This is a genomic window from Gilliamella sp. B2838 (assembly GCF_026536185.1).
Taxonomy (GTDB): domain Bacteria; phylum Pseudomonadota; class Gammaproteobacteria; order Enterobacterales; family Orbaceae; genus Gilliamella.
The window spans coordinates 115,343-171,996 of the sequence record NZ_JAFNOO010000006.1 but is presented as its reverse complement, the minus strand read 5'-3'; the positions used below and the strand labels follow the sequence as shown (position 1 = coordinate 171,996).

Here is a 56,654-nt window from a genome sequence, read left to right as displayed (position 1 = left end):
TCATCATTCCATGTCAATCCGCACCGGCAATGATGATAATCGATAACATAACAAATTCCCCACCACAGCCCGTAATTGGGCTGAGACCGTTTCACCTCAATAATGTAGCGTTACCTTTAGCGATAACAAATAATAACCAAAAAACATAAATTAATAACTTTAATTATTGACACCAATGATAACATATATTATCATTACCACATCAAAACCAATCAAGTTAACAGCGTCATTAAACAAGACTACGAGTTATTTAATGTGTTAACAAGATTCAAGTAGCTAGCAGGGGCATATGAACATACTGCGGTTTTGATAAATGTCACAGGTATGACGGTAAACTACGGCTGATGGCGGTATTAATTGCACATAACACAATTAATACTGCCATATCTCATCCTATCAGCACTCACGCACACTGTTGTTAGGAAAAGGACAGCGGGAAAGACTGCGAACAGACCACATCCTTCGCCCCAACATGTTGGGGCCTTTTTTAAGGAAATATCATGATTAATAGAGATTTTATTAATATTAAAACCAAAAACAGATTTGACAAAGATTATCAATTAACTAAACACGAAATCCGATTTATCTACTTTGCCAATCTAATATTAATCTTTATGGGATTGGTCGCCTTGTTAATTGCTTTTTATTAATGACAATTGGGTGAATCATGCGTCAGTTGCAACAATTAGTCGAAAATAGCTACGAAGCGAGTTATTACAAAATGCTCGATAAAATCGAACAACAAGATGCTCAAGAGGAATGGATTGATAAACGTGCTGATGAGCTAATGGGCAATTTTAGTAATGAAAATGATTGGCAAATATTGGCATTACTTAAATTAAAATTAGACAACCATAGTGTTGATGCAAAGATATATCACCAATTTATTATTGATATTTGTTATTCTCAAGCACAGTTTGAATTTAAACAACATTCACTAATGTTATTAAATAAAAATGCTTATTAATGTAGCTTAATTAAATTAACAGAAAATAAATTAGATGATAAACAACTCAGTATTCATGCTAAAAAACAGAGACAGATATAAAAGAATAGGTTGATATTAAAACAGATATACAATACAGATTACATTAATTTACAATTTTCCTTATTAGCAAAAATACCAGTCTTTTATCAAACAGTTAATCTGAGCGAGATACTGAATAACAAAATAAAGTTATTAAATCATCGTTGAATTTGAAAATCTTATTTCATTATTGAGGATAATTTGTATGGTAATAAAAAACAGTCCTGAAAAGGATATAGAATCAATCTTAAATGATTCTAATGTATTTGCTCAAAAAATTAACAAATACTGCCGTAATTGCAACAATCCAACTCCTGATGGATTAGCATATTGCAACCAGAATTGTAAAAATGAATTTGAAATCAAACATCGCAATGATTTTAAAGATTAACTACCTCATTATTTATATAAATAAAAAACATTAAAATTGTGAAAAATAATGGCATTTATTCAATAGATGAATTATCAAATTAATCTATTAAAATAATACATTCAATCTTTACATTATGTTCTAAAATAATTTTTTGATCTTTTACCATAAAAGTACTTAAAAATAATAATTATAAAGAATAGCAAAACTAAAAAATAACCATAACGTTACGCTAACATATAACTAAATGTTTGATCCAAATAGTCACAAAAGAAGCTTGTCATAGTTTGTCCACTATAAACGGTTAAGTATGCTTGTGTTTTTTATGGATGTTGCTTATCGCAATAACAAAAAAAGTCATAACATAATTGGTAAGCTAAAAAAGTAAAGCATAATTGAATAAGTAATAAATATTTTTCAATTTTAGATAAATCAATTGCTTTCAATAAAACGCCCTGAAATTGATTTAATCTTGTTTTAAGAATAGATAAGACCTAGATATTATCCAAACTTAGTACACAATGATAACGAAGTATCAAAAAACATCGCCTAATGACAACGCAATAGATTTGAATTTTCTGATACAGATATGTTTATCATCACATTTAACGCAGTTTTAAACACTCTATAAATTTATAGTTATTGTCGAAGACGGACATACAAATTGACGTTTGATACTAATATCGATTCAGAGTAATTTTTTAAGATTTTAAAAAAATCTATAATATAATTTTAAATGAAATAAAAAATATAACTGAATACAGACAATAAAAAAGCCCTAACTATCAAGTCAGGGCCTAACACTGTTAACTTGTTAAGATTAAATTGATGTTATCAGTTACTTACTTTTTGTTTTATACTCATCATAATATTCCTGAGCCAGTTTACGCATTGATAAACCGATTGCGGCATATTGATACTCATTTAAATTGGCCAAGGAAGCACGCGCAGACGGATGCTGCACCGCAAATCCTTTACCTGGAAGCAATACCACTCCTGCTTCATCGGCAATTCTAAATAGCATTTCAGAAGGATTTTTATTTTTTAAGATCCATTTAGCAAACTTATCATCATAAAGTTCTCGACAAATATGTTCTAAATCAATTAGCGTATAGTAATCGACATTGTTTTCATCTGTTTTGTGTTTCAAACCTAAATGCTGATAAAGTGAAGCCGCACGGCGACGAATAATCGTCTTTAACGTCGCCTTATAACTTTGATCGGCATCCATCATTTCACATAACGCAAAAAGAACCATTTGTACTTGCTGTGGCGTTGACAAACCGGCAGTATGATTTAAGGCAACCGCTCGGCTATCTGCTACTAAGCGATCAATAAATTTGAGATTTTCAGGATCGGTAACAATTGAGCTGTAACGTTTATCAAGAATCTTTCTTGTCTTACTTGGTAATGCTCTAATAGTTTTGTCGATAACATTATCATGGCTAAGCGCAATTACTCCTAAACGCCAACCTGTCGCGCCAAAATATTTAGAAAATGAATAAACTAAAATGGTATTTTTAGGGCAAATAGCAAATAAAGATTGAAAGTTATCAGCAAAAGTCCCATAAACATCATCAGTTAAAATGATCAAATCAGGGCGTTTTTTCACAATATCAGCAATAATTTTTAAGCTTTTATTATCGATTTTAACTGAAGGTGGGTTAGACGGATTAACAAGGAAAAAAGCTTTAATGGATGGATCTTCTAATTTACGTAATTCAGATTCAGGGTATTGCCAATTTAAATTTGGATCTGAATTGATTAGTACCTCAACGAGTTGATAATCATTTAAACTCGGTATTTCAAGATATGGGGTAAAAATAGGCGCGCCGATAGCTATTTTGTCCCCTTTTTCAATTAATCCATTCTCTTTCATTGAATTAAATATATAGGCCATAGCAGCTGTGCCACCTTCAACTGCAAAAAGGTCTAATTCATCACGATGTAAATACTGCGCACCCATTTGCTCAAGCACATAAGATTTTACCACTTCCTCACTTAAGGTTAACATTCGATCGGGAACGGGATAATTACATCCTAAGATGCCTTCAACCATTTCTTGCAAAAACTTATTCTCATCAAGACCTAACTGATCACGAATATAAGAAAATGCTTTACCTAAAAAAGCAACACCAGACGTTTGGTAATTTTGTCGAATAAAATGCTCAAAACGCCCAGTTAGACCGGCTTTAATGGGAAAGCCACCTACCCCTTCATTCAAGTAAGAATAAGACATTTCTGATTCTTGAATAGCAAACACGCCTAATTGAAAAAACGCCTGACGAGGAAAAGTAGCAAGAAAATTAGGATTACCACGGCCGGCATTTAACATAACGCGATCTGCACGACTTTGTGCAAGTTTAATTAAATTATCTTTTAACTCAAAAGGACTCAAATTGGCATACTTTGAAAAGTCTGTTGTGTTTTTCATGATCTGTACCTTTACTTTTATATTCCAATTAAACAAAAGCCACAACTAATGGACCTAACAAAGTTAGGAAAACATTAGCTAAAGCATAAGTAATAGCAAAAGAATTGGTTGGTGTAGAATTTCCTGCCTTATTTAGCACTTCACCGAAAGCTGGATTAGCACTACGAGCTCCCGCCAATGCACCAGCAAATACCGCTACATTTTTATAGCCAAGGACATATTTACCAAAGTAAATAGCTAATAACATAGGCAAGACAGTAACAACCACTCCAATTAAAAATAGCGATAATCCTTGTTCTTCAATGGTATTAATTGCCTGTAAACCAGAACTTAAACCAACTACAGCAACAAAACCAGCTAAGCCAAAATCTTTCAATAATTGAATAGCACCACTTGGAATGTTACCAACAGTTTGATGAATTGAACGGTACCAACCAAATAACAAACCTGACAACAAAGCCCCACCACCAGCGCCTAATGTAATTGGGATATCGCTCACACGGATAACAATTAAACCGATAATAAGACCAACAACCAATCCTAAACCATGGAAAATCCAGTCAGTTTTTTCACTACGAGTAATCGGCGCACCAATTTTATCAACAACACGTTTAAGATCACCATCAGAGCCATAAATGGTTATCACATCGCCTAATTTTAAATAAATATCATTATTTAATGGCAATGACTCGCCATCTCGATGAATTGCAATTAGATAAATACCATGCTTTAATTGAATAACCTCTTCCGATGATAGGACTTGTGTTAAATTTTCGCCAACATAACGTGAATTACGCATCTCAACGTCTTGAGTATTCATCACAACATCCATACCCGATACTGAATTAATTTCAGTGCCAAGAAGATCACTTGCTTGAATCATTGCATCACGGTGGCCAACAACTAAAATAATATCCCTAACTTCAATAACTGTGTCTGGTGTGGCTTCAATAATTTTATTGCCACGCTTTATTTTTTCAATACTTATACCATTAACTGTTTTCTCAATTTCGCTAACATTCTGATCAATTTTATTCGTCACGCGATATAAACGACCGGTAATATCTGATAGTGCTAAATTTTGATTAGAACCTAACAATAAAGAACCATGCAATTGTTCTGCTTGTGCTTTTATAGCGTCATCAGCAATATCTTTTCCCATGATTTTTGGCAAAATATTGACACAAATAATAATGGCGCCTAAAGAACCAAAGATATAGGTTACTGCATAACCAATAGTGACATTAGCTTGCATTTTATGAAGTTCTTCAACACTTAACCCTAATTGACTTAATGCATCAGATGCGGTGCCCATAATGGCAGATTGAGTAAGACCACCAGCAGCAAGTCCCGCAGCTAGACCTTTATCTAAATTAAACACTTTAGCTAACACAACAACTGTCGCTAAACCTGCAACGGCAATAAATAACGCTAAAAAGATTTCACGCAAAGTTTTGACACCAAGCGAACGAAAAAACTGTGGTCCGCTTTCAAAACCAACCGCATAAATAAAGAGCGCGAAAAGAACCGCCTTAACGCCAGCATCAACTGTCACGCCAAAAACACTCAATGCAACGGCAACCAGTAACGAACCTGCAACACCACCCAGTTGGAATTTACCAATCCGAATAGCACCAATTAAATATCCTAAACTCAAAGAAAGAAATAAAAGAATTTCGGGTGAGTGTTGAATCCCATTTAAAATCCAGTGTGAAAGCCATTGAAACATAATAATTGTCCTCAAGTGCTAAAAAGATGAATTAAGAATGTAAGAAAAGAAATAAAAAGGGACTTAAAGAATATTCATTCAATTTTATGAATACGTTTATATATTAAACTGCTATTGCAAGAATAGAAAGTTAATTTTTATAATTGATATTATTTATAAAAAAATAACAATGCAATGTCTTATTTTTTTATAACACTACGATATTTATAAGATCTACACTTTTGCTTGTTTGCCCGTCGTTAATCGTTAGGCAACTATAACCCTATAAATACAACGAATAGAAATATTTTCTTTGATACTTTACATAAAAAAGAGAATGGGAAAAGTTTTCACTCAGTCAGTATAAACAATTAACATAATCATAATTGTTTATTTCCAAAAATGTTTTATCCGAAAAACTATTTTCAAAAAATATTATTTGAACAAATAAGTTAAATATAAATATCTTACTTTTGAATTTTCCCTTACATATAAGGCTAACTCGTATGTAGTTTTTTACTATGCGATATATTTTTGTTGAATAATAAAAATTGTAGAAAATAAAAAGGGCTTTACAGCCCATTTCCTTGTCTAAAAAATAGTCTTTCCATACTTTTTACCACGTTTTTTGACAATTTTTCAGAGAGTTTTTGCTTACGTTGATAACTGACCGAGATAATTTTATGGGTATCTAAATGCGATAAGATAAAGTCATCACTGGTACTAATTTCGTCAACTAAACCTTTATCTTTAGCTTGAGTAGCAAACCAATGTTCGCCGGTAGCAACTTCATCTATATTGATATTAGGCCGATATTCTTTCACAAAATCCTTAAATAATAGATGCGTTTCTTCCAGCTCTTGCTTAAATTTTTGACGACCTTCATCCGTGTTTTCACCAAACATCGTTAATGTACGTTTGTATTCACCTGCGGTCTGTAATTCAATATCGACATCATGCTTTTTAAGTAAACGATTGAAGTTTGGAATTTGCGCAACCACACCAATTGAACCAACGATTGCAAAAGGTGCCGCGACTATTTTATTGGCGGTACATGCCATCATATATCCACCACTTGCTGCAACTTTATCGACAACGGCGGTGAAAGGAATATTACGTGTTCTAAAACGTAATAGTTGCGAAGCCGCTAAACCATAACCATGAACGACCCCGCCTGGGCTTTCAAGCTTAACGACAACTTCATCTTCGGGTTTAATAATGGCTAAAACCGCAGTAATTTCTTGGCGTAATTCGTCAACTTCATGTGCATCCATACTGCCATTAAACGATAACACAAATAGTTTTGGTTTGGACTTTTGCGGTGGTTCGCTTGAGGCTTCAATAGCTGAGCTATCTACAGCCGTGGTATCTACCGTTTGTTCACTGCTTTTTATTTGTTGTTTCTTTTGTTTAATCGCTAATTTTGCTTGTTTTTTCTCATTTTTTTTCTGTTTTTTTAGATCTTTATTAAACTGTTTAGCCTCAACTTCATCCATGCTAGAGACTAACATATCATCTTTAACTTGTTCGTATTCTTCACTGATATCTTTAACAGATAGGCGTCCTGCTGCTGTTACCGATTTTCGACGTTGACTGATAATAAAAATCAGTACCGCTAAAATAGCGACTACCACTGTCACGGTCTCAGCTAAAAAAAGTGCATATTGTGAAAAAAAATTCATTTAACAATTATCCTTAGAGTGAATGTTACAATTATTATAACAATATAATAAAGGAATGTGCCGAAAATTAACAAAGATAAAATTGTTGCTTTATTCGGCAAATCAAATTATTTATACTGATAGCCTAATTTACTGTTATATGAGAATTAAAATGTCTTTACGTCCAATTACCGAAATCGCCAAGCAAGCTAATATTCCTGAGGAGTTTGTACTACCTTACGGCAAATATGTCGCAAAAATTGACTTATCACTTATAAACGCCAACCAAAATAGAGAAAATGGTAAATTAGTCCTTGTAACAGCCATTACGCCAACGCCTTTAGGTGAAGGGAAAACCGTCAATACTATTGGACTAAGTGAAGGTCTAAACTATATTGGGAAAAAAGCAATTGCTTGTATTCGTCAACCAAGTCTTGGTCCCGTTTTTGGCGTTAAAGGTGGGGCCGCCGGTGGTGGGCAAGCCGAAGTATTACCCATGGAAACCTTAAATCTACATTTAACAGGTGACATTCATGCAATTACTGCGGCTCACGATTTAGCTTCTGCTGCATTGGACTCTCGTTTATATCATGAAGATCGTTTAGGTGATGAATTTACCGCACAAACAGGGTTAGCCCGATTAAATATTGATGTCAATCGTATCGTTTGGAAACGTGTTATCGATCACAACGATCGTGCTTTACGCAATATTACTGTTGGAGTTGGTGGAGGCTTAAATGGCGTTGAAAGACGTGATGGTTTTGAAATAACAGCTGCATCAGAATTAATGGCAATTTTAGCGTTAGCCTCAGATTTACAGGATATGCGTGCTCGTATTGGTCGCATTATATTAGCTTATAATACGCAAGGCCAACCAATCACTGCCGAACAGCTTGAAGTAGCTGGCGCAATGACTGTATTACTAAAAAATGCTATTAATCCAAATTTAATGCAAACAGTTGAGAATACGCCGGTGTTAATTCATGCAGGTCCTTTTGCTAACATTGCACATGGAAACTCCTCGGTGATTGCTGACCGCATTGCATTAAAACTTGCCGACTATGTGGTTACTGAAGCTGGATTTGGTTCTGACATGGGAATGGAAAAATTCTTTAATATCAAATATCGTCAAGCAGGTATCAAAGCCGATTGCGTGGTATTAGTGGCAACTGTTCGAAGTTTAAAATCTAACAGCGGTAAATATAATATTAAACCGGGTCAAGCAATTCCAAAAGAAATCTCTGAATCTAATGTTGAATTACTTGAAATTGGCGCCGCTAACTTAGCATGGCATATCAAAAATGCCAAAAGTTATGGGCTACAAGTCATAGTTGCGATTAACCGTTTCCCACATGATAGCGAAGAAGAACTCGCATTCTTACAAAAATATGCCGTTGAACATGGCGCATTTGCTTGTGAGGTTAGCGAAGTGTTTACAAAAGGTGGCAAGGGTGCTGAAAAATTAGCTAACCATGTAGTTAAAGCGTGTGAGATGCCAAGTGAAATTAAATTACCTTACCCTAACACAATGCCACTAATTGATAAAATCCAAACTATGGTGAAAAAATACGGTGCTAACAAAGCTAACCTATCAGCTAAAGCAATCGAAAATATCAAAGAAATTGAGGCATTAAAGCTCGATCATCTACCGCTATGTATTGCTAAAACACCAATGTCAATTAGTGCTGATGCCAACTTAAAAAATGTGCCAACCAACTTTGACGTTGACATTAGCCATTTAGCAATTTCAGCAGGGGCGGGATTTATTCGTGTTTACGCAGGCAATGTGATGACTATGCCAGGGCTTGGGACTAATCCGGCTTATCGACAAATCGATATTGACAAAGATGGTAATATTGTAGGTTTAAGTTAATGCAAGAAGTGATTATGCAAACCAAACAACAATATAAAGCGTTTATTGATGAACAAAACTGTATAGGTTGTGGCAAATGCATCCGCGTCTGCCCGACAGATGCAATTGTTGGCAGCAAACAAGTATTACATACCATTTTGCCGAAGTTATGTACATCATGCAGTAATTGCATCAATACCTGCCCTACCGACTGTATTACCCTAAGTACTTTAGGTGAGGCATTAACCGAAAGTGAAGAGTTACAATTAACACAAAAAAAACAACAACGGTTAAATCACAATCAACTGGTACCACCAACGATCTTATTTCCGCGCACAATGGAAGTTAAAAACACAAGTGATACGAGTCAAAAAGATCGAAAACAATCCATTGCTGATGCAATAGCCAGAGTTAAGGCAAGAAAAAACCTCGCTAATTAGCGAGGTTTTCAATTTAAGCAGAATAAATGCTAACAACCCATTGAGCTATTAGCATTCTCAACAATTAGTCTTTATTGTTACTTCTAAATGCGCGCTTACGATCATTTTCAGTTAAATGACGTTTACGTAAACGAATAGACAATGGCGTAACTTCGACTAACTCATCATCATCAATAAACTCTAATGCTTGTTCTAATGACATTTTCACTGGTGGTGAAAGCGTGGTGGCTTCATCAGTACCTGATGCTCGCATATTGGTTAGCTTTTTACCCGTTAAACAGTTAACGGTTAAATCATTAGAGCGTGTATGAATACCAATAATTTGACCTTCGTACACTTCGGCACCATGACCCAAGAACAACTTACCACGGTCTTGCAAGCTATAAAGTGCATACGCTAATGCTTTACCCGTACCGTTAGAAATCATCACACCATTATTACGTTGGCCAATTTCACCAGGACGAACATCATCATAATGGCTAAAAGTCGAATAAAGTAAACCAGTACCTGAAGTCATTGTCATAAATTCCGTTCTAAAACCGATAAGACCACGACTAGGAATAACATAATCTAAACGCACACGCCCTTTACCATCAGGTAACATATTAGTTAGATCACCTTTACGCAAACCAAGTGCTTCCATCACTGAACCTTGATGTTGTTCTTCAATATCAAGCGTTACTTGTTCAAAAGGTTCTTGTTTTTTACCGTCGATTTCACGATAAATAACTTTAGGACGCGAAACACCTAACTCATAACCTTCACGGCGCATATTTTCAATTAACACAGATAAGTGCAACTCACCGCGACCCGACACTTTAAATGCATCAGGATCAGGCGTTTCCTCAACACGAAGTGCCACATTATGAACCAGTTCTTTTCTTAAACGTTCTAAAATTTGACGAGAAGTGACAAATTTACCTTCCTTACCGGCAAAAGGTGAACTATTAACATTAAAGAACATAGTAACCGTTGGTTCATCTACGGTTAACGCAGGTAAAGCTTCAACACAACTATTATCACAAATCGTATCAGAAATACCCAATTCACCAAGACCAGTTAAAGCAATAATATCACCCGCTTCGGCAACTTCAGCTTCATAACGTTGCAAGCCTAAATGACCTAAAACTTGACCCACTTTACCAGTACGTTTGTTGCCCTCACTATCAACAATTGTTACTTGTTGATTTGGTTTAACTCGACCACGTTTAATACGGCCAATCCCGATAACTCCAACATAATTATTATAATCAAGTTGTGAGATTTGCATTTGGAATGGACCATCTAAATCGACTTTTGGTGGCTCAACATATTTCACAATTGCTTCAAATAATGGTGTCATGTCTTGCGCCATATGCTCATGATCAAGACCTGCAATACCCATTAATGCTGAAGCATAAACTATTGGGAAATCCAACTGTTCATCAGTTGCACCCAAATTAACAAATAGATCAAAGACTTGATCGACAACCCAATCAGGTCTTGCGCCTGGACGGTCAACTTTATTAATAACAACAATTGGTTTTAACCCATAAGCAAACGCTTTTTGTGTTACAAAACGGGTTTGTGGCATAGGACCATCCATTGCATCAACAAGCAATAATACCGAATCAACCATCGACATTACGCGTTCAACTTCACCACCAAAATCGGCATGTCCTGGGGTATCAACGATGTTAATGCGATACCCATTCCAATTAATAGCCGTATTTTTAGCTAAAATAGTAATACCACGCTCTTTCTCAAGCGCATTTGAGTCCATTATTCGCTCGTTATCATCACCACGCAAATTATCAAGCGTGCCCGATTGTTTCAACAATTTATCAACCAATGTTGTTTTACCATGGTCAACGTGCGCAATAATGGCTATATTTCTTAAATTTTCAATCACAATTAAAATCCCAATTAGGAGACAGATTCTTTAGGCGCAATATTGTACACCTTTTTACTCGAAATGTTGATCTATATCACAAAGTTTATTTATCAGACTATTTATTGGTAAAAAATCAATAAAAATCTTATTGTTTTACACCATCTAAAACTGATGGAGCACAGACTTGCTGATAAAATTGTGCGGCAAATTCATCAACCTTAGCCCAATTGGTATATTCAATCACAGGTTTAGTCACATCAGTATCGCCCTTTCCTAACCACATAATAAAGCGAATCATATTACGATCGAACCAATTATATTGAGGATAATAAAGTGCACCAGCAAAAACCGCTTTAATGGTCGGATTCCAGGCAATTTTAGCTAAAAACTTTTTAGTATATAAATTGGTTTCTGGCGTATTTTTATTTGGCTTACGAGCCACCACATTGACACCAAAAAAACCAGATCGAATGGTATTTAATTGCTGATAATTATCATCGATAAATTGCTTCATCACTTTACTATAAAAACCATAACGTATTGAAGATCCCAACAAAACTGCCTGATATTTAGTTAAATCAATATGGCTATCAGGCAAAAGTTGAATAACATCACAGTCGCATTTATCACCAAGCTGTGTTTTTATGCGTTGCATGATTTTGAGGGTTTGCTTTTCATGCGTAGTATAAAGTAATAAAACTTTCACAACATGACTCATAACATTGCTTCCTTATCTAATAAGACATTGGCAAATTTCACTATTACTTTTTTCATGATAAAAATTAATAAATTCGGGGTGATTTCATTAAAAACTTTGATTATAGTAATAAACAAATTTACACAAAATTAAAGAAACCGGACAGATTATGACGATTTCAGTTCCAAAACTTAGTGCTATTATTTTGGCTGCAGGGAAAGGCACACGGATGTACTCCAACCTACCTAAAGTTTTACATAAAATTGGCGCTAAACCGATGTTACAACATGTTATTGACACAGTTCAACAACTAAATACCGATCAGATCAATATTGTTTATGGTCATGGAAAAGAGCAATTAGAACACGCACTCAAAAATCAACCTGTGCACCTTATTTATCAAGCAGAGCAGCTCGGTACGGGACATGCAGTACAACAAGCTATTCCTCATATTGCAGATAACCAAGACATTTTAATTTTATACGGTGATACCCCGCTCATATCACAACAAACTTTAGAAAACTTAATTACCAGCAAACCAGAACAAGGCATAGCACTATTAACGGTTATACTTGATGATCCAACAGGTTATGGCAGAATAGAACGGAAAAATGGTCAAGTCATTGCCATTGTCGAACAAAAAGATGCGTCACCAGAGCAACAAAAAATAAATGAAGTCAACACCGGCATAATGCTTGTTACTGGTAAACTACTTAAAAAATGGCTATCGCAAATAACCAATAACAATGCCCAAAAAGAATATTACCTAACCGATATCATTGCGCTGGCACATCAAGATGGCTACCCTATCCTGACATCTCACCCCGTGCAACAATTTGAGGTAGAAGGTGTAAATAACCGCTTACAATTAGCCACCCTAGAACGCCAATACCAGCATCAACAAGCACAAAACTTATTACTAGCGGGTGTAACATTACTCGATCCTAACCGCTTTGATTTACGCGGTACACTTACCCACGGTAAGGATGTCACCATCGACAGTAATGTTATCATTGAAGGGCAGGTAAAGTTAGGCAATAACGTCACCATTGGTGCAGGTTGTATTTTAAAAAATTGCACTATTGACGACAATTCAATCATAAGTCCTTACAGCATAATCGAAGATTCAACCATCGCACAGCAATGTACTATAGGTCCATTTGCTCGACTCAGACCCGGTTCACAGCTTGATGAACAAGCCCATGTAGGTAACTTTGTCGAACTCAAAAAAGCTCATCTAGGCAAAGCAAGCAAAGCGGGGCATTTAAGTTATCTTGGTGATAGTGAAATCGGCAACAACGTCAATATTGGCGCAGGCACCATCACCTGTAATTACGATGGCGCAAACAAATTTAAAACCATTATACAAGATGACGTATTTGTCGGCTCCGACTCTCAGCTAATTGCTCCAGTTAACATTGGTAAAGGTGTCACTATTGCTGCCGGCACAACTGTCACCACCAACGTTAAGGATAATGAATTGGTAATAAGCCGAGTAAAACAAAAACAGATTTCTGGTTGGAAACGTCCAACAAAGTTAAACAATAAGGAATAAATTATGTGTGGAATTGTGGGTGCTATCGCCAAACGTGATATTGCTGAAATATTACTGGAAGGATTAAAACGTCTGGAATACCGAGGATATGACTCAGCAGGACTTGCTATTATCTCACCAACAGGCGAACTGCAACGCGTTCGGCGTGTAGGAAAAGTACAAGCATTAAAAGATGCGGTTGAAGCCCATCCACTTAAAGGCAGTACAGGAATAGCCCATACCCGCTGGGCAACTCATGGTGAACCTGTCGAACGCAATGCCCATCCACATGTATCGGATTTTATTGCTGTTGTTCACAATGGTATCATCGAAAACTTCGAACCTTTACGTGAAAAACTCATTGCCAAAGGTTACCAATTTCGCTCTGAAACCGACACAGAAGTGATTGCCCACTTAATTCACGACATCATATCAACTGAAGGTTGCTCATTATTTGAAGCAGTACAAAAAGCCATACCTCAATTAAGAGGTGCTTACGGCACCGTTATAATGGATACACGTAATCCCGATATTTTGGTTGCGGCTCGTTCAGGCAGCCCTCTCGTGATTGGCTGTGGTGTTGGTGAAAACTTCATTGCTTCCGATCAACTTGCCTTACTGCCGGTTACACGTCAATTCATCTATTTAGAAGAAGGTGATATCGCACTAGTAACACATCGCACCGTGACCATATTAGATAAAAACTTTCGCGAAACAACGCGCCCTTGTGTTGAATCTGATGCTAGATACGATGCCGGAAGTAAAGCTGGTTTTAATCACTATATGCAAAAAGAGATTTATGAACAACCAAACGCCATTAAAAATACCCTTGAAGGTCGTATGCAACATGGCAAAGTTGACTTATCCGAACTGGGTGAAAAGGCTGAAACCATCTTAAAACACGTAGAACATGTACAAATTGTTGCATGTGGAACAGCGTATAATGCCGGCATGGTTGCGCGATATTGGTTCGAAGCTTTAGCGGGTATACCTTGCGACGTCGAAATCGCTTCAGAATTTCGTTACCGTAAGCCTGCTCGTCGCAAAAACAGCCTATTTATCACCCTATCCCAATCAGGCGAAACCGCAGACACTCTAGCAGCACTACGGTTAGCGAAAGAAAATAACTACCTAAGCACATTAGCTGTTTGTAATGTGGCGGCATCAACACTAGTACGTGAAGCAGATTTGGTACTCCTTACCAAAGCAGGGGTTGAAATTGGCGTAGCATCGACTAAAGCCTTCACGACGCAATTAACCGTACTGCTTTTATTAGTTGCCAAACTTGGGCGACTCAATGACATGGCCGAAAGCACCGAGCAAGCAATAGTCCATGCACTACAAACCTTACCAAATCGTATAGAACAAGTTTTAATGACAGAGCCAGAAATCAAAAAACTTGCAGGGCAATTTGTCGATAAGCATCATGCGCTATTTTTAGGACGTGGTGACGAATACCCAATAGCCATGGAAGCGTCCTTAAAGCTAAAAGAAATATCCTACATTCATGCCGAGGCTTACGCAGCAGGCGAGCTCAAGCACGGCCCATTAGCACTCATTGATGCAGATATGCCTGTCATCGTGATGGCACCAACGAATGAAATGCTAGAAAAATTAAAATCCAATATCGAAGAAGTTCGAGCGCGAGGCGGTCAACTATACGTATTTGCTGAACAAGAAGCAGGATTTGTCAGTGATGACACAATGCACATCATCAACCTACCACATATAGAAGAACTCACTGCGCCAATCTACTACACAGTACCAACACAGCTACTGGCGTATCACGTAGCATTAATTAAAGGAACAGACGTCGATCAGCCAAGAAATCTGGCAAAATCGGTAACAGTAGAGTAAGTTTCGCTATATAAAATGTGAGGAATTAATGTAGGTTTTGATATCATCATCAAAACCTATGTTTCCACATTAAACAAATCAGATAAAGATTGAAAACACTTACCCAAAAAAATCTTTATAACAATTAAACCACTTTTTCCCCTGATAAAAACGCATATTTGACTGCTACAAAGCCAAAATTGAATTGGTCGTTAACCAATCAGTGAGTCATTAAAAATAACAAAATCACCAATACTCTAACTTACGATAAAAAGTAGTATTGGTCACACCATCGGGCGTTATGCAATACCCATATGTCCAATCACCGTGTTGATTATGTTTAGCAAATGTACATTTGATATTGTATGAATTCGAATTGTCAGTTTGATTATTTTTAGATTGACTATTATTCACATCATCATCAATGCTCTTACTTTTTACCTTTATTAACCAACCTGCTGGATTATAGGAATATTCACCTAAACTACACCCATCATCCCAGCATTCAGTATAACGAACAACTTTATTATTTGCGTATTCATATCGCCTTTTTAACGGTTGTTGCCAAACCGCATCATCAGTATTTTTCTCAATAAGTTGACCTGACTGATTATAGATAAGTGAACTGACATTTTGTTGCTTATCATCAACAATCGAAGTAATGTTCTGCTGTTCATTTAATTTAAACCAAAGTTTTTTATTAAGATATTTGATTGAATGAACGGAATAATCAACATCAATATTATACTGTGCATCACTGGTAATAGCTTTTTCAAAAAAACCTTGCTCATTTGCATGGTAAATTGTTTTTAACGGGCCATCATTATCTTGAGCGTAAGTTGTAATTATCTGTTTTTTTATTATTTTTTCAGTAGGCATGAATTCAGGATCGGAAAAGATATTATAACTATTATTAATATGGATAGGATTCATTTCGTTTGCAAAGCACAATCCATTAAATAAAAAAAGACAACTTAAACTGATTAAAAATTTTTGCATAATTCGATTCTGATTATTTTTTGTTATTTAAATTTATAAAAATTATACAATTAATCTTACAAAGATGCATTAATAAAACTTACGCTTTAAACATAGTTTACCGATACCCCTTATGGCTTCCGCAAAAATTGTGATCTTAATCACAAAAATAAAAAATAGCCCCATACAAACACTGTGACCCTGATCACATTTGTCAATTTTTTTGGATGAATCAAATAACGATATCCTTCTACAATAGCTGCATAATGATTATATCAATCAATAAGGAAAGATTTAAATTATGACAAGTGCAAACATCAAATTGAAAGTCCAAAATTTTGGGCGATTCCTAAGTAATATGGTGATGCCCAATATTGGCGCATTTATCGCTTGGGGCTTTATCACCGCGATTTTTATACCTACCGGTTGGTTTCCAAACGCGACCGTAGCTAAATTAGTTGAACCTATGATTACCTATTTATTGCCACTGTTAATTGGATATACAGGCGGTAAATTAGTCCATGGTGAACGAGGTGCGGTTGTTGGTGCAATCACAACGATGGGCGTTATAGTCGGTTCGTCAATTCCAATGTTTTTAGGTGCAATGATAGTCGGTCCACTTGGAGGATGGGTCATTAAACATTTTGATAAAGCTGTTGATGGTAAAATCAAAAGTGGATTTGAAATGTTAGTGAATAACTTTTCGGCCGGTATTATTGGCATGTTACTCGCTTTATTGTCATTTTTTGCAATTGGCCCTTCTGTTGTTGTCGCATCAAGTGTATTAGCGCAAGGTGTCGATTTTATGGTCCAGCATAATTTGTTACCATTAACTTCAATCATTGTTGAGCCAGCTAAAATATTATTTTTAAATAATGCCATTAACCATGGTGTATTTTCACCTTTAGGAATTCAACAAGCAGCTGAGCACGCTCAATCAATATTCTTTTTGATCGAAGCAAATCCTGGTCCTGGTTTAGGTTTGTTAGTTGCTTATATGTTATTTGGTAAAGGCGCGGCTAAAGGCTCAGCAAGTGGCGCGGCAATTATTCATTTCTTTGGTGGTATTCATGAAATTTACTTTCCCTATGTGTTGATGAATCCTCGCTTAATTATTGCCATGATTTTAGGTGGCATGACTGGTGTATTTACATTGACGTTATTTGGTGCTGGATTAAGTTCTCCCGCTTCACCTGGATCTATTATTGCGGTTCTTGCTGTAACACCCAAAGATTCGATTGTTGGTGTAAGTGTTTCAGTACTTGCGGCGGCGGCTGTTACTTTTGTGGTTGCATCAATTCTATTAAAAACGACTAAATCTGCAACGAAAAGTCTTGATGAAGCAAAATCCGATATGTCGGCAATGAAAAGTGAAGCAAAAGGTAATAAAAATAGTGAATTAGATTTAACTCAAGTGAAAAAAATCATTGTTGCCTGTGACGCTGGAATGGGCTCAAGCGCAATGGGTGCTGGCGTTTTACGAAAAAAAATTCAGGATGCTAATTTAGATATTAATGTCAGCAACACCGCGATTAATAATTTACCGATTGAAGTCGATATTGTTATCACTCATAAAGATCTCACCGATCGAGCCAAACAATATGCCCCTAACGCACATCACATATCATTAACTAATTTTTTAGATAGTGAATTGTATACTCAATTAGTTAATGATTTAATCCATGCTAACAATAAAAAATCATCGACTGTATCAAGCGACAACTCACAATCGTTTGGGCATAAACCCTTATTTAAGCTAAGCGAAAAAAACATTTTCCTAAACTTAACAGCCAACACCAAAGAAGAAGCGATTCGTTTTGCAGGTCAAAAACTCGTGGATAATGGATATGTAAAACCCGCTTACATCGAAGCAATGCTTGAACGTGAAAAATTAACTTCTACTTATTTAGGTGAATCGATAGCTGTACCACATGGTACTATCGAATCCAAAGATGAAGTCATTACAACAGGTATTGTATTTTGCCAATATCCATCGGGTGTTCAATTTGGTGAAGAAGAAAGTGATAAAGCCAAAATAGTCATTGGTATTGCGGCTCGCAATAATGAGCATCTAAGTGTCATTGCAAAACTAACTAATGCACTTGATGATGAAAGCATTATTGCTAAACTGGCTAGTACAAATAGTATTGAAGAAGTTTTAGCGATATTAAGCTAAAACAAGGTGTAATTCATTTATTATGAAATTACAACTAATAAATTGATTATTAAATATATTGTTAAGGGTTATTATTATGCAAGCATTACACTTTGGTGCCGGCAACATCGGCCGAGGTTTTATCGGAAAATTACTCTCAGACACAGGCATACATGTTACCTTTGCTGATGTAAATCAACAAATTATAGATGCCATTGCTGAGCGCCATGAATATCCGGTAAATGTGGTTGGCGAGCAATCGACGACAGAAATAGTTAAAAATGTCGATGCTATCAATAGTACATCAGCAGAAGTTATCGACTACATCACTAAGGTCGATTTAATTACGACAGCGGTTGGTCCACAAATTTTAACAAGAATTGCCCCTGCTGTTGCCCAAGGTATTATTGCCCGACACCAACAAGGTCAGACAAAACCACTCAATATCATTGCTTGTGAAAACATGGTACGCGGTACTAGCCAATTTAAGCAAGAAATTGTTAAAGCCCTACCTCAGCACCTACATCAATGGGTAAATAATCATATTGGTTTTGTGGATTCCGCTGTTGATCGCATAGTACCGCCTGCAACATCAAAAACAGGCGATATACTCGAAGTTACCGTTGAAACTTTTTCTGAATGGATTGTGGACGAAACCCAGTTTGTTGGCACCATTCCATCAATTAACGGAATGCAACCAGTTGATAATTTGATGGCTTTTGTCGAACGCAAACTATTTACGCTAAATACGGGACATGCTATTACCGCTTACTTAGGCTTTTATAATAATATTAGCACCATTCGTGATGCAATTTTAGATGAACGAATTCGGTTAATTGTTCGCGGAGCAATGGAAGAAAGTGGTTTAGTATTAATCAAACGTTATAATTTTGATGAACAAAAACATATGGCGTATATCGAAAAAATCTTAACCCGTTTTGAAAACCCTTATTTACACGATGATACTGCTCGAGTAGGACGCCAACCAATACGCAAATTGGGTGCCGGCGATCGTTTAATTAAACCGCTTCTTGGAACCGTTGAATATCAAGTTAAAAATACGAATTTACTTATTGGTATTGCAGCAGCACTTAACTACCGTAACAACGATGATGAACAAGCAGTCGAGTTGGCCAAACTTATCTTAGAAAAAGGTGTAAAACAAGCTTTTTCCGAGCTCTCAGGTATTGATGTTAATAATCCTATTGTTAAGCAGATTGAAGAAATTTATACTGCAATGCAAAATCATCAATTTATTTAACTTCTAATGCCCGAATCGATATTACAAGAAGATACGATACTTGAAAAACTTAACCAGCAAGCTGATATTTACAACTTGCTGGTAGTTGCAATTAAATTAATTAATGACAGTGTTAATCAATTGATTCTAAAGGTTTTTCGTAAAGAGCCGCATGCTATAAAATTTGTGATCCCCTCGTTAGTGGGTAAAAATGGACCGCTTAATGATACCTCTGTATGCTTAAAACTACTGTATGCTTTAGGCATTATCAGCCGTGAAGATTATGAAGACATAGAACTATTAATTGCCATTTTAGAAGAACTTGAACAAGATGATAAAAACTACACCTATTTAGATGATGAAATTCTTGGACCAATTAGCTTATTACATGACATGGTACTGCCACCTAATTGGGCATCACAACACGAAAAGGCCAAGCAATCGGGTATTGTTGACACCTTAAAATCGTCCATGTTTCAAAATCGCTATCAACAAATGATTCGTTCAGCATTAATCATCGCGATCACAGATTTGACGCTTCGAATTGTTAATAAACAAAAAATTGATTATTTCCCATAAATTTTGCAGTGATTTGACTTAATTTATCTGAAAAAGTAATGCGTTTTAATCATGGCTTTTGTTATTACATTCAATGTTGGCTAAAAGCTTATAACTAACGATTTAATTGAGTGATTATTTTTTTCATAAAATTATCGATTATTTAGTCATTTTATTATTCTATTTGAGCTTTATTTCCCACAGTTACTATTAGTCGGTATAATGCCTACAATTTTATTGTTAAGTGGATTATGCATGAAAACATTATTTGCCAGTACTTCACGAGGTCTGGAAGAGTTATTAAAAAAAGAGTTGGAACAAATTGGCGCTAGCGAGTGTAAAATTGTGCAATCGGGCGTCTATTTTAATGCTGACGAAACAACATTATATCAATCGTTATTATGGTCTCGTTTAGCATCACGTATTTTATTACCTATTGCCGAATTTGATATTTATAGCGATTTAGATCTTTATTCGTGTGTAGTTAATATTAAATGGACGGATATTTTTGCGGTCGATAACTCGTTTGTGATTAATTTTATTGGCGTAAATGATTTTATTCGCAATAGTCAATATGGTGCCTTAAAGATTAAAGATGCCATAGTTGACCATTTTACAAGGCATACTAATGAGCGACCTAATGTAGCTAAGCAAGATCCCGATATTCGTCTTTATGCTTATCTTAATAAAAATCGCGTTACACTTTCTTTAGATTTAAGTGGTGACAGTTTGCACCAGCGAGGCTACCGCCAACAAACTGGGCAAGCACCGTTAAAAGAGAGCTTAGCTGCGGCAATCATTATGCGCTCTGGCTGGCAAAACGATGAACCATTAATCGATCCTATGTGTGGATCGGGCACACTTCTAATCGAAGCAGCAATGATCGCATCAAAAATTCCACCAGGACTACATCGCAAACAATGGGGCTTTTTTGCTTGGAAAGGATTTAATCCAACACGCTGGAATGAACTACTTTTTGCTGCTAAACACAATATTTGCAAAAGCACGACTCCATTTATCGGTTACGATAATAATTCGGTTGTTCTTCAGCGTGCTGAACAAAATGCAATTCAAGCGGGAGTAGGTGATTTAATTACTTTTGCTATGCAAGATGTCACTCAACTCACTAACCCTTTGCCTACAGCGTCTATAGGGATGATTATTAGTAACCCACCTTATGGAGAACGCTTAGAAAGCGAACCTGCACTTATTGCCTTACATACAGCATTAGGTCAACGAATTAAACAAAACTTTGGTGGGTGGCGATTATCATTATTCAGTGGTGCACCACAATTATTAGATTGCTTACAGATGCGCGCCGATAAACAGTTTAAAGCCAAAAATGGACCTTTAGATTGTGTGCAAAAAAATTATGTTATTGCTAAACGAGATAATTCACAATCACTCAATTCACCAACTTTACCAGCTTTGGATTTTACAAATCGATTACGTAAAAATAAACAAAAACTGGAAAAATGGGCGGCACAACAACAATTAGAATGTTACCGCCTGTATGACGCTGATTTGCCGGAATATAATGTTGCAATCGATCGATATAAAGATAAAGTCGTGATTCAAGAATATGCTGCGCCGAAAACTATTGAAGAACAAAAAGCCAGACAACGTTTGTTTGATACTATCAACGCCACGATGTCAGTACTTGAACTTAATGCCGATCAATTAGTGTTAAAAACCCGTGAAAAACAGAAAGGTAAACAGCAATACCAAAAACTTGCACAAAAACAAGATTACTTTTTGGTGCATGAATATGCTATTAACCAACGTCGTACCCAATTTTGGGTCAATGTCACTGATTACTTAGATACGGGTCTATTTTTAGATCATCGTTTAGCACGTAAAATGATTGGCGAAATGAGTGAAGGTAAAGATTTTCTCAACCTATTTGCTTATACAGGCAGTGCAAGTGTTTATGCTGGGCTTGGCAACGCTAAATCAACAACTACAGTTGACATGTCTCGCACCTACTTAGAATGGGCGGATCGTAATTTAAAACAAAATGGTTTAACAGGTAAAAAGCATCGTTTAATTCAAGCTGACTGCTTGCTTTATTTAGCACAAAGTGAAGAACAATTTGACTTAATTTTTATCGATCCACCAACGTTTTCAAATTCAAAAAGAATGCATGATACGTTTGATGTGCAGCGTGATCACCTAAAATTGATGACTGATTTAAAACGCTTATTACGACCTAACGGCACGATTGTTTTTTCCAATAATAAACGCGGATTTAAAATGGATGCTGACGGCATGCTAAAATTAGGACTGACCTATCAAGACATTACCGACAAGACCCAGTCGCTAGATTTTAAACGTAACAAACATATACATTGCTGTTTTATTGTTAGACATAAAAAATAAAATATTCCGGAAGGTGACAAATTTAGGATGCAGTCTAATCTGCATCTCTTTACTTAAAATTTTTAAAACGTGAATGTGAAAATTTACGACTTTACAATGTGTTAATTACAGAATAACGGTCTAAAAATTAAAACTAAACGTGGAAGTTCGATACAATGGTGATGCTTTGCCTATTTGCAAATAAAACTTGTTTTGTGCTTGTTGATGCATAGGTTATCTTCGTTGAAGATGATGATTGCCCGTTCAAAATATCCAAAATGTGCTGAACTTGAAATTTGTGTAATACAAAATGTGAAGCAATAAACTTTTTTAGACACAAAAATTGAGGAACAGTATTTTTGGACCAAAAAACACAGATGTCCTCATCAAAGGACATCATAAAATAAAACTAACGAACTACTAATACTGAAGTCTGAGCGCCTCGTACCACGCCCGATGCATTGGATCCTAAAAGGTGAGTGGTAATATTTGGTCGCCTTGATCCTAAAATAATAAGATCAGGTTTGATTTCGTCAGCTAAAGCTAGAATTTCATCTCGTGGATTACCAAAAGCAATTGAAAATGATAAATTTTCACGCGGTAAATTAATCGAATCAATTAACCTGTGTAGTGCTTGCTCGGTTTGTACGGTTGCTTGATCTTTAAATTCATCAAATCCAAATGAATAGGCATTAACTATGGCCGATGCGACAGGTAAAGTATGAAAAAAAATAACTTTGGCATTGGATAATTTCGCTAAACATTCTAAATGCGGAATGACTTTTTGGGTTAATTCGTCCTCAAGGATATCAATAGGAACCAAAATTTTTTTATACATAACTGTTACCTCGCTGTGTAAAAATTTATAACTTACCTATTTTTTTTAATAGATCTTGATTCATTCATCATACTCGCTTTTAATTGATTAACGAATGATTTTTTGCATCAAAATCACTTCCTTAGCTGAATTAAGGTTATGAGGCTTGCACAGTTGAAATCCAAGTTTTCGATACAAAGCAACGACATCTGTCATTGCCGATAAAATGTTGGTATAAACTTTTTCATAACCAAGTAATTTTGCTTGTTGCACAGCAAGTTTAATCAACTCTTGACCAATACAAAGTTGTTTATATTCATTTTTTACATATTTATGTATTAATTCAGCAGTGGAATTATCATAATGGCGAAGACCAATACAACCTGCAATGCTTGCCGAAGTCGAAACACCGATGTGAGCAAGTATTAACATTCCTTTAGGGTATAATGCAGTGTGTACAATGGATTTAAATGCATTCTCCATAGTTAACGTGTACAAACTTGGACAAAAAAGATTAGCATATTCAGAAAAAAGTTGTTTCCCTTGTTCAAAATCACATGCTGTTTTAGCAATCTTATAAGTAACTAAAGGCATAAGACATTTCCTGAGCATTTACAATGACTGTTCAATAAACTTACACCTATTTTTCGATTAAATCATATTCATTATTTTTATTAATGCCATAGGTAACGTCATTGTTATAACAGTGTAGATGTTACTTTAAACTTTAAGCTGGTTTAGTTAATTGATTGTTAAATAATAAAGCGATAACATAACAAGCAATCAATGGTTAATGATAATTACTTAGTTAACTCTCTAAATCATAAGTCGTTATCATTATCTACGTATGATCGAATTAAAATTGGAGGCATATGACTAATATCATTTACAGATGTAATATTAAACCCACATTAACACAAGCTATTACGCTATATAATAATTGCAGTTTAGGTGAACGCCGCCCTATTGATGATCATAAGCGGTTTCAAGCTATGTTAGATAATGCAAATCTAATTGTTACTGCATGGGATAAGGATACCCTTGTTGGTATTGCCCGTTGCTTAACCGATTTTGTTTATATTACTTATTTAGCTGATCTTGCAGTTGATAATAGATACCAAAAACAAGGTATTGGTAAACAATTAATCAAAGAGGTACAAAATTATACAGGTTTAGATTGTGCGATTACTTTGCTGGCAGCACCGCAAGCGGTAGAGTATTACGGTCATATCGGTTTTAATTGCCATCCCTCAGCTTGGATAATAAAAGAAGAACTTAAATGAGAATAATCTTAGCATCAACGTCACTTTCTCGAAAAAAAGTATTAGAAAAGTTAGCTATTGCTTTTCAATGTGTTCCACCTATTTGTGATGAAACGCCATTACCGAATGAATCAGCAGAACAACTAGTCATACGCCTATCAAAACTTAAAGCACAATCATTAATAACTCAATATCCTAATTGTTTAATCATAGGATCAGATCAAGTGGGAGTTTTAGAGGATAAAATAGTTTGTAAACCCCATACTGTTGAAAACGCCCGCCAACAATTACGTAACAGTAGTGGTAAATCCTTCTATTTTTACACGGGTATGACGGTTATTAACACCGCTAGTGGACAATCGAACACAATATGTGAACCTTTTAAAGTGACGTTCCGCCATTTAACCGATGCAGAAATTAATGCCTATATAGCAAAAGAAATGCCACTACAATGTGCTGGAAGCTTTAAATGCGATGAATTAGGGATTACGTTATTTGATAAGTTAGAAGGTGATGATATTAATTCATTGGTGGGATTGCCACTATTAAAGCTCAATAAAATCATGATAGAAATGGGCTGCAATCCACTTTTCATGTAATACACATATTTTATGTTATATATGCAAACTATTCGACCAATCGACCAGCTGCCATTTTCATTATTTTTTGGCTATAATTTGCAACATCATGGTCATGTGTCACAATTAATAGCGCTGTTCCTTGCTGATGAATTTCGGTTAATAATTGCATAATTTCAGTCGAGCTTTCGTCATCTAAATCACTTGTGGGTTCGTCAGCAATCACGATTTGTGGCTGACAAATCAAAGCACGTAAAATAGCAATACGCCGCATTTCACCACCAGACATATTTGCTGGATAAGCATCTTGCAGATGGCTCACGTTTGCTTTCTCTAACAGTTGTTGTGCATAAGTTAGGCTTGTTTGATTGGCGCGCTTAGTTAGATAAAAAGGTAATCGTATATTTTCAAGCGCAGTCAAATTAGGTAATAAACTACTGCCTTGAGGAATATAACCAATATTCTGATTTCGAAATGCTGAAACTTGCTCATCATTAAGTTCAAAAAGATTAGTATCATTAATGGTAATTTTGCCCCGACTTGGCGTCAGTAACCCTGCAATCATATTAAGTAAAGTCGTTTTACCACTACCGGATTTACCCATAATACAAACAAAATCACCCTGTTCCATATTGAAGCTAATATTATCCACAGCTGAAAAAGTTTGTTGTGCGCGACGATAATCTTTACGCAGATTTTTAACGCTAAGTAACATTATTCCCCCTCTCTTAAAGTGCTGTAAGTATCAAATTTAGTCATAGATAAGGCAGAATAAATACAAGATAGCGGACCAATAATCACTGTGAGAATAAACACAATTACGGCATATATTATTGCATCAAATAACGAAATATTGACACATGGCAAACCAATTGATTGACAAATTAATAAACTAAAAGCATAAATCAATATAGCAGCAATCACAATGCCAGCAATACCACCTAATGCACTAATTATTAATGACTCTTTTAATAACATTTTAATCAAATCACGGCGTGATGCCCCAAGTATGCGTAATAAACTGATCTCGCGTTTACGTTCGTTTAATGAGGATGAAAAAATAACAAAGATCACAATAATAGCTAACACCCAAAAAATAGCCGATAAACTGTACACAATAGTTGAAAATCCACTTAACCATTTTGCAATATTACTTAACATACCTTTAGTCATGACAAAATCGATATTATAGTCCATAGCAAATTTTGGCATGATTTGATTGATAATATCTTTAGGTTGATAGTCATGATTCACTTTAATAAAGATAGAAGAAGCATAATCAGTAAAATGATCAACATCACCTTCTATTAATTTAGCCTCTTTCATTAGTTTTTGCGCAGCTGACATTGTCATAAAAACTGAAGTGTCAAAACCCATGCCTGTGCTATCCATTTTAGCTGCTATTTTAAAAGGCTGATTGAAAAATAGGATCTCATCACCTACTTGTGAAGTAATTTTAGCACCCACAACAACTTGATTGTCGGTTAATGGCTGGCTTAGTTGGGTTTGTAACCATGGTTTAATAACAAAATCACTTTGCTCATCAAAGCCAATTAGCTGTACTTTAGTCGTACAACATCCCGCGTTCAATGAAGCAATAAAAAGCTGCGGTGAAATAGCTTCAATCCCTTTAATATTTTTAATTTTATCAATTAAATCCACTTTTAGATAAAAACTACTTGGCTCACCCCGTAATAAAGCAACTTCCATATTCTTTTCATAACCATAAGGCACAATAAGAATATCAGCCCCTAACCGATCGGCCATGCCTGAAATGCCTTGACTAAGATTTTTCATTAATACACTGCCACCAAATAGTGTGGCTGAAAAAAGGGTAATAACAATAATCAAACAACAACTACGAAAAGGTCGTCTTTGAATATTTTTCCATGCTAAATGAGAAATAGTAATCGGCTTTTCTTGCATGTTAATTTCCTGCAATTATTGAGCTCTTTATTTATCTATTAATATTTATAATGATAAATTCTAAGCGTTAACTTGTTTAAACTAGTCATAATTTTGCTAGCTTATTTGTTACTCGTATCTTTTGGATATTTTATTTAAATAGACTAAATTGATGATTGATACCACAAATGATAATCCAGAGAGTAAAACCAAAGCAGGTTTAGCGCCCATATTGCATCGCATCATTTCGTTAGGGCAAACACCAATTAAAATAGTTGGAATCGCGGCTGCTAATAACGAGATGCAAGCTAATGACATTGTTAATCCCATACGAACAAATATCGTGCGGCTAAATAGCATTAAAACTCCAACGGCTATGACTAAACTACCGATGCCAAGTTCTGCTCTTAACGTCCAAAAACATCTCATAATTTTAGCGGGTGCACTATGCATATGTTCACTACCTGCTGCTTGGCTCATTGCATCAACCGGCATAGCTGAAGGTTCTGGTAAAGGGCAAACAGGTAAAATATACATTGGAAACAATATCAATAATGCGCCTAGCATGATAAAAAACAGGGATGAAATCATGCGATTTTTCATATAATAAACCTCATTTAATGGTTAATTATCAATAATACTTGCCACTTTACCGTGTTCAAGTACAACTGTAGTTTGAGCATGCCGAGATACCTCAGGTGAGTGAGTCACCACTATAATAGTGCTCCCTTCTTCATGCAGTTGATGTAATAAATTCATAACCATTGCTTCATTGTTTTCATCTAAATTACCGGTTGGTTCATCGGCTAAAATTAGTTTAGGATAGTTAATTAATGCTCGAGCAATACAAACACGTTGCTGTTCACCGCCTGATAATTGTCTTGGTAAATGTTTTGCTCTGGCCGCTAAACCAACGCGCTCTAGAGCCTGTAATGCTTCTTTTTCGTCAACCATACTGTGATAATACTGCGCTACCATTACGTTTTCTAACGCTGTTAAGTATGAAACCAGATGAAATTGTTGGAAAATCAATCCAATTTTATCACGACGGATTTCGGTCAACTGGGGTAGAGAAAGCTGGGTAATATCTTGCCCATCAAAAATTACTGAGCCTAATGACGGTTTATCCATACAACCGATAATATTCATCAATGTCGTTTTACCACTACCTGAAGGTCCCATAATAGATAACCATTTACCTTCCTCAACAGCTAAATTCACGTCTGAAAGTGCATGTAGTGAGCCATATATTTTTGATACATTCTTTACTTCGAGTATATTCATACTTAGATCCTATTCACCTCGCAATACGAGTGCGGGTTCAACTTCAAGAGCACGTTTTACCGGAATTAAACATGCTATTACCGTAACAAGAGCAGAAATAATAATTGTTGTTGGAATAAGATAAAACTCAATAATTATTGATCGCCCAAAGACATTAGTACTAATAACTTGTGCAAAAACAAGCCCACAAACTACACCTATCATGCCACCAATAATACCTAATACCAACCCTTCAGCTAAAAACTCTTTAGCTATGCTTTGATTATTTGCCCCAATTGCTTTTTTGAGTCCAATTTCTTTACGGCGCTCCATCACAACAGTCATCATCGTTGTCGCAACGCAAATCATAGTAAGCACTAACACCACAAAAGTGACCAAATAAAGTAATGATGAGAGTTTACCTAAAACTGAAGACTCTGATTGTGTTACCCATTTTATTAAATGGGGATCGATAGTATTAATGTGGCTTTTGATTGTTTCAACATAGTGTTTTAATTCTGCTTCAGTAGCAGTTATACTCACTTCAACCACTTCAGCCTGATCGGATTCTTCAAGTAGCACTTCTAAATCATGTAAATCAATGAATATAAATCCATCTTCAGCTCGCCCTGTTTTAATAATACCTGTAATTTTAAGATCTTCATCAAAGCGCGAATCTTGTTTAGATTTACCCGAAATCGGCATCGTACTGCCAATTTTCAGTTTGGTAAAATTAGCAATATCGGTACCAATCATGATTTCATTCGGATTTTTAGGTATGCTTCCTTCGATTTGCCAATAAGGGCTAGTTTTGGTCACTTGTTCGAAGTTAGTACCCACAATGGTATAAGGATGCTGATTGCTACGAATAGCATCATAACGAAAAGGCGTGACACCTAAAAGCTTGTCTTGAGGAAGTAAATTTACTGCTTGTTTCACATCAGCAAGTGGCATAGTCGGTTGATTATTAGCGGGCATAAATAATAAATTTGCGCCATAAGAACGAAACTCTTGCCCCATTTGACGCGGAATATCATAGCATAGTGTTATCATTCCAAATAAAACAGTAGCACCAATTGCAACCCCTAGCAATGCAATCATAATTCGCGAACGGCGACGAATGAGTGAGCTAAAAATGGTTTTGATAATAAAGCGTCTATTTTTATTCATCATAAGCGACTTACCTTTGTTTTTATCGACCATGTAATACATCTGTTGGACGTAAAAACATCATTATTCGTAAAGCGGGTAAACTACCGACAAAGGTAATTAAACCGACCATAATTAATACTAACGGAATAATAATCATTTTCGGCTCGACAAATGAACCAAATACCGTGTGACCAATAATTTGAGCAAACCCCAAGCCAATAAAGTAACCAAAAACTCCACCTAACAAGGCAATAATCAATATTTCAGTTAATATCAGCATTGCGACCGCTGTATTTGTTGCCCCTAATGCTTTAAGTAAACCAATTTCGGTACTTCGCTCAATAACATTGGCAGTAACTAAATTTGAAATCGCCAACGCCGAGCAAATTAACGATAAAATGGTTAATAGCAACATAAGTAATTGTGTTTTTTGCAGTATAGAACCTTCAGATTCAGCGACTTGCATAATCGCTTTAACCCGAACATCAGGCATTAATTCTTCAAGTTGATAAGCAATTGAACTAATGTAAGCGGTACAATACCAAGTATCCCATTCAGTTCTTGATAAACTATTTGGATCTTGTGCTGCTTTACGTGCCAATTCGTTTTCTGGTGTGGTTAATGCACTCACTTCAACTCGTTCAACAAGCCCTTCTTTATTTGCTAACTTTTGGACCACCGGCAAGGAAACATAGAGCTGTGAATCTTCTACTCCACCACTGTGGAAAATATTATTAACTGTTAACGTTAATGAATTATTTGTTTGTGGAGAGGTAATATTGATGGTATCACCTAACTTTAAATTCCACTGTTTAGCGACAGTTTCGCCCACCATGACACCTTGTAAATTATCATCTTTCATGGTGTTACCTTCAATTGTCCACCATGATTTCATGGCTAACATACCGGTATCAACTTCATCCCCAGTTGGAATAGTCAGGTGTTTATTAAACCAAGTGCCCACAATGGTAATAGGTTTACCATTCAAATTGGCTTGAGCTGTAAGATAGGGAGCAAAATCGACAATGTTATAAGCCCAGAAGATCATCTTAATTTTGACTAAATCATCTTGTTTAATGTACTGCATAGCTTGTTGTTTGCCATTATTATCGTCGAGTTGGTACATTTCACTAACAAGCGCTGTTCCGCGTGGGACAATATTTAAATTAGCACCATAAGCCTTTAACTCTTGATTCACTTTATCACCAACATCAAACATAACATTTAACATGGCTGTTGCAAGTGAAACACCGAGTGCTACTGTCAAAGCAATTAAAAATAATTTCTTTTTTTGACGCACTAATACACTAATTAACATTCTGCGAAACATAAACTCTTCCTTTGGTAACCTTTACTTAAAGCGTGCTTTTTCCGCTTCTAGGTTTGCGGGACGAATAACCATATTCCCATTAATAATTTCATACTTAAGTGGAACAGGATTACAACCACCTGAAAAACCAATCGTTGCAATATTCATCACCACATCACATAAAATACAGACAACTTGATTACCGCGTTGATAGTAACCACTTGCACCGCAAATATCACAGGCATCAAAACCCACACCATAGGCGTTTTCGCTTTTTTTAATCACAATAAAACGAACTAATGTACCATCGGTAGCCTTGTAACCATATCGATGTAAATTACCATCATTGACATTATCTAATGGAATAACAATTAAACCATCCGCATTAGGTGAAACTGGTTCAGCAGGCGTAAGTTCAACACCTTTTTCAAAAATGTAACGTGCTCTTGTTACCGTATAAGCAGTTATTGCTGCACCAGCAATTAGTAATAACGAAGTGCGTCTATCACTACGTAACTGTGCGTTAAGTTTACGAATTTGCGCTGGATTGCTGCCAACTAATGACGTTGTTTTGGATTGGATATATAACGCTATGGCTAATAACAACACTATTGCCATAAAAATAAAGATAAAGAAATTAACGTGACCTAATACAAAAATCACCAATTCCATCATCCATTTTTGTGGTTTAATAAATCGCCTTACAATTAAAATTTGGATCAGATTGATACTATTTTGAATCGTAAATATAAGCAAAGCGATCAGAATCGTTGTTTGAACGAATTTATTTGATAAACGCCTACATAGACGGAAGGTAAATACAGCGATTAATCCAGCAATGAGTAAAGCAAAGCAATAACCAACCCATTTGAATAAATAATCGTTATTAAAGATAGACTCCATCCCAACTGAAAATTCAAAGGGATAAAGCATTAAATTCGGTAAAAATTGTGCAGCAATTAATCCAATAGCAAGCACAGATAGTAGGGTAAATAAAATTTTGCCGAGCTGGCAATTGATTGGTGTTTTTAGTATTGCGCAGATAAACAACGGTATCGCAATTATCATCCACAAGGTGATGATGCCAAGGTCATAAAACTCACGAACAGCAAAACCTGTATTTCGCTTCAAAATAGCATAAATTAATGCTGCAAGTAGTCCTATTATAAAACCGAAGGTAAAAATTTTGTTATTATAATTAGGTATTGCTCTAACTATCATCGCACTTAACAGTGCTAATACAACAATGGGAACAAAAGTATTATCGGTGATTTTTATAAGGTATTGAAGCATATTAATTGCCTAATGGTTACAACCTATTATGGCGAGTTAAAACCTCGCCATAATAAATACTACAAAATATTAAGTATAACTGATACTATTTTTTAAATATCACTACCATGCTCGAGGAATATAATCAAAATCCCAAGAAACTTCAATTGGTTTAGTCCAAAAACGTCCTTCGACTCCGGTTTCTTTATCTACATGCAATAAATAACCTTGTTTTTCTGGATTTTCGATAGTAAATGTGACTTTATATTTACCTGCACCATCAAGTTTAATATTGTTACCATAATGCGGACCATCTGATGCGTTCATTGGCATAAAGTTACCTTCGATGGCTTTATCACTACCTTGTTTTTGGATCTTATATTTAACCGTTAAATAAGGAACAAAATCGCCAACACCATAACCAAGTTTATTGCCTTCTGCTGCTGAAATATCTGCTTCAATGTGCATATCAGATTTTGATGCAGGTAAACCACCCATGCCAGCTGGCTCCATATCTACAGGTTGAAAATAAACCGCACCAATATGTAATGGTCCAACTGTCACTTCATCACCGATTGGAAACTCTTCAAAACCTTTTTGTTCACCTGGAGCAGGTGCTGCTGCATACGCAACAGATGATAATGCAAGTATTGACGAAATACCCGCAACTAGTACTAATTTTTTCATTGAAAACTCCTTTACTTTTATTTAATTACTTATCATTAAAGCAATCACTACTTTCTTTGCTATTTAAATTGACTTCGAAATATCATTAATCAACATCTAACCAACTTTTAAGCAACAAATTAAATGGATCAAACGTTTTGTTTATTATGTTTAGCTTTTAAATAAACCACTGATATGATAACAACTAATATCATAAATATTTGTGGTATTAACGTTTCAATGGTTGGATAAATCCCTAAAATATCGATTGAATGCACAAAATCAACCGGCGTTACAGGAATTATATCGGCTTCTTGTAACTCTTTTACTCCACCTCCAGCAAAAGCTATAGCCATAATATACATTAGTGTACTTGTGCCAATAAAAAATGGTCTAATTGGTAATTTCATGGTACCAAAACGAATTAGCATAAAGATAATAGCAAGCACAATACAACCTACAGCTAAACCATACCACACCATATCCATATGATCTTTAGCTTCAGCCAACATTGCTTGGTAAAATAAAATAGTTTCAGCACCTTCACGGAAAACAGCTAAAAAGGCGGCAAATCCCAATGCAAAACGACTACCCGATGAAACTGCCGTTTGCACTTTACCTTCAACATAGTTTTTCCATGCTTTTGCTTCAGCCTTTGAAAACATCCAATTACTGACAAAAAATAGCACGACGGTGGCAAGTAACATTGCAACACCTTCTATCATTTCTTGATTAGCGCCACTAATATCAAAAATAGAGTGAAGCGCAATTGCCGCTAAAACACTGGCAAATATTGCAAACAACGAGCTCATGTAAACAACTTTAACCATAGGTAAGTTGCCTGAACGCACTAAATAGGCCGATATAGCAGCAATAACTAAAATAGCCTCTAATCCTTCACGGAAAATAATAATAAATGAAGCTAATAAAATACTCCAACCGCTCTCTTTTTTACCATCGAGCTCATTGGCATCTTCATGTAGCATTTTTAATAAAACGTCGATTTCTGCTCGTACTGTTTTATTTGGTGCACCATCAGTCATTAAACGTTTTATTTTAGCAAATTGGTATTCGGTATCGGTACCACGTTTGCCAGAAATATATGACATCACAGCCCTTTCGACACCATGCTTTTCATAAAAACCAAAATAGGCGTTATTTACGCGCTCTTTTGCTCTATCACTGTCTTTCATAAAATAGATATCGTAGGAATCATTGAGTATGCTATCCATTTCATCAATGATAGCATTCCAGCTTTGATATTTTTTTTCAGCAGCGTAAGAAGAGGGAGCAAAAACAATCACACTTGTAATTATCAATAATACTACTGCAAGAAATCGTTTCACTTTTTATTCCTTTTATTTTCCTAGTAACATAATACCAATTGGTTTACTATTTTCAGGCAATTGCAACGCTTGGGATATGGCATCTGGTTTAATAGAATGGATATATCTGGCGCTTAATTTTAACGCAGCAGCACTAAGGTAGATGTTTTGACTCATTGCACCCACAGCTATTTGGGCAAAATCATTAGCTTGATCTGCTGGCGTATCTGTAAGGGAGTTTTGATCGAACACAAAAATTAAAGAATAAGCTGCACGCTTGGTAAAGTTTTGCATCGCAATATCGGCACGGATGTCTTTATTATTAATTTCACGTAAATATTGACCATCCCATTCATATAAAAAGGTCCCTTTTTCACTAGCAACATACAAACGAACATAAGGCGCTTTACCATTCGCCATTGGTACCGTCCACCCTGTTTTACCACGATTTAAGCCACTTGCAGCCCAAAGCACTGTGGATAATTCATCATCGGATAAATTACCTATAGGAAAACCACCACCGGGGGTTGAAGCTCGTTTTTTTAGACTTTCAAATAGCCCCATTCCATCTTTGGTTTGAGGATTGGGTAAAGAAATATCTCCATAACATAACGATATTGAAAATATTGATGACAATAAAACAATAACTAATTTGCGCATCATGCAAGGCACAGTCCACCTCTAGCTAACTTGTAATGATTGCGATATCTTATTGCTAATAATGTTAATGATCAACAACAAATAATAATAATTATCATTTGACAATCAAAAAATAGTTATAATTTATTTTTAATAAGATAACTTAATATTTCAGTGGGAATTTTTATTTGATTTGATTTTCAATGTTTTACTTATACCTATCAATACTTAAATTGGTTATATTTTAACCTTAATTTGCGATTTGCTCCGACGCCAATATGGCTTTTATACCAATTTTTGCTATGCAAAAATTGGTATAACGTCGCAAATAAACCGATAGATAATGTAACTAAATTAGCTAAATTAAAAGAAATAACATAACTATTGAATTACCAATCCATCCAATCTGGGGTAAAACAAAAAGTAGAATAAATAATTGTTTGACCTAACTGCGCCGATATATTTCCATCTCTTGGACGAACAACTAAATAGTCCCAATCATCAATAGTTTTTTGTTGAAGCCTTCTACCTGTCCAATAATAATTATCTAAATTAACATTTAAACCGTAATTGGTTAAATTTCCCCATTCACTAAAAACACCACCATTAATATGACGCCAATAACGCCCACCATCTGTTGTTGTTTGAATATTCGGATTATTTAACCCAGATATATATCTTGTTACACCTTCAAACATGAAAGAACCAGATGCAGTCGTAAAGTCAACCGGATCGGGTAAACGATATTCTTGAGCCGTTATTGTTTCTTGGCGACCTGGTTGACCATCAAGCGCAAAACACCAGTTAGCTTGTCCAGCACTCGTTTCTAGTTTATCTTTATCGCGAACAACAAACCATTTTTGTAATTCAAATCCATATTCAACCACCTTCACACCATTCAAATTACCTTGTATTTTAAAATTCGCAGGTAACACCGAGGGTTTACGTGCAGTTGCACCATGTTCACTAGAGGTCGGTGCAGGCCCATTTAATGTTACCCTTACACTGTCTTTTGTAATATTACTTACAGTTGCAGTAATATCACCCACTTTTACTGTTGGCCAATTTAAATTATCCATCCCATTGGTTATTAATAAATCGAAATACACACCATTTCCAGCTAAAGTAGGGAAATTTTGATTATAATTTCTTGATAAACCCGATTGTGTTATAAATCCTTTTGATGTATCCCACATATTGATTGGACCAGCAAAAATACCCGTGCTATTTTCCATACTACCCGGCCTAGCATAACAAGCATATGGCTGAGTATCATGAGGATAGATATAATATACAGCAGAGTCTTTTACATACGTTTTTTGATTTGGAATTCCAAAAGCAGTTTTTAGTTGAACACCATCATTCGAATCAATTGTTATGGTCAGTTTATAAGGGGCAAAACATTTTGAAGGTAATTCATTTAAATCAGAGGCTTGTAATTGTAAACCATTTTTATCTTGCCAATTGGCATTTATCGCACCTGATATAGTAAAATCGCCATCACCATCAATATCTTGTGCTAAATTGGTACCTAAAGTATAGTTTACCGTATCGGGTGTTACAATGGTTTGAACACTTTTAAACGTATCGCCTGGATTATTAAAATAAATGGCTTGGACTCTATCCCAATTACCATTTTCGTTTAATTTCATCATATTTCCAGCTGGATCACTTAAATAAACATCATTACCAATTTTGATAGTTAATAAATTATCATTAATACCGTTAAATAAAATGAATGGAGAAGATCCTCTGATAGTGGAAGAAGTTTTAGCGGTTAATGCATCGACAATTGGCGTATTAAACATCCATAAACAAAAACAAATAACAAGTGAAACTATTTTAAGGGTAGACCAACTAACTGAGAATGCTAATGTGTTGAAAGAGGAATGAAAATTTGTTGTTTTAACAATTTGATTACGACAAATTACTAAAAAGATTAAATCATCAAAATTAACGATGCCCGATGCCCGATGCCCGATGCCCGATGCCCGATGCCCGATGCCCGATGCCCGATGCCCGATGCCCGATGCCCGATGCCCGATTTTGAATATATTTTATCATACTTTTCCCAATCAGTATATTTATTTAATATTTCTTATGAAAATTCAAGTAAGTAAATTGAAGGCAATATTATCGTTTTAATACAAAATAATTAAATAATCATTTTGAACTATCATAAATCAAACTAAATTTATTGTAATAAACTTTTGTGTAAAAATTTGTAAGCTATTTTGTAATCTACCTTATTATTCATATAATTCGATAATTGGCTTTATTTCATATTGATTAGTTAAAAAATATTTAATTTTAAGACTTATATTGTTAATGAACTTTTTCGATGAATAAAATGTTTAACATCGTTAGTAACAGCAAGCAATATATTGGTTAACTCGTTGTATTATAAAGCCATAACGAACTCCTCACGTTTCTGTACTTATAAATCTCATTTGTGACTTTTTTAATTGATTTATAAAAATTCTTTGTTTTTAATACTGATTATATTATCTAAATAAACTCAAATCTGCCTTTGACACAAGCTTTAAGTAACGCTCATTGGTTAAATAAAATGGGTTAGAGCTAACCAGATTATTACATTGGGATTTTTGTTATATCTTGATGTTCAATAGCTATCTTCGTAGAATGGGCAAAATTTTTATTTTGGGTTTGTTATGCAATTACATTTAGTGGTTAATACCTTTGGCGCTGATTTGCAGCGACGTTATGGTGAAAAAATTTACAAACTCACGTTACATGGTGGATTTACCTGTCCTAACCGTGACGGTACTATTGGTCAAGGAGGGTGTACATTTTGTAATGTCGCCTCCATTATTGATGAGTCAATTCAAGTTAAGTCGATTGCAGATCAGTTAACTTCACAAGCTCAGCAAATGAAAAAATCGAAACGTTACCTTGCCTACTTTCAAGCTTATACCAGTACTTATGCCGAAGTTGAAATCTTAAAAAATATGTATGAAGAGGCGCTAAATAGTGCTGATATTGTTGGGCTTTGTGTGGGAACCCGCCCTGATTGTGTACCCAATGAAGCACTTAATTTATTAGCTAATTATCAAGCTAAAGGCTATGAAGTTTGGCTAGAGCTAGGTTTACAAACCGCACATGATAAAACGTTGCATGCAATTAATCGTGGACATACCTTTAATGATTATCAGCAAACAGTACAAAAAGCACGTAAGCTGGGTATTAAAGTGTGTACCCATTTAATTATTGGTTTACCAAGAGAGAGTAAACAAGATAATTTAGTGACTTTAGATCAAGTGCTTAATTCTGGTGTGGATGGTTTAAAACTGCATCCGTTACATATTGTCGAAGGCAGTATTATGGCTAAAGCGTGGCGTGCAGGTCGGCTTGATGTATTATCTTTGGAGCAGTATGTCGATATTGCAGGTGATGTTATCAGGCAAACCCCAGCGGATATTTTATATCACCGCATCTCGGCTAACGCCAGAAAACCGACCTTACTTGCCCCTGATTGGTGTGAAAACCATTGGCAATCGATGAATGCTGTCGATCAAAATTTACGTCAATTTGGCGTGCAAGGAAGTGCCATTGGTGACAGTTATTGTTTTAAAGCATAAAAGAGTTTAATGGATAATATCCAGATAGTTAAACATGCATTAAGTGATTTACTAACCGAAAATATTGCTATTAATTAATTGTAAAATATTTTGCCAGCAATTATCAGTAAACCATAGATGGAAAACGATTAGCTACAGTGAATTTATTGCCCATAGGCAATTACTGCATAGTGTAGTCAAATAATTGTCGTTATAGATGCAATAAGTCAATCCGGGGATCAGGTTTACACCCATCATTTTGTTAAAGTGACAAAATAGACAAACGTATCAGTAAATTTGAGGTTTTTACTTTATTTGAGATCGCCAATCACAAAATCATCATTTGTAATGAATAAACTCGGTAATTTTGTGGTAATAGTGATGATAAAGATCTAGGTGCCTAACATTGATTTTAGGTTGGTTGAAATATTGAGTTCAATCACCATAAAAATAACTAGGCGGCGAGTTATCTTTTTTGTTAATCAATGAGATCGGCTTAAGGCAATTATGTTTAACAATTGGTATAAAACATTCGGCACACAGGCCGAATGAGTATACTGCTTCAATATCAGCAGTTTAGCTATCTCAAATTTTATTGAAAAAATTCGTTAATCTTTATTGATTATCTGCTGTTTTTCCTCGCGTTATTAACTTTTTAAAAATGCTGAGCGGTAATTTAGTTATAGCAAAACCACATAACATAATGATTGTACAAATAATAAAACGGGTTGAAATGATTTTATGCTCATAAATAGAGGAAATCAAAATTGCAACGACTGGAAAAATAATAAAAATGAATGATAAAACAACAGGGCTCATTCTTTTCAACAAAAAGAAATAAGCAATAAAACCAAACACCGAAGCAAAAATACCTAAATAAATTAATGCGAGCCAACTAGTTAAAGAAATAAGTTGGAAATTGTTTTCTTCAAACAAGAAACTTAACAAGCACAGTACAATTCCAGCGACGCCGATAGGTAAGGTATTAAAAGTAAATACATTGATGCCTGCACCTGCTTTTTTGGAGTATACATACAAAAAACCATGCATCAATGCTGCTAAAAGTATTGATATAACACCTAAAAAATCGGTATACGAAAGAATAAATCCTTCAGAAACTAAAATATATATTAAGCACAAAAAGCCTACTGTAATACCGATTAATTGATTCAAATAAATCTTATCTTTTAAAATTATTTTAGCAAAAATAATAGAAAAAATAGGCATAGTACTAAATAGAAGTGATGTTAAACCTGACGATACATACTGTTCACCAAAACTAATTAAGAAATAAGGAATAGTAAAGTAAAATAGGGTTAATAACAGGAAAAAATGTAATGATTTTCGAGGAAACAATATTGGTGATTTAGCGATAATAGTAATTAATACTAAAAACGGAAATGCAATAACAAAACGTAAACCAGCCGCTAACAGTGGGTTAACGGTTTCAACAGCAAACTTAATGCCAATCCATGTTGTTCCCCATGTAAAACAGACAACAATAAATAACAATAAAATAATATATTTATTGTTAAAAAAAACGTCCTTATTCATTTTAAATTTTACTAACCAGATTATATGTAATAGGTTTGGCAATATAATATAAAATGCATAAGATTGTAAACATCAAAGTATCTCAAGAATTAATAAGCATTTTTTACGGTCAAACGTTTTACTTTCGTTAACTTTGTATCGATAAGCAAATGGTGATTGAGTTATTTTGTTTTTAAATATTTGGCAATTAAAATTCTTTCACTAAATTAGTGGATATTTAGATCAACTGAGAATAAACAAGATAAATCGTTTAAAAGCAAGTCTTGCTTTAACCAGATTCAAGCTAAATATACGTTCATTTTAATTAGATATTAATCATCATTAACTTCTTTTTACCCGTTAAAAATAACTGATTTTTCAATACCAATAAAAGATTATGGTTAAGTTTGATCATAAGCTGCAACATAGAATGACACTGATCCTATAACAACTATCATTATTGATTTAACGTTACCTCTTACCTCTATTTTTTGCTTATAGGGTGAAGTAATATTAATAATATTGAATTTTTTGTCGATAACAGAATGTTCAATAAACGTGATGAATCTTTGTGAAAAAGGATTCATCATTCAAATGATTTACACTTATCGATTATTTCGCTATGAATAAGATTACTCGATACTTATAAACTCGTCTGTACTAAGCATTGTGATAAGGCTCACTACTAAAAATCAAACTTTGCGCAACAATCAATACTGAGTATATAATACCCCTTTATTACTCGAGGCAATTTGCATGCAATTAGCTTTTTGTATCTATAAATATTTTCCTTATGGCGGTTTGCAACGTGATTTTTTGCAAATTGCTAAGGCTTGTTGTGATCGTGGTCATAAGATCCGTGTTTATGTCATGGAGTGGCAAGGCGATATACCTGATGAATTTGAAGTTATAAAGGTCGCCAAAAAGGGCTTTTCAAACCACAGCCGAAATCAATCTTATTATAATTGGGTTAAAGCTCATCTTGAGTCCAACCCTGTTGATTGTGTTGTCGGTTTTAACAAAATGCCTGGCTTGGATGTCTATTTTGCTGGCGACACATGTTTTGCCGAAAAAGTAGCGCACAAAGGTTTGCTTTATAAATTATCTAAACGATGTCAACACTATTTAGCTTTCGAAGATGCAGTATTTAATGCCGCTCATCATACAAAAATAATGGTGCTAACTAAACAGCAAATTAGTGATTTTGAAAAATATTATCAGACTCAACCTTCACGATTTTATCTGTTACCACCGGGCATTGCATCGGATAGAAAATACCAGTTAGCATCGCCTCTTAAAGGTCAACAATTTAGACAAGCCAATCAAATTGCGCTTGATGCTTTTGTGATAGTGCAAATTGGATCTGACTTTAAACGTAAAGGGGTTGATCGTTCGTTAAATGCTATTGCCTCCTTACCCATTGAGTTGAGGCAAAAAGTAATTTATTTAGTCGTTGGGCAAGATAATGCGCAACCTTATCAAAAAATGGCTAAAGCTTTGAATATTGGCAATCAAGTCAGGTTTTATTCTGGCCGTAATGATATCCCTGATTTTCTTTTTGCAGCCGATCTATTATTACACCCAGCAAGGCAGGAAGCTGCTGGCATGGTATTAATTGAAGGTTTAGCCGCAGGTGTACCAGTCATTGTCTCTGGTATTTCTGGTTATGCTTATCATGTCTACGATGCCGATGCTGGTTTTGTACTGATTGAACCTTTTGTGCAAGCAGATTTAAATTGCGCGCTTGACAATGCGATAACCAATCAAGCGCAACGATTGATCTGGCATAATAATGCTATATATTACGGTCAAACTACTGATTTATACCACTTAGCTGAGCGTGCCGCCGATATTATTTTAGATTGTGATAATCATGAACGAAATTAAACTTAAATCACCTTTTGCACAATTATGGAAAGATAAAGATCCCTTTCAAGAAGTTGAATTAATATCGGGAAAAGTTTATCGGGAAGTAAAACAACGTAAAACATTAAATTTCCAATTTAATGATGAATCTTATTTTATTAAGATTCATCGAGGTACAACAGTTAAAGAGATTGTTAAAAATCTTTTATCACTACGTTTGCCTGTTTTAGATGCTAAACAAGAATGGGATGCGATTGCTCGTTTAGAACAAGCCAAAGTTAATACTATGGATGGACGAGCATTTGGTCGAAAGGGCCTAAATCCCTTAACTCGCCATTCATTTATTGTTACTAAGGATTTAAACCCAACCATTAGTTTAGAAGACTTTACAAAAACATGGCTAACTTCGCCACCCAATTATCATTTAAAACGTTCACTAATTATCTATTTAGCTAATATGACAGCAAGAATGCATGCAGCTGGTGTTAATCATCGTGATTGTTATTTATGTCATTTTTTACTTGATATACCATTATTTGAACATCAAAAACAGATTAAGTTATCAGTGATTGATTTACACCGAGCTCAAACACGTAATAAAGTGCCTAGACGCTGGCGTGATAAAGATCTGATCGGACTTTATTTTTCATCAACGAATATTGGCTTAACAAAGCGCGATATTTGGTTATTTTTGAAAGTCTATTTCAATAAACCCCTAAAAACCATTTTGCTTGATGAGCATAAATTAATTAGCAATACAGAACAAAAAGCAGAAAAAATACGTAAACGCACCGAGAAGTATAATCTTTAACAATAAGGAAATACGATGTTTATTGAACAAATTGATATAGTAGGATTTAGGGGTGTAAGTCAATTATCGTTAAAATTTAATACAGAAGCAAGTGTGCTGATTGGTGAAAACCGATGGGGGCGATCGAGTTTAATTAGCGCTTTAATGTTATTGTCGCTAGACAATAAATTTTATGAATTTGTTGATTCTGACTTTTATCGTGATAAAGATAAACCTAATGACAATCATATCAGTATTAAAGTAACGTATTGTCAATCCTATGCCAACGAGTTCAATAATCAAGCTTATCAAGCATTATTGCCTGTTACTTATCAATCTAAAGAAGATCAATTACGACGGATAACTTATCAAATCACCGCCAAACAACAAAATAGTAAAATTGTAACTCAGCATCTGCTAGTCGACCAAAACAATAATCCTTTTACTATTGAAGATCATAAATTGCTGATTGCTATTGTTCTTAATCTTAATCCTGTAATGGCATTGAAAAACACCTTAAGTGCAGATGATTTACCCATCACTAACCAACCTTTATCAGAATACTTCATTAATGAACTGTCTAATCAATTAAAGCAACATTCAGCCTCGATTAGTGAAGAGGAATTACAACGAGGATTAAAAGCTGCACGTGCTTTGTTAGAATACTATTTTATCGATCCAGCTCAACGTTATCGTTATAAACATTTACCACAAAAAACAAGCCCACATCGTGAAGATTGGAATTCACTTGAACGTATCAATAATGCTTTAGATAATATTAATGATGATTATTTACGAACCGCTTTATTAGGTATTTTTGATTCAATTGTTTACGCTAAAGGTGACAATCCCCTTTCACCTAGCTCGATGCCAATTCTCATTTTAGAAGAACCTGAAAGCCAATTACATCCCATTATTTTATCGGTTGGTTTTCGCCTGCTTAAACACCTGCCAGCACAAAAAATTATTACCTCAAACTCCAGTGACTTAGTATCATTATTTCCATTAGAGAGTATTTATCGGTTAATCCGTCTACCCGGTCAAATTGTGACAAAATATGTTGCCCCTCATTCATTGAGTGCTGATGATAGTCGCCGTATTTTATTTCATGTACTTTATCGTCGACCATTAGCGCTTTTTGCTCGTTGCTGGTTATTAGTTGAAGGTGAAACAGAAGTATGGTTGTTGCGTGAATTAGCCGAACAAAGTGGTTATCATCTAGGTTCTGAAGGTGTGCAATTACTAGAATTTGCGCAATGTGGTTTAAAACCTTTAATAAAATATGCTAATAAGATGGGGATCCATTGGTATGTGATTACTGATGGCGATATGGCTGGGAAAAAATATGCCGATACGGTTAAATCGCTCACCCCACAAAATGAAGATTCGAATGACTATCTTACGATATTACCGGCAAAAGATATCGAGAATTTTTTGTTTAAACATGGCTTTAGTCATGTGTACAAACAGGCAGCTTATAATACAATTGAACATATCGATATGCCTGTATCTAAAATTATTCAAAAAGCCATCCATAAAAGCTCAAAACCGGATTTAGCTATTGCTGTTTGTGATGATGCAAAATCTAGAGGTATAGATGCGATACCAAGCTTATTAACCCATACTTTCGCCAAAATAATTCAGTCATCAAAAGATTTTATTCAACGTTGAAAACAATAAGCTCATAAATTAGATAAAACGCCACCAAATTTGATTGGCGGCGCAGTTAAATTATGAAAAAACACTGTATTATAGCGTGAATAAATTATTTTACTCATGCTTTCAAGGAGACACACAAACAACACGATGTGTTAATGTTGATGGCATATTATAGCCGATATAACCTTGTGAATACATTCCATTATTAATATCATAAATCAAACCATACATATTGGGTACAGCAAGTGATGTCCAGTATATACCTGAACCATCCCAATTTTTTGCAGCAGGATAATCAGTAGACGTGTTACTCAGATACCCCCATTCATTCATTAAACCACCAACCCACTTATCACCATTTTTATAACTGATTTGACGACGATAAGAGTTACCCTGCCCTGGAATTCCATTCTCCCAGCCATATCCATTTCCATTAGTAAAATCTTCAACTCCTGGTATTCGATAGGTAGCCCCCAGATTATTACAAAATGCTTTGGCATTTTCGTAACCATTTGCCTGTTCAATCTTAGTTATGTACCAACGCTCGATTTTAAAATTATAAAGCAACTGACTATGATTATTATCAGAATAGAGTTTAAACTCTGAGGGAGTGAAAGATTTATTAGTAGAATCTTGGGTTGGTCCATTTAATAGAATTTTTAACGCCAACTGTGGCTGCCCATTCCAATTCTGTGTCTGTTCTACAGTTAATGACAAATTAACGGTTTTATTACCATTTTCAGGGAAAACGGTAGCACCATTTGCAGCAATAACTTGATTTGGCGTAATACCTGCTAATAATAAATAAAAATGAAGACCATTTGAACCGGTTGTAGGAAAGTTATTTGCAACATTATCAATATTATCGACTCTAAATCCTTTCTTACTCACCCAATTTGGTCCATATGACTGATCCATAGAAAAGTTGGGCTGAGCATAACACACATAAGGCATATCTATCTTTGGGGTAATATAGTAAACACTTGTTGCAGCATTAAAACGCGTAGTATTCGGTATGCCATACTGGGTTGATAATAGACCATCAGTTGTTTGAATATTGAGTTGATAAGGTGCATCACAGGGATCTAATGCTGTAATTGTATTATTACTAATCATACTGGTAACATTTTGCCCTTGCTTATTTATCCATGAAAGCGTTAACGATCCGGTAGCCGTTACGTTGCCATCACCATCATCATCCCCCCAATAGTTATATAATTTGATTAAACTGTTTAAAGCAACACTCGGATAATTACTATTCCCCTCTTTTTTAAGTGGAACAAATGTTTTTATATTAACAAAATCTAACTCTCCTTTATTTAAAATAATTGGATTTGTCATAGTTGAATCATTAACGATCGCATTTGGATATAAATGTGCCATATCACCGGATGACACATACTGACGACCATCTGGTAACGTTACACTTAACAAACCTTCTGTACTTGTTACTTTCGTTTTACCTTTATCAAAAGTTAAATAAGGTTTACTACCATTAATCTTGTTAATGGTCACCGCAGTTAACGCATTAGCGTTAACCGTAAAAATCATAGATATTAAGCTAACAACAGCAATATAAGAGCTAAAATTGTTTTTTGCTAATGGGATTTTTTTAAAAAGAATAATCCATCTAAAAAAGATAAATAACACTAATTGGTGAGAAAAAGTTAAGATAATACTGATGAAAAATAAACAAACTAGTTTGATACTATTCATTGGCAACCTATTATTAAAAAGTTTTTATTCAGAAAAATATGGTGTTTTCCTCTATATTAATTTTAGATATCCTTATCATAACCTGTTCAATATCGACCAAAATTTAAATATCTTTAATTTTTTTTCAAATTATTTTGAGAATCAAAATTTACATTACGTTTTAGCTATGATTATTTGAGCGTTAATATTGAAAATCATTATGTGTTAATCATTCAATATGATGAAAAAATGGATAAAATTTCAATAGATAGATGAGGGCAAAAAAAGTTAGAAACTATCTTTTAAATTAATTAAAAGACACGTTTGGTGAAAAATGCTTGGAAAGTATTTGCTTAACGAATATGGATATAGTTGATATCAATGCTAAAGGATTTCCACTGCAGTAAACAGCAGAAATCCTGCAAAACATGATTATTTTGTGATTCTTTTGTATTTGGCACGTCTCGGCTCTAAGGCTTCTGCACCTAAGGTCCGTTTTTTCCACTCTTCATATTCGGTAAAGTTACCTTCAAAGAACTCAACATGCCCTTCGTCTTGGTAATCGAGAATATGGGTTGCAATGCGATCTAAGAACCAACGGTCATGCGAAATCACTAATGCACAGCCCGGAAACTCCAATAACGCATTTTCGAGTGCTCGCAGTGTTTCGACATCTAAGTCATTGGTTGGCTCGTCGAGTAACAGTACATTGCCACCAACTTGTAATAACTTGGCTAAATGCACTCGTCCACGCTCACCACCAGAGAGTTCACCGACTCGTTTTTGCTGATCAACGCCTTTAAAATTAAAGCGTCCAACATAGGCTCGGCTTGGGATTTCAAAATTACCAATACGCATAATATCTTGCCCATTGGATATTTCGTCCCACACTGTTTTTTTATCATCCATGCTGTCACGAAACTGATCGACTGACGCCAATTGCACCGTATCACCTAAAGTAATGGTACCTGAGTCAGGTTGCTCTTTACCCGATAGCATTCTAAACAGTGTTGATTTACCCGCACCATTTGGACCAATAATGCCAACAATCGCGCCTTTAGGAATACTGAATGAAAGATTATCAATCAATACCCGATCACCATACGACTTGGTTAAATTACTCACTTCGATCACTTTATCGCCTAAACGTGGCCCAGGTGGAATAAACAGTTCGTTAGTTTCATTACGTTTTTGGTAATCATTACTGTTTAATTCTTCAAAACGCGCTAAACGGGCTTTACTTTTTGCTTGGCGGCCTTTCGGGTTTTGGCGCACCCATTCCAGCTCTTTTTCAATCGATTTGCGGCGCGCTGATTCGGTTGCGGCTTCTTGAGCCAATCGCTGATCTTTTTGTTCAAGCCATGAAGAGTAGTTACCTTCCCATGGAATGCCTTCGCCACGATCAAGCTCTAAAATCCAGCCGGCGACATTATCTAAGAAATAACGGTCATGGGTTACAGCCACCACCGTACCTTCATAGTCATGTAAAAAACGTTCTAGCCAAGCCACCGATTCTGCATCTAAATGGTTAGTCGGTTCGTCGATTAATAACATATCCGGTTTTTCCAGCAATAACTGACAAATGGCAACACGGCGACGTTCACCACCGGATAAATTCTCAATTTTGGCATCCCAATCAGGCAGGCGTAGCGCATCGGCAGCGCGTTCTAGTTGGTTGTCCAGATTATGTGCATCTTGCGATTGTATAATTGCTTCAAGTTCAGCTTGTTCTTTAGCAAGTTTATCAAAATCGGCATCAGGATCAGCGTAAGCTGCATAAACTTCATCTAACCTTGCTAATGCCTTTTTGGCATCGCCAACGGCTTGTTCAATTGCATCACGCACAGTTTGTTTTGGATCTAATTTCGGTTCTTGTGGTAAATAACCGATTTTAATACCTGGCTGTGGACGCGCTTCACCCTCAATTTCGGTATCAACGCCCGCCATAATACGTAATAACGTTGATTTACCTGCCCCATTCAAACCCAGCACACCAATTTTTGCGCCAGGGAAAAAACTTAAAGAAATATCTTTTAAAATATAACGTTTAGGAGGAACAATCTTCCCCACTCGATTCATTGTATAAACATATTGCGCCATAAAACATCATCCGCTTATTGGGTTAAACCTAGTAAAAGAGACCTTTTACTATAAAAGTATGGCGTATATTGTAACGATTCTGACAATAGGGTCTAGGGTTATTTATAACAATTAACTGATTAACTAGTGATGGAGCGAGTTATTCACCGCAATTGATAGGCTACTTATTATTGACAATATTTATCTGACTTAAATAATAACAAGTTCATCAATAGGTTAACAAAAAAACAACTCTTTCACATAACAATTTTACCCGTTTGACGACTCAGCAAAAGTAAAATCTGAGACAATGGGGCTGGATTTTCGAAATAACAGTTTTACGACCTAAGTGGTATTTTGACTATAATTGTAATGTAGTTAAATACCACGTTATGGGCAATTTGTCAGATTATCAATATCTAACCTGACAAACGACTAACAACATATAATTTATTAGGTAATTCTTTTATCTTGTAGGGAGTGTGCTAATTCCATTTTCGCCCCGGCAGAAAATTTGTGCTGATTGACCTTGACCAAGATCAAAACCGTCATCCTTAACGCTTCCCAACAAACCATAATCGATTACAGCAAATGGCTTGTTTGTACGATACATTTCAGCTGTCCAAAGATAGGTTCCGAAGTAATAAGGCCCGCCCCATTCACTCATAAAAGTACCTAAATCTCGAGCAGCGGGATATTTGTTGGAATCAACACTTGCGTTAGCTGTCCATTCTGGTGTGTTAGCTTGTAAAGAGTTGGTCAATTCATCTCTTCGATACAGATATTTTTGTCGCCAAGCTTTGCCTGCTTCTGACATATCATTAACCTGAGCGGATGTTGTTTTCGGTATTGCTTGACCATCTATTATTCTTCTACATTCATCGTAGGCTAAATACCCATCAAATATATCTAAAAATCCTTTTACTTTCGTAGGTATTATTGCCCATTTTTGTGGTATAGGGAGCGTAATTTTACCGATGTTTTGCCAAGTTTTGCCTTTATCAGCACTATATTCCATATTAATCGTTAAGGGTGTTGTGGGCTTAGTGACACTGTCATAACGTACTTGGCAATTTGCACCTAAGTCTTTACTTGCGACCGGAGATTGCAATGTAACCCAGTTAGTACTATTGCTGCTATCTAGTTGACAGCGATACAGACTTTGATCGGCTCCCGAGCCGATTAACATGAAAGCTGCATCTTTAAAACCGGTTATTGGTTTAAATTGTTCAGCTTTAAATCCACCACCTTGTTGCAAGTTATTCGACGATGGGCTTGTGCCAGGATCCCATACCTCTGGGTTATAACCATTAGGATACTTAGTCATGTAAGAACTATTCTTATAAACATTCATATTTGGTTGAACAAAGCATAACTTAGGTCCCCCATCAAGCATAAATTGGTAAGTAATAACGGGTTGGCTACCATAAATGTTTTTATTAGGTTGACCGTATTTAGTCGATACCGCAACGTTTTGAGCACCCATTTTTAAAAAGTAAGGTCCTCCACACACATTAAGTTCACGACTTAAATCAGTTATCACGTTATTATTATCATACCAGGTTGCTGTTAGTGTGCCTTCGATGGTTGTGTTTTCAGTAAGGGAGGCATCACCATCATCATCACCAACGTTGAATTGTGATAATGCACTTGCCTGACCATTAGCTGGAACCATCGTAATGATATCAGAAAATTTAGTTCCTTCTGGTACTTGCAAGGGTTTACCACCAAAAGAGATCGATTCACTTACATCAACGAATTTTAATGCGTTATTATTTTCTGTTGTAGGCATTCTAAAACCAAGTAATTCATTCAATCCTTTGATTTTAGTCCCTACATTTCCGTCTTGATCTGATTTTAATTGTAAATAAGGTGCACTACCTACAATGGTTTTAGCTGTCACATTTGATAATGCTTCAGTATAAGGTGAAAAAAGAATAAATAAAAAATGAATACCAATAATAGATAACGTTGAGTTAAGTTTTAGGTGTATAACCTTATTGGAAGGATTGATCCGTTTAAAAATTAGATGCCATATTAATTGATTAAAAATATTAAATTTAAAATTAATAAAGAATAAGAAAATTAATTTTCGCTTCATTATAAATAACCTATAAATAGGATATTTATCATCTATGAAAAATTTCCTAATTTTAAACATATATCAAACCTATAACATTAGTTATCACTTAACGGTATAACAACACAGTGTTGATTGTTTTTAATTTTCACATATTTGAATATAATAATCTATAAATAATTGTTTAAATTTGTAAATCAATAAATTAATTGACAAGCATAATTCAACACACAATTGATATAGATTATAGTGATATGAAGTGGAATGACTATAAAGGATTAAAGCCATATCAAAAACGATAATAATATTATTTTTTATGAAGAATTATTGCGCCGAATGAATGAATCGACATAACAATTTTACCCATTTGACGTTTGACGACTCAGCAAAAGTAAAATCTGAGACAATAGGGCTGGATTTTCGAAATAACAGTTTTACGACCTAAGTGGTATTTTGACTATAATTATAATGTAGTTAAATACCACGTTATGGGCAATTTGTCAGATTATCAATATCTAACCTGACAAACGACTAACAGCATATAATTTATCAGGTAATTCTTTTATCTTGTAGGAAGTGCGGTAATTCCATTTTCGCCCCGGCAGAAAATTTGTGCTGATTGAGATGGACCGAGCTCAAATTGAGCACCCCACCCCCACCAAATGATTCCAGACGAATCACCATTAAATACAGAAAATGGCCTGTTTGTACGATCCATTTCAGCTGTCCAAAGATGGACTGCAAATTGATAAAACCAGCCCCATTCACTCATAAAAGTACCTAAATCTCGAGAAAGGGGATATTTGTTGAAATCAACACTTGCGTTAGCTGCCCCTTCTGGTTTGTTAGCTTGTAAAGAGTTGGTCAATTCATCTCTTCGATACAGATATTTTTGTCGCCAAGCTTTACCTGCTTCTGACATATCATTAACCTGAGCGGATGTTGTTTTCGGTATTGCTTGACCATCTATTATTCTTCTACATTCATCGTAGGCCGTATTACGACCATGACCATCTAAAAATCCTGTTACTTGCGTAGGTACTATTGCCCATTTTTGTGGTATAGGGAGCGTAATTTTACCGATGTTTTGCCAAGTTTTGCCTTTATCAGCAGTATATTCCATATTAATCGTTAAGGGTGTTGTGGGCTTAGTGACACTGTCATAACGTACTTGGCAATTTGCACCTAAGTCTTTACTTGCGGTCGAAGATTGCAATGTAACCCAGTTAGTATTATTGCTGCTATCTAGTTTACAGCGATACTGACGCTGATCGGCTCCCGAGCCAATTAACTCGAAGGTAATATCTTTAACACCGGTTATTGGTTTAAATTGTTCAGCTTTAAATCCACCACCTTCTTGCCAATCACTCCACCTTGAGCTTGTTGAACCAGGATCCCATACCTCTGGATTATAACCATTAGGATACTTAGTTATGTAAGAACTATTCTTATAAACATGCATATCTGGTTGAACAAAGCACAACTTAGGCCCACCTTCAAGCATAAATTGGTAAGTAATAACGGGTTGACTACCATAAATGTTTTTATTAGGTTGACCGTATTTAGTCGATACCGCAACGTTTTGAGCACCAATTTTTAAAAAATAAGGCCCTCCACACACATTGAATTCACGACTTAAATCATTTATCACGTTATTATTTTCATACCAGGTTGCTGTTAGAGTGCCTTCGATGGTTGTATTTTCAGTAAGGGAAGCATCACCATCATCGTCACCAACGTTGAATTGAGATAATGCATTTGCCTGACCATTAGCTGGAACCATCGTAATGATATCAGAAAATTTAGTTCCTTCAGGGATTTGCAAGGGTTTACCACCAAAAGAGAGCGATTCACTTACATCAACGAATTTTAATGCGTTATTATTTTCTGTTGTAGGCATTCTAAAACCAAGTAATTCATTCAATCCTTTGATTTTAGTCCCTACATTTCCGTCTTGATCTGATTTTAATTGTAAATAAGGCGCATTGCCTGCAATGGTTTTAACGGTAATATTTGATAACGCTTCGGTATAAGGTGAAAAAAGAATAAATAAAAAATGAATACCAATAATAGATAACATTGAGTTAAGTTTTAGGTGTATAACTTTATTGGAAGTATTGATCCGTTTGAAAGTTAGAAGCCACATTAATTGATTAAAAATATTAACTGCAAAATGAGTAAAAAATAAGAAAGCTAGTTTTTTCTTTGTTATAAAAAGTTTACAAATAGAATATTTACTATATATGTGAAAATCCTTAATTCTGAACATACACAAAACCTACAATCCAAGTCCTTTTGAAGTTTAAATAAACAATCATTTTGATTATTCGTTATTTTTTATTTTTACATATATAAAAAAAATAATCTATAAATAACTTTTTTAAATTGAACAGACAATAAATTAATTTATACGAACAACTCAACACAACAACACAATATCGATATAGCGTAGAAAAATATAAAGGGATTAGTGACAATATCAAAAACGATAATAATATTTTTTTTATGAAGAATTATTGCGTCGAAAGAATCGACGCAATAATTTTTAATGTCAAAGCGGCAAATTATAGAAAAGTGAAAAGTTGTTCTTTTGGTAAACGTGATTTTGGTCGATGTGCGTTGCCATCATCAGCAGCGCGATAGCCTAATGTCGCAACTACAACACTTTTCAATCCCTTACTTTTAAGATCTAAAATTTCGTCAATTTTAGCTGAATCATATCCTTCGATAGCCGTAGAATCAACACCAATTGCCGCAGCAGCAAACAAAAGTTGCCCCAATGCAATATAAGTTTGCTTTTCTTCCCAACACTGTTGCGATTCAGGGGTTGCACTATTTAAATTAACAAAATAACGTCGACCTTGATCTTGCGATACTTTTAAATCTTCAGAAGGCAGACGACCGTCTTTTTCTTCTTGATTCAGTAGATTCACTAAATGACTTTCATCCAATGGCACTTTTATACAAAAAACAATAGTATGTGACGATCCTGTCACGCGTGGCTGATTAAAATCAGGAAAAGCAGGCAAAATCTTATTTTTTGCTGTGTCTGACTCAATCACATAAAAATGCCATGGTTGAGAATTTACCGATGATGGACTGTTTCTTAAAACAGTTAAAAGTTGCTCAATAATAGCTACAGGTATCTTTTTAGTAGGATCATAATGTTTAGTGGTATAACGTTTTTGCGAAATTTCGACGATATTCATATTTTTGACTCCACCTTATTGGTTAATGATGAACGATAACTTATTTTTAACTAAATTAATGATTTTCTATTCATTTTAGAATACTATTAATTACCACTTGAATAACAAATTCAACCGATCTTTACTTATCTCTATGCTCCTATATAAAAATGCGTATTATTACACTTCATTTTTTTATAAAAAAACAAATAATAATTATAATTTTCATTTATATCATAGAGTTATTTAACAACAAAACGACACCAATATCTTTACAATAAAAAAAATAGAGAATATTATCTAGCACAATTTTAAAGGCTTTACAGTTTATAGTGATATAAAAGTACCGTTACGGAAAATGTGATGTTTAAAAGTAAACATATATTAACAAAATTATGTGCAGCAGTCTTTTTTTCAAATATTTTTTATTGTTTTTCAGCCAATGCATTAAGTGCCACATCTGTTCAAGTCATAAATGGCACAGAACCTTATATTTCAATAGATAATAATCACACACCAGCAAACATAACTGATTTACTTTGGATTGCAGTAGAAAACGATCAAACTAATGGGACAGAAGAAGTTAACAATGAAAATTCAACTCAGATCGACACGCGAATAAAAAATCCTAATTTAACTTATTATATTCCTGATTTTGATTCATCCCCCGATAAATTAATTGTACTTCCTAAGTCTGTTGAAACTTTTGAAAATATAATAACTTTATTGACTGATTATAATGCAAAAGAAGTGGATATTTTTACTATTCTAAACGATCATCAATATGTTAAAGATGACGATGGTGATAATGGATTTAATGCTAGTGGAACCATGTCTCTCACTATAAAAGATAACAACAATAATACTATTGAGCCAAGCGAAAAATTAAATAACTGTATTGGTTACTACGCGGTAACATTAGCCACAACAGAATCACAGCTTTCAACCACATTTGGGGTACCTAATATTAGGACTTATCCAAGTGTAAATAAAACCTATTATGTCACATCTTCCTCCAAGGATGTGCCTACGATTTGCTGGCTACAACCATCTTTAGAAAAAGGTAATCCACCAGAATTTGCTTATACAAAAGAAGAATATGAAGCGAATTATATTCAGAATACTTGGGAACAAGATATGCCTTGGTGGGATGCCAATAAAGGTTTTTTGCCTCGAGGTTCGTCTGAAGAAAGTTATAATAAGTTTCCTACAACTGCTGCCAATAAATTATATTTTAATGTCGTACTTGCCGGTGCAAACTGGAGTCAAATTTCTTATACTAAAAACCCAACAACATCGCCCATTAGTTTAAAGCTTAGTGGAAAAGATAACGTGCTTCGAGTTGAGTTTACAGGACCCAATTTTTCAGAAAAATTAAAAAATAATATTTCAGCTGCAAATAATACAGTATTTTCTTTAACTGTCGGCAATAAAACTATTTATAGTTTTACTATCACTCAATGGTACCTGATTTCTGAAAATGTAGTTTTTAAAGATCAAAAATCTGCCAAACATTATTGTAGTTGTCAAAACCCAAGAGTCGCGCTGACTTATAGGCGATCATTAACTAATGCAAAAAGTTGGGATTATTTTTTTGGAGAAAATGAAAGAAATAATTACAAACGCACGGTTGGAACGCTTTTATCTGAATGGGGGAATACGGTAAATGAGGTTTATCCAAGCGATTCAACACTTTCAAATGCGCTATCTAATTACGCTTGGACAGATGAACAAGACTACGATATGGGTATAGCTGAGCCGCTAAAATCTAAATTACGAAATTTTAATCCTTTTGATGAAGATAATGGTGATGATGATGAACAAGGCACCTTATATCCCCCACCAATACCTGATGATGGTGACGATGAACTATTTCCAGAAAACGAATGTGATCAAGACCCCATAGATTGGTCTTTCGAAGGAACAAAATTCTATGGTGTTGATTTAACCAACGGAAGTATTGCTTCATTCGATAAAGATACTCAAGGCTTAAAAGCTATCTGCTTTATCGATTAACTGAATTTTGCTAATTAAAATCATAATATTTAATGACCTTTTAAGATTAGATATTGACATTAACTATGTTCTTTGATAAAAATATTGGCATTATTTTGACCAATATAAATTTAGAGATTCGTTTTAATGATTAGAACAACTACTCTCCTCACTAGCTTACTCCTCGCATTATTTTGCGCGGATTTCTTGTGTGTTGAGTAATGAGATAATTTATTAAACAACTCGACAAATTAACAAGAACCCGCGCTAAAGTGCGGGTTTTTTGTTTTCATAACTTGAAATACCGTAATAGCGCTAAAATATAGATAAGGAATAAACAATGAGCGATCAAGTCATTATTTTTGATACCACACTACGTGATGGCGAACAAGCTTTACAAGCAAGTTTAAGTGTCAAAGAAAAACTACAAATAGCGCTAGCTTTAGAAAGAATGCGGGTGGATGTGATGGAAGTTGGTTTTCCTATCTCATCCCCTGGTGATTTTGAATCAGTACAAACGATTGCTAAAACAATTAAAGATAGTCGTGTATGTGCATTATCTCGCTGTATAGATAAAGATATTGATGTTGCAGCAGAAGCGTTAAAAGTTGCCGATCAATTTCGTATTCATACTTTTATGGCAACTTCAACCTTACACGTGCAAGACAAATTAAAAATGACATTTGAAGATGTCGTTGAAAGGGCTGTGCACTGTATTAAACGTGCACGTAATTATACTAATGATGTGGAGTTTTCTTGTGAAGATGCAGGCCGTACCCCAATTGATAACTTATGTCGGATTGTTGAAGCAGCAATTCAAGCAGGGGCAACAACGATCAATATTCCAGATACTGTCGGTTATACTGTCCCTTATCAATTTGGTGGCATTATTCGTACCTTATTTGAACGTGTCCCGAACATTGATAAAGCGATTATCTCTGTTCATTGTCATGATGACTTGGGCATGTCGGTGGCTAACTCGATTAGCGCGATTCAGGAAGGTGCTAGGCAGATTGAAGGCGCGATGAATGGTTTGGGTGAACGCGCAGGTAATACAGCTTTAGAAGAAGTCATTATGGCAATTAAAGTTCGTCAAAATATTCTAAACGTTCACACCAATATTAATCATCAAGAAATCTATCGTACCAGCCAAATCGTCAGTCAAATTACTAATACACCAATACCGGCCAATAAAGCGGTTATTGGTAGTAATGCTTTTGCCCACTCCTCCGGCATTCACCAAGACGGTGTGCTTAAAAATCGTGAAACCTACGAAATCATG

The 56,654-nt window shown here is 35.1% G+C and carries 44 protein-coding genes (1 of these 44 cut by a window edge); 19 read left to right on the top strand and 25 right to left on the bottom strand.

Annotated elements, in window-relative coordinates; translation table 11 throughout:
* Positions 1-500 precede the first annotated feature (500 nt).
* From J3U63_RS08440 to J3U63_RS08430, 3 genes are all read left to right on the top strand, one after another.
* Positions 501-650 carry a hypothetical protein gene (locus J3U63_RS08440; RefSeq protein ID WP_179854744.1) on the top strand — a complete coding sequence of 50 codons (150 nt, stop codon included), beginning with the start codon at positions 501-503 and terminating at the stop codon, positions 648-650.
* Between the two features lie 17 nt (positions 651-667).
* Positions 668-967: a hypothetical protein gene (locus tag J3U63_RS08435; protein WP_267343907.1), complete on the top strand. Its 300-nt coding sequence runs from the start codon at positions 668-670 to the stop codon at positions 965-967.
* A gap of 265 nt (positions 968-1,232) precedes the next feature.
* Entirely contained in the window at positions 1,233-1,418 is a 186-nt protein-coding gene (locus J3U63_RS08430) for a hypothetical protein (RefSeq protein WP_065798700.1), read from the top strand.
* 817 nt (positions 1,419-2,235) lie between these two features.
* On the opposite strand, the gene J3U63_RS08425 is transcribed toward J3U63_RS08430, so the two are convergent.
* The 3 genes from J3U63_RS08425 to sohB all read right to left on the bottom strand — a co-directional run bounded on the left by J3U63_RS08425 (position 2,236) and on the right by sohB (position 7,221).
* Positions 2,236-3,831, bottom strand: coding sequence for a bifunctional aspartate transaminase/aspartate 4-decarboxylase (locus tag J3U63_RS08425; RefSeq protein ID WP_267371251.1), 1,596 nt, complete (start codon positions 3,829-3,831; stop codon positions 2,236-2,238).
* A gap of 28 nt (positions 3,832-3,859) precedes the next feature.
* Positions 3,860-5,560, bottom strand: a complete 1,701-nt coding sequence (gene aspT, locus J3U63_RS08420) for an aspartate-alanine antiporter (RefSeq protein ID WP_267333467.1) — start codon at positions 5,558-5,560, stop codon at positions 3,860-3,862.
* A gap of 551 nt (positions 5,561-6,111) precedes the next feature.
* Entirely contained in the window at positions 6,112-7,221 is a 1,110-nt protein-coding gene (sohB, locus tag J3U63_RS08415; RefSeq protein ID WP_267371249.1) for a protease SohB, read from the bottom strand.
* 139 nt (positions 7,222-7,360) lie between these two features.
* Here sohB and J3U63_RS08410 point away from each other — a divergent pair, with 139 nt between their 5' ends.
* A complete protein-coding gene (locus tag J3U63_RS08410; protein WP_416381303.1) occupies positions 7,361-9,073 on the top strand; it encodes a formate--tetrahydrofolate ligase in 1,713 nt (570 codons plus the stop codon).
* A complete protein-coding gene (locus J3U63_RS08405; protein ID WP_065634698.1) occupies positions 9,073-9,492 on the top strand; it encodes an RnfABCDGE type electron transport complex subunit B in 420 nt (139 codons plus the stop codon). Before J3U63_RS08410 ends, J3U63_RS08405 begins: the two co-directional genes overlap by 1 nt.
* Positions 9,493-9,556: 64 nt before the next feature.
* Here the strand turns inward: J3U63_RS08405 and typA are convergent, their stop codons facing one another.
* Both typA and hemG read right to left on the bottom strand, forming a co-directional pair.
* Positions 9,557-11,383, bottom strand: a complete 1,827-nt coding sequence (gene typA, locus J3U63_RS08400; protein WP_323849443.1) for a translational GTPase TypA — start codon at positions 11,381-11,383, stop codon at positions 9,557-9,559.
* Between the two features lie 127 nt (positions 11,384-11,510).
* On the bottom strand, positions 11,511-12,083 hold the full coding sequence (hemG, locus tag J3U63_RS08395; RefSeq protein WP_267333470.1) for a menaquinone-dependent protoporphyrinogen IX dehydrogenase: 573 nt from the start codon (positions 12,081-12,083) through the stop codon (positions 11,511-11,513).
* A 148-nt stretch (positions 12,084-12,231) separates the two neighbouring features.
* Between hemG and glmU the strand changes: the two genes are divergently transcribed.
* The gene (glmU, locus tag J3U63_RS08390) at positions 12,232-13,617 is read left to right on the top strand and encodes a bifunctional UDP-N-acetylglucosamine diphosphorylase/glucosamine-1-phosphate N-acetyltransferase GlmU (protein ID WP_267371245.1); all 1,386 of its coding nucleotides are present in this window, start codon (positions 12,232-12,234) and stop codon (positions 13,615-13,617) included.
* Between the two features lie 3 nt (positions 13,618-13,620).
* Positions 13,621-15,453, top strand: a complete 1,833-nt coding sequence (glmS, locus tag J3U63_RS08385) for a glutamine--fructose-6-phosphate transaminase (isomerizing) (RefSeq protein WP_267333472.1) — start codon at positions 13,621-13,623, stop codon at positions 15,451-15,453.
* A 225-nt stretch (positions 15,454-15,678) separates the two neighbouring features.
* Here glmS and J3U63_RS08380 read toward each other — a convergent pair whose 3' ends face one another.
* Positions 15,679-16,431 (bottom strand): hypothetical protein, encoded by a 753-nt coding sequence (locus J3U63_RS08380; RefSeq protein WP_267371244.1) that lies wholly within the window; start codon positions 16,429-16,431, stop codon positions 15,679-15,681.
* Between the two features lie 280 nt (positions 16,432-16,711).
* On the opposite strand from J3U63_RS08380, the gene J3U63_RS08375 reads away from it, so the two are divergent.
* From J3U63_RS08375 to rlmKL, 4 genes are all read left to right on the top strand, one after another.
* A complete protein-coding gene (locus tag J3U63_RS08375; RefSeq protein ID WP_267333474.1) occupies positions 16,712-18,586 on the top strand; it encodes a PTS mannitol transporter subunit IICBA in 1,875 nt (624 codons plus the stop codon).
* A gap of 76 nt (positions 18,587-18,662) precedes the next feature.
* A complete protein-coding gene (locus tag J3U63_RS08370; RefSeq protein WP_267371243.1) occupies positions 18,663-19,826 on the top strand; it encodes a mannitol-1-phosphate 5-dehydrogenase in 1,164 nt (387 codons plus the stop codon).
* A gap of 6 nt (positions 19,827-19,832) precedes the next feature.
* Entirely contained in the window at positions 19,833-20,384 is a 552-nt protein-coding gene (locus J3U63_RS08365) for an MltR family transcriptional regulator (RefSeq protein ID WP_267371241.1), read from the top strand.
* Between the two features lie 234 nt (positions 20,385-20,618).
* Positions 20,619-22,742, top strand: a complete 2,124-nt coding sequence (gene rlmKL, locus J3U63_RS08360) for a bifunctional 23S rRNA (guanine(2069)-N(7))-methyltransferase RlmK/23S rRNA (guanine(2445)-N(2))-methyltransferase RlmL (RefSeq protein WP_267371239.1) — start codon at positions 20,619-20,621, stop codon at positions 22,740-22,742.
* A gap of 388 nt (positions 22,743-23,130) precedes the next feature.
* Here the strand turns inward: rlmKL and J3U63_RS08355 are convergent, their stop codons facing one another.
* Positions 23,131-23,559, bottom strand: a complete 429-nt coding sequence (locus J3U63_RS08355; protein ID WP_267333478.1) for a universal stress protein — start codon at positions 23,557-23,559, stop codon at positions 23,131-23,133.
* Between the two features lie 87 nt (positions 23,560-23,646).
* Entirely contained in the window at positions 23,647-24,132 is a 486-nt protein-coding gene (locus tag J3U63_RS08350; RefSeq protein ID WP_267333479.1) for a GNAT family N-acetyltransferase, read from the bottom strand.
* Between the two features lie 278 nt (positions 24,133-24,410).
* Here J3U63_RS08350 and J3U63_RS08345 point away from each other — a divergent pair, with 278 nt between their 5' ends.
* Both J3U63_RS08345 and J3U63_RS08340 read left to right on the top strand, forming a co-directional pair.
* Complete coding sequence (locus J3U63_RS08345) at positions 24,411-24,821, top strand: GNAT family N-acetyltransferase (protein ID WP_267343915.1); 411 nt, start codon at positions 24,411-24,413, stop codon at positions 24,819-24,821.
* The gene (locus J3U63_RS08340) at positions 24,818-25,399 is read left to right on the top strand and encodes a Maf family protein (RefSeq protein WP_267343916.1); all 582 of its coding nucleotides are present in this window, start codon (positions 24,818-24,820) and stop codon (positions 25,397-25,399) included. The genes J3U63_RS08345 and J3U63_RS08340 overlap by 4 nt, the downstream gene beginning before the upstream one ends.
* Before the next feature lie 28 nt (positions 25,400-25,427).
* Here the strand turns inward: J3U63_RS08340 and J3U63_RS08335 are convergent, their stop codons facing one another.
* The 11 genes from J3U63_RS08335 to J3U63_RS08285 form a co-directional block, all read right to left on the bottom strand.
* Positions 25,428-26,093: an ABC transporter ATP-binding protein gene (locus J3U63_RS08335; RefSeq protein ID WP_267371237.1), complete on the bottom strand. Its 666-nt coding sequence runs from the start codon at positions 26,091-26,093 to the stop codon at positions 25,428-25,430.
* A complete protein-coding gene (locus J3U63_RS08330; RefSeq protein WP_267333483.1) occupies positions 26,093-27,304 on the bottom strand; it encodes an ABC transporter permease in 1,212 nt (403 codons plus the stop codon). The genes J3U63_RS08335 and J3U63_RS08330 overlap by 1 nt, the downstream gene beginning before the upstream one ends.
* A gap of 108 nt (positions 27,305-27,412) precedes the next feature.
* The gene (locus tag J3U63_RS08325) at positions 27,413-27,886 is read right to left on the bottom strand and encodes a DUF4418 family protein (RefSeq protein WP_267333484.1); all 474 of its coding nucleotides are present in this window, start codon (positions 27,884-27,886) and stop codon (positions 27,413-27,415) included.
* 21 nt (positions 27,887-27,907) lie between these two features.
* Complete coding sequence (locus J3U63_RS08320; RefSeq protein ID WP_065634679.1) at positions 27,908-28,567, bottom strand: ABC transporter ATP-binding protein; 660 nt, start codon at positions 28,565-28,567, stop codon at positions 27,908-27,910.
* 9 nt (positions 28,568-28,576) lie between these two features.
* Positions 28,577-29,719, bottom strand: a complete 1,143-nt coding sequence (locus J3U63_RS08315) for an ABC transporter permease (protein WP_267371235.1) — start codon at positions 29,717-29,719, stop codon at positions 28,577-28,579.
* A 19-nt stretch (positions 29,720-29,738) separates the two neighbouring features.
* Entirely contained in the window at positions 29,739-31,028 is a 1,290-nt protein-coding gene (locus J3U63_RS08310; RefSeq protein ID WP_267333486.1) for an ABC transporter permease, read from the bottom strand.
* Positions 31,029-31,049: 21 nt separating this feature from the next.
* A complete protein-coding gene (locus J3U63_RS08305) occupies positions 31,050-32,300 on the bottom strand; it encodes a Fe-S-containing protein (protein WP_267333487.1) in 1,251 nt (416 codons plus the stop codon).
* A 102-nt stretch (positions 32,301-32,402) separates the two neighbouring features.
* Positions 32,403-32,966, bottom strand: a complete 564-nt coding sequence (locus J3U63_RS08300; protein ID WP_065634676.1) for an iron transporter — start codon at positions 32,964-32,966, stop codon at positions 32,403-32,405.
* Positions 32,967-33,094: 128 nt separating this feature from the next.
* Positions 33,095-34,291 carry an FTR1 family iron permease gene (locus J3U63_RS08295; protein ID WP_267333488.1) on the bottom strand — a complete coding sequence of 399 codons (1,197 nt, stop codon included), beginning with the start codon at positions 34,289-34,291 and terminating at the stop codon, positions 33,095-33,097.
* Positions 34,292-34,303: 12 nt separating this feature from the next.
* Positions 34,304-34,933: a nitroreductase family protein gene (locus J3U63_RS08290; protein ID WP_267333489.1), complete on the bottom strand. Its 630-nt coding sequence runs from the start codon at positions 34,931-34,933 to the stop codon at positions 34,304-34,306.
* Positions 34,934-35,298: 365 nt separating this feature from the next.
* On the bottom strand, positions 35,299-36,717 hold the full coding sequence (locus J3U63_RS08285) for a hypothetical protein (protein ID WP_267371234.1): 1,419 nt from the start codon (positions 36,715-36,717) through the stop codon (positions 35,299-35,301).
* Positions 36,718-37,581: 864 nt separating this feature from the next.
* On the opposite strand from J3U63_RS08285, the gene J3U63_RS08280 reads away from it, so the two are divergent.
* Positions 37,582-38,508 carry a TIGR01212 family radical SAM protein gene (locus J3U63_RS08280; protein WP_267371232.1) on the top strand — a complete coding sequence of 309 codons (927 nt, stop codon included), beginning with the start codon at positions 37,582-37,584 and terminating at the stop codon, positions 38,506-38,508.
* A 594-nt stretch (positions 38,509-39,102) separates the two neighbouring features.
* Here J3U63_RS08280 and J3U63_RS08275 read toward each other — a convergent pair.
* Complete coding sequence (locus J3U63_RS08275) at positions 39,103-40,041, bottom strand: DMT family transporter (protein WP_267333492.1); 939 nt, start codon at positions 40,039-40,041, stop codon at positions 39,103-39,105.
* 735 nt (positions 40,042-40,776) lie between these two features.
* Here J3U63_RS08275 and J3U63_RS08270 point away from each other — a divergent pair.
* The 3 genes from J3U63_RS08270 to J3U63_RS08260 are packed head-to-tail and all read left to right on the top strand — an operon-like array spanning position 40,777 to position 44,347.
* The gene (locus J3U63_RS08270) at positions 40,777-41,907 is read left to right on the top strand and encodes a glycosyltransferase family 4 protein (RefSeq protein WP_267333493.1); all 1,131 of its coding nucleotides are present in this window, start codon (positions 40,777-40,779) and stop codon (positions 41,905-41,907) included.
* A complete protein-coding gene (gene rfaP, locus J3U63_RS08265) occupies positions 41,894-42,697 on the top strand; it encodes a lipopolysaccharide core heptose(I) kinase RfaP (protein WP_267333494.1) in 804 nt (267 codons plus the stop codon). Before J3U63_RS08270 ends, rfaP begins: the two co-directional genes overlap by 14 nt.
* Before the next feature lie 15 nt (positions 42,698-42,712).
* A complete protein-coding gene (locus tag J3U63_RS08260; protein WP_267333495.1) occupies positions 42,713-44,347 on the top strand; it encodes a DUF2813 domain-containing protein in 1,635 nt (544 codons plus the stop codon).
* A gap of 111 nt (positions 44,348-44,458) precedes the next feature.
* On the opposite strand, the gene J3U63_RS08255 is transcribed toward J3U63_RS08260, so the two are convergent.
* The 5 genes from J3U63_RS08255 to nfsB all read right to left on the bottom strand — a co-directional run bounded on the left by J3U63_RS08255 (position 44,459) and on the right by nfsB (position 53,398).
* A complete protein-coding gene (locus J3U63_RS08255; protein WP_267343927.1) occupies positions 44,459-46,051 on the bottom strand; it encodes a hypothetical protein in 1,593 nt (530 codons plus the stop codon).
* 411 nt (positions 46,052-46,462) lie between these two features.
* The gene (gene ettA / locus J3U63_RS08250) at positions 46,463-48,130 is read right to left on the bottom strand and encodes an energy-dependent translational throttle protein EttA (protein ID WP_267371229.1); all 1,668 of its coding nucleotides are present in this window, start codon (positions 48,128-48,130) and stop codon (positions 46,463-46,465) included.
* A 445-nt stretch (positions 48,131-48,575) separates the two neighbouring features.
* Positions 48,576-50,210 carry a hypothetical protein gene (locus tag J3U63_RS08245; protein ID WP_267343929.1) on the bottom strand — a complete coding sequence of 545 codons (1,635 nt, stop codon included), beginning with the start codon at positions 50,208-50,210 and terminating at the stop codon, positions 48,576-48,578.
* Between the two features lie 541 nt (positions 50,211-50,751).
* Positions 50,752-52,269, bottom strand: a complete 1,518-nt coding sequence (locus J3U63_RS08240; RefSeq protein WP_267371228.1) for a hypothetical protein — start codon at positions 52,267-52,269, stop codon at positions 50,752-50,754.
* Positions 52,270-52,753: 484 nt separating this feature from the next.
* Positions 52,754-53,398 carry an oxygen-insensitive NAD(P)H nitroreductase gene (gene nfsB / locus J3U63_RS08235; RefSeq protein ID WP_267333500.1) on the bottom strand — a complete coding sequence of 215 codons (645 nt, stop codon included), beginning with the start codon at positions 53,396-53,398 and terminating at the stop codon, positions 52,754-52,756.
* Between the two features lie 342 nt (positions 53,399-53,740).
* Here nfsB and J3U63_RS08230 point away from each other — a divergent pair, with 342 nt between their 5' ends.
* Together J3U63_RS08230 and leuA are read left to right on the top strand one after the other, a co-directional pair.
* Entirely contained in the window at positions 53,741-55,393 is a 1,653-nt protein-coding gene (locus tag J3U63_RS08230; protein ID WP_267333501.1) for a hypothetical protein, read from the top strand.
* Between the two features lie 319 nt (positions 55,394-55,712).
* Positions 55,713-56,654 carry the 5' portion of a 2-isopropylmalate synthase gene (gene leuA, locus J3U63_RS08225; RefSeq protein ID WP_267333502.1) on the top strand. The gene runs 606 nt beyond the window's last position, so only the first 942 of its 1,548 coding nucleotides appear in the window; its start codon is at positions 55,713-55,715; its stop codon lies beyond the right edge, outside the window.

Excerpts from the sequence above, each read along its gene's own strand:
- J3U63_RS08440 (WP_179854744.1), top strand. The coding sequence starts at position 501 with ATGATTAATAGAGATTTTATTAATATTAAAACCAAAAACAGATTTGAC.
- J3U63_RS08435 (WP_267343907.1), top strand. The coding sequence starts at position 668 with ATGCGTCAGTTGCAACAATTAGTCGAAAATAGCTACGAAGCGAGTTAT.
- J3U63_RS08430 (WP_065798700.1), top strand. The coding sequence starts at position 1,233 with ATGGTAATAAAAAACAGTCCTGAAAAGGATATAGAATCAATCTTAAAT.
- J3U63_RS08425 (WP_267371251.1), bottom strand. The coding sequence starts at position 3,831 with ATGAAAAACACAACAGACTTTTCAAAGTATGCCAATTTGAGTCCTTTT.
- aspT (WP_267333467.1), bottom strand. The coding sequence starts at position 5,560 with ATGTTTCAATGGCTTTCACACTGGATTTTAAATGGGATTCAACACTCA.
- sohB (WP_267371249.1), bottom strand. The coding sequence starts at position 7,221 with ATGAATTTTTTTTCACAATATGCACTTTTTTTAGCTGAGACCGTGACA.
- J3U63_RS08410 (WP_416381303.1), top strand. The coding sequence starts at position 7,361 with ATGAGAATTAAAATGTCTTTACGTCCAATTACCGAAATCGCCAAGCAA.
- J3U63_RS08405 (WP_065634698.1), top strand. The coding sequence starts at position 9,073 with ATGCAAGAAGTGATTATGCAAACCAAACAACAATATAAAGCGTTTATT.
- hemG (WP_267333470.1), bottom strand. The coding sequence starts at position 12,083 with ATGAGTCATGTTGTGAAAGTTTTATTACTTTATACTACGCATGAAAAG.
- glmU (WP_267371245.1), top strand. The coding sequence starts at position 12,232 with ATGACGATTTCAGTTCCAAAACTTAGTGCTATTATTTTGGCTGCAGGG.
- glmS (WP_267333472.1), top strand. The coding sequence starts at position 13,621 with ATGTGTGGAATTGTGGGTGCTATCGCCAAACGTGATATTGCTGAAATA.
- J3U63_RS08380 (WP_267371244.1), bottom strand. The coding sequence starts at position 16,431 with ATGCAAAAATTTTTAATCAGTTTAAGTTGTCTTTTTTTATTTAATGGA.
- J3U63_RS08375 (WP_267333474.1), top strand. The coding sequence starts at position 16,712 with ATGACAAGTGCAAACATCAAATTGAAAGTCCAAAATTTTGGGCGATTC.
- J3U63_RS08370 (WP_267371243.1), top strand. The coding sequence starts at position 18,663 with ATGCAAGCATTACACTTTGGTGCCGGCAACATCGGCCGAGGTTTTATC.
- J3U63_RS08365 (WP_267371241.1), top strand. The coding sequence starts at position 19,833 with ATGCCCGAATCGATATTACAAGAAGATACGATACTTGAAAAACTTAAC.
- rlmKL (WP_267371239.1), top strand. The coding sequence starts at position 20,619 with ATGAAAACATTATTTGCCAGTACTTCACGAGGTCTGGAAGAGTTATTA.
- J3U63_RS08355 (WP_267333478.1), bottom strand. The coding sequence starts at position 23,559 with ATGTATAAAAAAATTTTGGTTCCTATTGATATCCTTGAGGACGAATTA.
- J3U63_RS08350 (WP_267333479.1), bottom strand. The coding sequence starts at position 24,132 with ATGCCTTTAGTTACTTATAAGATTGCTAAAACAGCATGTGATTTTGAA.
- J3U63_RS08345 (WP_267343915.1), top strand. The coding sequence starts at position 24,411 with ATGACTAATATCATTTACAGATGTAATATTAAACCCACATTAACACAA.
- J3U63_RS08340 (WP_267343916.1), top strand. The coding sequence starts at position 24,818 with ATGAGAATAATCTTAGCATCAACGTCACTTTCTCGAAAAAAAGTATTA.
- J3U63_RS08335 (WP_267371237.1), bottom strand. The coding sequence starts at position 26,093 with ATGTTACTTAGCGTTAAAAATCTGCGTAAAGATTATCGTCGCGCACAA.
- J3U63_RS08330 (WP_267333483.1), bottom strand. The coding sequence starts at position 27,304 with ATGCAAGAAAAGCCGATTACTATTTCTCATTTAGCATGGAAAAATATT.
- J3U63_RS08325 (WP_267333484.1), bottom strand. The coding sequence starts at position 27,886 with ATGAAAAATCGCATGATTTCATCCCTGTTTTTTATCATGCTAGGCGCA.
- J3U63_RS08320 (WP_065634679.1), bottom strand. The coding sequence starts at position 28,567 with ATGAATATACTCGAAGTAAAGAATGTATCAAAAATATATGGCTCACTA.
- J3U63_RS08315 (WP_267371235.1), bottom strand. The coding sequence starts at position 29,719 with ATGATGAATAAAAATAGACGCTTTATTATCAAAACCATTTTTAGCTCA.
- J3U63_RS08310 (WP_267333486.1), bottom strand. The coding sequence starts at position 31,028 with ATGTTTCGCAGAATGTTAATTAGTGTATTAGTGCGTCAAAAAAAGAAA.
- J3U63_RS08305 (WP_267333487.1), bottom strand. The coding sequence starts at position 32,300 with ATGCTTCAATACCTTATAAAAATCACCGATAATACTTTTGTTCCCATT.
- J3U63_RS08300 (WP_065634676.1), bottom strand. The coding sequence starts at position 32,966 with ATGAAAAAATTAGTACTAGTTGCGGGTATTTCGTCAATACTTGCATTA.
- J3U63_RS08290 (WP_267333489.1), bottom strand. The coding sequence starts at position 34,933 with ATGATGCGCAAATTAGTTATTGTTTTATTGTCATCAATATTTTCAATA.
- J3U63_RS08285 (WP_267371234.1), bottom strand. The coding sequence starts at position 36,717 with ATGTTTAATACGCCAATTGTCGATGCATTAACCGCTAAAACTTCTTCC.
- J3U63_RS08280 (WP_267371232.1), top strand. The coding sequence starts at position 37,582 with ATGCAATTACATTTAGTGGTTAATACCTTTGGCGCTGATTTGCAGCGA.
- J3U63_RS08275 (WP_267333492.1), bottom strand. The coding sequence starts at position 40,041 with ATGAATAAGGACGTTTTTTTTAACAATAAATATATTATTTTATTGTTA.
- J3U63_RS08270 (WP_267333493.1), top strand. The coding sequence starts at position 40,777 with ATGCAATTAGCTTTTTGTATCTATAAATATTTTCCTTATGGCGGTTTG.
- rfaP (WP_267333494.1), top strand. The coding sequence starts at position 41,894 with ATGAACGAAATTAAACTTAAATCACCTTTTGCACAATTATGGAAAGAT.
- J3U63_RS08260 (WP_267333495.1), top strand. The coding sequence starts at position 42,713 with ATGTTTATTGAACAAATTGATATAGTAGGATTTAGGGGTGTAAGTCAA.
- J3U63_RS08255 (WP_267343927.1), bottom strand. The coding sequence starts at position 46,051 with ATGAATAGTATCAAACTAGTTTGTTTATTTTTCATCAGTATTATCTTA.
- ettA (WP_267371229.1), bottom strand. The coding sequence starts at position 48,130 with ATGGCGCAATATGTTTATACAATGAATCGAGTGGGGAAGATTGTTCCT.
- J3U63_RS08245 (WP_267343929.1), bottom strand. The coding sequence starts at position 50,210 with ATGAAGCGAAAATTAATTTTCTTATTCTTTATTAATTTTAAATTTAAT.
- J3U63_RS08240 (WP_267371228.1), bottom strand. The coding sequence starts at position 52,269 with ATGTTATCTATTATTGGTATTCATTTTTTATTTATTCTTTTTTCACCT.
- nfsB (WP_267333500.1), bottom strand. The coding sequence starts at position 53,398 with ATGAATATCGTCGAAATTTCGCAAAAACGTTATACCACTAAACATTAT.
- J3U63_RS08230 (WP_267333501.1), top strand. The coding sequence starts at position 53,741 with ATGTTTAAAAGTAAACATATATTAACAAAATTATGTGCAGCAGTCTTT.